At 63.9% G+C, this 44383-nt stretch carries 27 protein-coding genes; 10 read left to right on the forward strand and 17 right to left on the reverse strand.

Annotated elements, in window-relative coordinates:
* Positions 1–449 precede the first annotated feature (449 nt).
* A complete protein-coding gene (locus V3330_RS13660; RefSeq protein ID WP_354695992.1) occupies positions 450–941 on the forward strand; it encodes a DUF456 domain-containing protein in 492 nt (163 codons plus the stop codon).
* A gap of 92 nt (positions 942–1033) precedes the next feature.
* Here the strand turns inward: V3330_RS13660 and thrC are convergent, their stop codons facing one another.
* From thrC to V3330_RS13685, 5 genes are all read right to left on the reverse strand, one after another.
* Positions 1034–2320, reverse strand: a complete 1287-nt coding sequence (thrC, locus tag V3330_RS13665) for a threonine synthase (protein ID WP_354695993.1) — start codon at positions 2318–2320, stop codon at positions 1034–1036.
* Positions 2321–2333: 13 nt separating this feature from the next.
* Positions 2334–3317, reverse strand: a complete 984-nt coding sequence (thrB, locus tag V3330_RS13670) for a homoserine kinase (protein ID WP_354695994.1) — start codon at positions 3315–3317, stop codon at positions 2334–2336.
* The gene (thrA, locus tag V3330_RS13675) at positions 3314–5782 is read right to left on the reverse strand and encodes a bifunctional aspartate kinase/homoserine dehydrogenase I (RefSeq protein WP_354695995.1); all 2469 of its coding nucleotides are present in this window, start codon (positions 5780–5782) and stop codon (positions 3314–3316) included. Before thrA ends, thrB begins: the two co-directional genes overlap by 4 nt.
* Positions 5779–7461: an asparagine synthase B gene (asnB, locus tag V3330_RS13680; protein WP_354695996.1), complete on the reverse strand. Its 1683-nt coding sequence runs from the start codon at positions 7459–7461 to the stop codon at positions 5779–5781. Before asnB ends, thrA begins: the two co-directional genes overlap by 4 nt.
* Positions 7462–7656: 195 nt before the next feature.
* A complete protein-coding gene (locus V3330_RS13685) occupies positions 7657–8010 on the reverse strand; it encodes a hypothetical protein (protein WP_354695997.1) in 354 nt (117 codons plus the stop codon).
* A gap of 117 nt (positions 8011–8127) precedes the next feature.
* On the opposite strand from V3330_RS13685, the gene V3330_RS13690 reads away from it, so the two are divergent.
* Positions 8128–8607, forward strand: a complete 480-nt coding sequence (locus V3330_RS13690; protein WP_354695998.1) for an Lrp/AsnC family transcriptional regulator — start codon at positions 8128–8130, stop codon at positions 8605–8607.
* A 51-nt stretch (positions 8608–8658) separates the two neighbouring features.
* On the opposite strand, the gene V3330_RS13695 is transcribed toward V3330_RS13690, so the two are convergent.
* A complete protein-coding gene (locus tag V3330_RS13695) occupies positions 8659–10191 on the reverse strand; it encodes an amidohydrolase family protein (protein ID WP_354695999.1) in 1533 nt (510 codons plus the stop codon).
* A gap of 2 nt (positions 10192–10193) precedes the next feature.
* Positions 10194–12404 (reverse strand): TonB-dependent receptor, encoded by a 2211-nt coding sequence (locus tag V3330_RS13700; protein ID WP_354696000.1) that lies wholly within the window; start codon positions 12402–12404, stop codon positions 10194–10196.
* Positions 12405–12726: 322 nt separating this feature from the next.
* On the opposite strand from V3330_RS13700, the gene V3330_RS13705 reads away from it, so the two are divergent.
* The 5 genes from V3330_RS13705 (at position 12727) to V3330_RS13725 (ending at position 20662) form a co-directional block, all read left to right on the forward strand.
* Positions 12727–13266 carry an ECF-type sigma factor gene (locus tag V3330_RS13705; RefSeq protein ID WP_354696001.1) on the forward strand — a complete coding sequence of 180 codons (540 nt, stop codon included), beginning with the start codon at positions 12727–12729 and terminating at the stop codon, positions 13264–13266.
* Complete coding sequence (locus V3330_RS13710) at positions 13263–15698, forward strand: protein kinase domain-containing protein (RefSeq protein WP_354696002.1); 2436 nt, start codon at positions 13263–13265, stop codon at positions 15696–15698. The genes V3330_RS13705 and V3330_RS13710 overlap by 4 nt, the downstream gene beginning before the upstream one ends.
* 160 nt (positions 15699–15858) lie before the next feature.
* The gene (locus V3330_RS13715) at positions 15859–16848 is read left to right on the forward strand and encodes a hypothetical protein (protein WP_354696003.1); all 990 of its coding nucleotides are present in this window, start codon (positions 15859–15861) and stop codon (positions 16846–16848) included.
* Between the two features lie 45 nt (positions 16849–16893).
* Positions 16894–19707, forward strand: coding sequence for an InlB B-repeat-containing protein (locus V3330_RS13720; RefSeq protein ID WP_354696004.1), 2814 nt, complete (start codon positions 16894–16896; stop codon positions 19705–19707).
* A gap of 199 nt (positions 19708–19906) precedes the next feature.
* The gene (locus tag V3330_RS13725; protein ID WP_354696005.1) at positions 19907–20662 is read left to right on the forward strand and encodes an HpcH/HpaI aldolase family protein; all 756 of its coding nucleotides are present in this window, start codon (positions 19907–19909) and stop codon (positions 20660–20662) included.
* A 75-nt stretch (positions 20663–20737) separates the two neighbouring features.
* On the opposite strand, the gene V3330_RS13730 is transcribed toward V3330_RS13725, so the two are convergent.
* The 6 genes from V3330_RS13730 to V3330_RS13755 form a co-directional block, all read right to left on the reverse strand.
* Positions 20738–22888 carry an outer membrane protein assembly factor BamB family protein gene (locus V3330_RS13730; protein WP_354696006.1) on the reverse strand — a complete coding sequence of 717 codons (2151 nt, stop codon included), beginning with the start codon at positions 22886–22888 and terminating at the stop codon, positions 20738–20740.
* Between the two features lie 50 nt (positions 22889–22938).
* Positions 22939–23403: a c-type cytochrome gene (locus tag V3330_RS13735; protein WP_354696007.1), complete on the reverse strand. Its 465-nt coding sequence runs from the start codon at positions 23401–23403 to the stop codon at positions 22939–22941.
* Positions 23400–25202, reverse strand: coding sequence for a pyrroloquinoline quinone-dependent dehydrogenase (locus V3330_RS13740; protein ID WP_354696008.1), 1803 nt, complete (start codon positions 25200–25202; stop codon positions 23400–23402). Before V3330_RS13740 ends, V3330_RS13735 begins: the two co-directional genes overlap by 4 nt.
* A gap of 52 nt (positions 25203–25254) precedes the next feature.
* The gene (locus V3330_RS13745) at positions 25255–27591 is read right to left on the reverse strand and encodes a TonB-dependent receptor (protein WP_354696009.1); all 2337 of its coding nucleotides are present in this window, start codon (positions 27589–27591) and stop codon (positions 25255–25257) included.
* Between the two features lie 175 nt (positions 27592–27766).
* Entirely contained in the window at positions 27767–28678 is a 912-nt protein-coding gene (locus tag V3330_RS13750; RefSeq protein WP_354696010.1) for an MBL fold metallo-hydrolase, read from the reverse strand.
* 22 nt (positions 28679–28700) lie between these two features.
* The gene (locus V3330_RS13755) at positions 28701–30920 is read right to left on the reverse strand and encodes a TonB-dependent receptor (RefSeq protein WP_354696011.1); all 2220 of its coding nucleotides are present in this window, start codon (positions 30918–30920) and stop codon (positions 28701–28703) included.
* Positions 30921–31532: 612 nt separating this feature from the next.
* Here V3330_RS13755 and V3330_RS13760 point away from each other — a divergent pair.
* Genes V3330_RS13760 through V3330_RS13770 form a run of 3 tightly spaced genes read left to right on the forward strand, consistent with a single transcriptional unit; the run spans position 31533 to position 36656 of the window.
* Positions 31533–32795: a metal-dependent hydrolase family protein gene (locus tag V3330_RS13760; RefSeq protein ID WP_354696012.1), complete on the forward strand. Its 1263-nt coding sequence runs from the start codon at positions 31533–31535 to the stop codon at positions 32793–32795.
* A 5-nt stretch (positions 32796–32800) separates the two neighbouring features.
* Positions 32801–35017 (forward strand): alpha/beta hydrolase family protein, encoded by a 2217-nt coding sequence (locus V3330_RS13765; RefSeq protein WP_354696013.1) that lies wholly within the window; start codon positions 32801–32803, stop codon positions 35015–35017.
* Positions 34989–36656, forward strand: coding sequence for a tetratricopeptide repeat-containing sulfotransferase family protein (locus V3330_RS13770; protein ID WP_354696014.1), 1668 nt, complete (start codon positions 34989–34991; stop codon positions 36654–36656). Before V3330_RS13765 ends, V3330_RS13770 begins: the two co-directional genes overlap by 29 nt.
* 466 nt (positions 36657–37122) lie before the next feature.
* Here the strand turns inward: V3330_RS13770 and V3330_RS13775 are convergent, their stop codons facing one another.
* The 4 genes from V3330_RS13775 to V3330_RS13790 all read right to left on the reverse strand — a co-directional run.
* Entirely contained in the window at positions 37123–39414 is a 2292-nt protein-coding gene (locus V3330_RS13775) for a TonB-dependent receptor (protein ID WP_354696015.1), read from the reverse strand.
* Between the two features lie 273 nt (positions 39415–39687).
* Positions 39688–40743: a 2-oxoacid:ferredoxin oxidoreductase subunit beta gene (locus V3330_RS13780; protein ID WP_354696016.1), complete on the reverse strand. Its 1056-nt coding sequence runs from the start codon at positions 40741–40743 to the stop codon at positions 39688–39690.
* A complete protein-coding gene (locus tag V3330_RS13785; protein ID WP_354696017.1) occupies positions 40740–42563 on the reverse strand; it encodes a 2-oxoacid:acceptor oxidoreductase subunit alpha in 1824 nt (607 codons plus the stop codon). The genes V3330_RS13780 and V3330_RS13785 overlap by 4 nt, the downstream gene beginning before the upstream one ends.
* Positions 42539–44383: FAD-dependent oxidoreductase (locus V3330_RS13790; protein ID WP_354696018.1), on the reverse strand; the 1845-nt coding region annotated here is incomplete at its 5' end. The genes V3330_RS13785 and V3330_RS13790, both read right to left, overlap by 25 nt.

The following is a 44383-nucleotide window of genomic DNA, read 5'->3' on the forward strand; positions in this document are numbered from 1 at the left end:
GTCGTCATCCCGGGCTTGACCCGGGATCCACCCGGCCTCTCCATCCCCTCCAGTCACCGGATGAGACATTGCGAACGGACCCCGGCTCGCAGGCGGGGGTGACAGTGCCACCCATAACCACCCTCCCTGCCTCCGACCGTGCCGTCAGCCCGACGTCCCCCCGAGTCTTCATCCCGTCCCCGCGTGTCGTCATCCCGGGCTTGACCCGGGATCCACCCGGCCTCTCCATCCCCTCCAGTCACCGGATGAGACATTGCGAACGGTCCCCGGCTCGCAGGCGGGGGTGACAGTGCCATCCATAACCACCCGCCCGACCTCGCCAGTGCATCTGTGGACTCACTCGGGCCCGCGCGACGTTGACCACGGCGATTAACTGGCATTTACCGGGCCACCGCGGTCAATTGGTTATCATGGCCGGACTATCAATCCGGAATACGCAGGGGAGACCATTGGACTGGACAATTCTCTGGTGGCTGCTGGTGGTGCTGCTGGTGGTGGCGGGCCTGGCGGGCACGGTGGTGCCGGCGCTGCCGGGGGTGCCCATGGTGTTCGGGGGTCTGCTGCTGGGTGCCTGGATCGGCGGGTACGAAGCCGTCGGATGGTGGACGCTGGGCTTGTTCGCCGGCCTGACGGCGCTCGCCCTGCTGGTCGACTTCCTGGCCGGCGCCTTTGGTGCGCGCTACGCCGGAGCGGGCGTTCGGGCGTTCTGGGGCGCCACCATCGGTGCGATCGTCGGCATGTTTTTCGGACTGCCCGGCATCATTCTGGGTCCGTTCGCCGGCGCTGTGATCGGCGAAGTCAGCGGCGGTCGCGGCTGGCGGGATTCGGGACGCGCGGGGGTCGGCGCGTGGCTGGGCATGGTGTTCGCGACCGCGTTCAAACTGGCCATCGCATTCCTGATGATCGGCTGGTTCGTGATCCAGGTCGGGTTCGGGCCTTGAGTATGGATCCCGGGTCAAGCCCGGGATGACGGACTGAGGGTCAAGCCCGGGATGACGGGCCGAGGGTCAAGCCCGGGATGACGGACTGAGGGTCAAGCTTGGGATGACGGGTTGCGTAGCACTTCGTGCAGGGCCTGGAAGTCGCCGGGTATGGTTACGGACAGCACCTCCTTGTGCCGCACGGCTTCCAGCGCCGGGGGCAGGGGCACGTCGATTTCCAGCGTTTCCTCGATCACTTCCAGGAACTTGGCCGGGTGCGCCGTACACAGGAATACGCCTTCCTCACCGTGTTCCAACGACTCCTGCAGCGCGAGCCAGCCCAGTGCGCTGTGGGGATCGGCCAGGTAGCCGCTCTGCCACAGCACGTGCATGGCATCACGCGTTTTGCGATCGCTGATCGATACCGAGTACAGCAAGTCCTCGAGCGGCAGACCGTGGCGTTCACCGAGTTCGATAACCCGGGCGAAGTTGTTCGGCACGGAAATGTCCATCGCGTTGGTGATGGTCGCCCGGGTAGGCTCGGGTTGCCAGCGCCCGGTGCTGAGGAAACGCGGCACGGTGTCATTGGCGTTCGTCGCGGCCACGAAGCGGCGGCAGGGCAGACCGATGGCCCGGGCGATCAGGCCCGCCGTGATGTTGCCGAAATTACCGCTGGGCACGCTGTAGACCAGGTCTTCCGGTGTCTCCACCGCGGCCGCCGCTTCGAAGTAGTAGCAGACCTGGGCCACCAACCGCGCGATGTTGATGGAGTTGGCGGAATTCAGGCCGAGATCACGGCGCAGGGATTCGTCGTCAAAAGACTGTTTGACCAGCGACTGACAGGTATCGAAGTCCGCGTCCACGGCCACCGTGCGAACATTGCCGCCCAGGGTGCAGAACAGTTTTTCCTGCAGCGGCGAGATGCGCCCCCGGGGGTACAGCACCACCACGTCGATACCGGGCTGACCGTGGTAGGCATGCGCCACCGCCGCCCCGGTGTCACCCGACGTGGCGGTGAGTATGGTCATCGGGCCGCCATCGTTGAACTCCGCCAGGCAGCGCGCCATGAAACGGGCACCGAAATCCTTGAACGCCAGAGACGGGCCGTGGAACAGTTCCAGCGCGCTGACCCGAGGGTCCAGCCGGCGCACTTCGATGGGAAAGTCGAACGCCGAGGCCACCATCCGCTCCAGCACCGCGGACTCGATTTCATCCCCGATCAGGTGCTGCAGAACGGCCGTGCTGCGCGCGACGAAATCGAGCTCCAGCAAACCGTCCACGTCCGGCAACACATCGAATGAACGCGGAAAGAACAGTCCCTGGTCACGGCCCAGTCCCGTCATCACCGCCTGGCGGAAGCTGACAGCGTCCGACGGGTGCTTGATGTTGATCAATTCCATGGTGACTTCCCGATCAGTCGATACTGCGAGCGCCGCCGAGATCGACCCGGCAGACATGCGCGAAGCCCCGGTCGGTCGCGCAGTACTCGCGGCGCAGCCAGGCGGCGAGTTCCGCGGCGACGTCGGAATCATCGGCAATGGCGAACAGGGTGGGCCCGGACCCGGAAATGCCCACGGTCAGCGCGCCGCGGCCCAGCAGCGCCTCCCGCGCATCATCGAAACCGGCCAGCAGGCGGCGCCGACTCGGCTCGGCGATCAGATCCACCATGGACGCCGCCGCCAGGCCGGTCTTGCCGGTGTACAGGGCATGGACGAACTGGGCGAACTGAGCGGCGTGCTGCACGGCGGTCGCACGCGGCAGGGATTCGGGCAATACGGAACGTGCCTCGCGGGTCACCAGTTCGGTACCGGGCCAGCAGACCACGGTCTGCCACCGGGCCGGCCACGGCAAGGCGTACTCGGCCTGCCCCCCGGGCGGACACAAACGCAGCCCGCCATAGAGACAGGGCGCGATGTTGTCCAGGTGGACGGCTCCGCTGATGCGGCCCTCGGCTTCGGCCATCAGCCGAAACAGATCACGCGAACCCAGGGGATTTCCGTACCAGCGATTGAGTCCTTCCAGAGCCGCTACCACCGAACTGGCGCTGGATCCCAGGCCACTGCCGATGGGCAGGCGCTTGTCCAGAGTCAGGTCCAGCGGGGCAACCGGGATTCCGCGCTCGGCCGCGGTCTCCGCGAACAGGCGGCAACAGGCGGTGACGATATTGGCTTCCGGGTCCGGCGGCAGCTTGTCGCTGAACGGGCCGGTGACGTCCAGGTTCCAATCCGAGCCCGTTCCCGGGCGCAGTTCGACCACGTCGCCGAGCAGGGTGCCGTCCAACGGGGCCAGCGCCAGCCCCAGCGCGTCGAATCCGACGGAAACGTTGCCGATCGACGCCGGCGCGAAAACCTTCAGCGGCGTGGTCCGCATTTCGGGGCTCTCAGCCGACGCGTTCATGAGTGTTGATCCAGCGGCCGCCAGACCGTTCGCAACAGGTCGCCGAACACGCCGGCGGCCGTGACCGCGGCTCCGGCGCCGTAACCCCGCAGTACCATCGGAATGGGCTGGTAGTACTCGGTATGCAGTACCAGGGCGTTCTCACCATCACGGATGGCGCCCAGTGGGGCATCTTTCGGCACCGCCTCGATGGCGACGCGGCATTGACCGTCGCGGATCGTGCCCACGTAACGCAACACCTTGCCCTCGGCGGTCGCGGCTTCGGCCTGCGCCGTGGAGGCCGAATCCAGTTCGCGCAGCGCGCCGATCAGTTCGTCGGCGCCAACGCCGGCGATCTTGTCCAACGGTACCGCCGGTTCCACTTCGACGTCCTCGAGTTCCAGTTCCAGGCCGACTTCGCGGGCAATGATCAGCAGTTTGCGGGCAACGTCCATGCCGGACAGGTCATCCCGCGGATCGGGCTCGGTGTAGCCCAGCTCCATGGCTTTTTCCACCGCCTCGGACATGGCCAGGCCGTCCTCGACCAGGCCGAAAATCATCGACAGCGAACCCGACAGGATGCCCTCGAATGAAATCATCTCGTCGCCGGAGCGGATCAGGGCCTGCATGGTGTCGATGACCGGCAGTCCGGCACCCACGTTGGTCTCGTACAGGAAGCGCCGGAAATTACGCGTGGCGGCCTGGCGCATCTCGCGGTAATAGGCCAGCGAGGCGGTGTTGGCTTTTTTGTTGGCGGTAACGACGTTGAAACCCGACTCGAGGAAACGCGCGTACAAGTCCGACAAGCCTTCGTCGGTGGTGCAGTCGACGATGGTCGGATTCAATAATCCCAACCGCTCGCGGATGCCGATCACGTCGTCAATGACCCAGGCAACGCCGTGCTCATCCAGCTGCCGCTCCCAGCCTTCCAGGTCGATAACGTCGTCGGCAACCAGCAGCTTGCGGCTGTTGGCGATGGCCCTGACCCGCAACTCCACATCCTGTTCCATCAGGCTGGGCGCCTGGCGCTGTACCTGGCGCAGCAGTTCGCCACCGACATTGCCACAACCCAGCAGAATCAGGTCGATGTGGGTGGTGTGGCTGAAGAAGGCCGTGTGACAGGCGCGGGTGGCGGACTGGGCATCCTCTCCGTCCACCACCACCGCGATGGCGCACTCGGTCGAACCCTGGGCGATGACTTCCACGTTGACGCCGGCCGAGGATATCGCGGTGAGGAAGCGAGCCGCGATGCCGCGGTAATGTTTCATGCCTTCGCCCACCAGCGAAATGACGGCCCGCTTGCCCTGCACGAGGATTTCACCGATCAACTGGTGCAGGCGCTCGAAATGGAATTCCTCTTCCAGCGCCTTGCGCGCCTTGTCGGCATCTTTCTGGCGCACGCACAGCGTAATTGAATACTCCGACGACGACTGCACGATCAGCAGGATTGAAATCGAACGGCTGGCCAGCGCATCCATGACCCGGCGCGCGATCCCGACCCGTCCGCGCAGACCGCCGCCCTGCAGCGTGATGGACGCGATGTTCTCCAGGTGCGAGATGCCCCGAACCACGTGGGCGCGTTGTGCCGCGCGATGAATCCGCGTGCCGGGCTGTCCGGGGTCGTAGGTGTTGCGGATCTCGCAGACGATGTCGTTGGCCGCCAGCGGCGTCAGGGCCTTGGCCGAAATCACCTTGGCGCCGAAATAACTCAGTTCCATGGCCTCTTCGTAGCTGACCTCGTCGAGGCAGCGGGCGCTGGACACGATGCGCGGATCGGCGGTGAAGAATCCGTCCACGTCCTTCCAGATCTGGCAGCGCCCGGCGCCGGCCGCAGCGGCGATCGCCGCCGCCGAATAATCGGTGCCGTTGCGCCCCAGCAACTGGATGTCGCCGTCGGCGTTGCGGCCGTAGAATCCCGGCAGCACCAGCACCTTGACTTCCGCGCCCAGGCGCTCAGCCAGGCGCGGGCGGGCGGCCTCGATGTCGACCAGCGAATCGAGCCAGTCTTCGTTGGCCAGCGGCAGCACGTCGGCGTCGGACCATTCGGCGGCCACGCCTTCGTGCCGGAGCAGGTCCACCATCAGGCGGCTGCTGAAGCCCTCGCCGGTGGCCAGCAGGGTCGCACGCACCTTGTCCGGGCACTGGCCGAGCAGCCGTACGCCCTCGATGCGCTGACCGAGTTGACCGGCCTGATCGGACAGAAAGGCGCTGGCCAGCGGCGTTTCGATGCCGTCCGCTGCCATGGCTTCGATGATGGCCTTCTCACGGGCCAGGGCCTCGTCGAGATCGGTGCGCCCGTCCTCGCCGGCGACCGCCTGGTCGATGGCGGATTCCAGCAGGTCGGTCACGCCCTTGACGGCAGACAGCACCACCGCCACCTGGCCATCGCCGGAATGCCCGGTGATCACGGCAGCACTGGCCTTGAAGCCGGCATAGTCGGCCAGCGAGGTGCCACCGAACTTCTGCACCATCAGTGCGTTCTTCATGCCGATTCTCCCCCGTCGTAGCCGTGTTCGTGCACCGAGCGCATGGCCCGCCCGGACGGGTCGTTCATTTCCTGCAGCGAAGCATCCCACAGCACGGCTTCGGGCGTGCTGCAGGCCACCGTCGGGCCACCGGGTACGGTCTGGGCCGCGGAGGCGAGCGGAAAATGCTTCTCGAAAATCGAGCGGAAGTAATACGCTTCCTTGGACTGCGGGGTGTTGAACGGAAAACGTCCCCCGGCGCGCACCATGTCGGCGTCGCTGACCTGTTCGGCGGCGTGGTCCTTGACCGCGTCGATCCAGCCATAGCCGACACCGTCGGAAAACTGTTCCTTCTGCCGCCAGGCGATTTCCTCGGGCAGCATGTCGCTGAACGCCTCGCGCAGAATGTGCTTTTCGATGCGGCCGTTGCCGGCCATCTTGTCCCGCGGATTCAGGCGCATGGCCACGTCGATGAAGCGGGTATCGAGGAACGGCACGCGCGCTTCCACGCCCCAGGCCGCCATGGCCTTGTTGGCGCGCAGGCAGTCGTAACTGTGCAGGCGGGACATCTTGCGCACGGTTTCCTCGTGAAACGCCTGCGGGTCCGGGGCCTTGTGGAAATACAGGTAGCCGCCGAAAATTTCGTCCGCACCCTCGCCCGACAACACCATTTTGATGCCCATGGCGTGGATCTTGCGCGCCATCAGATACATCGGGGTGGCTGCCCGGATGGTCGTCACATCGTAGGTTTCCAGGTGATAGATCACTTCGTCCAGTGCATCCAGACCTTCCTGCAGGGTGAAGGTGAAGCCGTGGTGCACGGTGCCGATGTGGTCGGCCGCTTTCTGCGCGGCCACGAGATCGGGTGAACCTTCGAGTCCGATGGCGAAGGAATGCAGGCGCGGCCACCAGGCCGGGCTGCGTTCCTGGTCCTCGACCCGCATCGTGGCGTGTTTGGCCGCCAGGGCCGCGGTAATCGAGGAATCCAGGCCGCCGGACAGCAGCACCCCGTAGGGCACGTCGGTCATCAAGTGGCTCTTGACCGAATCCTCGAGTGCTGCGCGCAGGGCGGCGCGGTCGGTTTCCACCTCGGCCACGGCGCTGAAGTCTTCCCAGTCACGCCGGTACCAGCGCTCGGGCGCGGCCTGACCGCTGACCCAGGAATGCCCCGGCGGAAACTCGTGGACCTGGGTGCACACGCCGATCAGCGCTTTCATCTCGGAGGCCACCATCAACTGGCCGTGCTCGTCGTGACCGTAATACAGCGGCATGATGCCGATGGGGTCGCGCGCCATCATCCAGCGGTCGGCATTTTCGTCGTACAGGCAGAAAGCGAACATGCCGCGCAGCCGGTCGAGAAAATCCGGACCGTGCTTCAGGTACAGCGGCAGAATGACCTCGCAATCGGACTCGGTGCGAAACGCATAGTCAGCATCGAATTCGGCGCGGATTTCCTGGTGGTTGTAAATCTCGCCGTTGACCGCCAAAGCCTGCCGGCCCGATTCGCTGAGAATTGGCTGCGCGCCGGTATTGACGTCGACGATGGCCAGACGCTCATGAGCCAGCACCGCGTTGGGCGCCGTGTATATTCCGCTCCAGTCGGGGCCACGGTGGCGCAGCAGGCGCGACTGCTGCAAAGCCATTTTGCGGACGGTAACACCGTCCTGGCGCACGTCCAGCACGCCAAAAATCGAGCACATGGGGAGCGTCCTCGCTAACGAATTCCAGGTTATCCAAAAGGGGCTGTGGTTATTGTTGACGCCCCGCTCTCACTCCAGGGCTCGCACGCGCCCTGCGCGCCGTTCGCCCGAACCCTCAATAGTAAGCGCTGGAGACGGGAGAGCCAAGAGCCGAGCGCCTTCGATTGCAGTCCGGGGGACGCGCCGGAGCCTTTTTCAGGCGGGCAGCGCGACCGCCAGGTCTGGCGCGGCGACACGGGCCTCGAAACACTCGGTGAGCTGTCGCAGTTTGCGCACCAGTAAATCCAGACGGTGGCCGGGCAGATCACGAAAATGGAACACGACGCGGATGGCGTCGGGCCCGGCGCACTGTGAGAGTGAGCGCTCCGGCACCAGTTCGAAGGTGCAGAGCACGCCAAAGACGCGCAACAGGGCGCCCGGAAGCCGTTCGAGCAACACGGTCAGCTCGACCTCGCTATCCGCCGCGCAGGGGGACGCCACGCGATCCAGCGCCACACCCGCATCGTAAACATCCTGTTGCCCGGTCAGGTTGGGTAATCCCGAAGCCATGAGTTATCACCTATGAAGTGTTGCGCTCATGGTAGGGCAGTCAAAGCGGTTTTTGTGTTGCAATTACCTGGCAATATCGGGTATTTGTGAATAAGAATTTCACAAATGGTCAAAAATGTGACTAAAAACACCGATGATGTTGCGCTCGACCGGACGGACCGCCGCATCCTGCGCTTGCTGCAGTCGGACGCCGACATCAGCGCCGCCGCCATCGGCGAACGGATCGGCGCCTCGCAGGCCACCGTGTGGCGCCGCATCCAGCAGATGCGCGAATCCGGCCTGATCCCGCCCCAGGTCGTGACCCTCGACCGCCGCAAGGCCGGTTTCAATGCGATGATCTTCGCCCAGGTGAAGCTCAGCTCACACGGCCGCGCCAACCTGGCCGAATTCGCCGACACCATCCAGAACTTCCCGGAAGTGCTGGAAGCCTACGTGATGATGGGCAGCACCGACTTTCTGCTGCGCATCGTGACACCGGATATCGAGGCCTACGAGCGCTTTTTCTTCGAAAAACTGTCGCAATTGCCGGGCGTGCAGGAAGTCACGTCGTCCATGGCCCTGTCGGAAATCAAGCAGACGAGCGTGTTGCCGCTCTGAACCGGACGGCCGGGAGACGGTCTGCGCAACGAAGTGCCGGCTCAGGGCACCTTACTGCGGCCAATCGGCCTCGGGGTCGTACTTCAGCACTTCGACTTCGGGCAGCGCCTCGCGGTCGATCAGCACGCCGTCCTTGATGACTTCGGCAATCCTTCGCATGTTCGAGATATCGGCCAGCGGGTCACGGTCGAGCACCAGGATATCGGCGCGCAGACCGGCGCGTAATGACCCCACTTCATCACCCAGTCCGTACGCTTCCGCGCCGTTGCGGGTCGCGGCCTGGATAATGCGCAGGGGTGGTTCACCCGCGTCCTGAAGTCCGACCATGCGGTCGAAATGCATGCGGCCCAGCCGGCCCCAGACAACCGGGCCGACATCAGCGGAATCGGGTCCCTGGTCCGTGGCCAGGGTGTATCGAACACCGGCGTCGAGCCAGACCTTGAGCCCGGCTGCCTCGGTGTCGTAATCCTTGCCTGCCATCCAGGGTTTACGCTCCATCATGACCGCATTGAGGTAGGGCCGGTCAGGATGCCGGGTCACATCCCACTCATCGTAGATTCGCAACTTGTTGCGTTCCGGAACACTCATCAAAGCCGCCGGAATGTCGCGCTCGACGATCGTCCGGACCAATTCGCGTATCGCCTGCTGCTGCCTTTCGGATGCATGGTTCCACGAAGGACTCATGACATTGGGATGGACCAGCAAATCGGGATCCATGTCCAATGCCAGGCGCAGGCTCTCGACGGTAAACGTATGCGTGGTCAGCGGAATGCCAGCCTCGTGCACGACCTCGGCCATGGCCTGAAGCACTGCCGGCGAGAACACCAGAGGCTCAACGGAACCCAGGCCATGTCCGCTGACACCGATTTTCACGAAATCGACGCCTTTGGCGATGTAACGGCGCAGGGTGTCTGCCGCCTCCCCGGGGGTCATCGCCAGCATTGCCGGCCCGACGTCCGCCTCCCACAGGGCATCGATCCGGTTGCGGATCGCCGGATGGACCCAACCGCCGTAGCGAAGAGAGTAGCCCCGGGCGTCCCAACCCCCCATGAAGGAAGCGCTGAATGGTCCGCCCGAACCAATGATGTTCCCGGCCACCAGAACCCGGCTGCCGATGACCTCACCCGAGTTGATCCGGTCGCGTGCCTCGAGCAGGGCGTCGACCGGCCCCCAGGTATCCGGCATCGTGGTCAGGCCGTACTTCAAGCCCACCTGCGCGCTCTGAATGGCGATGTCCACCAGCCGGTCTTCGTACTTGATGAAGAATTCCGGCACCGTCAGCAGAATCAGGTGAACATTGGAGTCGATCAATCCCGGCGTCAGCCACTTGCCCCGAACATCGACCTGCTCGTAGTGCTCGTCGAACGACACTTCGGAGCGCTGGCCAACGGCCTCGATGCGCCCGTTGTCGATCAATACGACGGAATCCTCGATCACGGCGGGCTCGGCGGCGGTAATCGCCGTCGCGCCAACCAGGGCCCATTTCTGGGCCGCCGCCAGGTTCCCCGGGCCGAGCAGCAGGCCGATCAAAACCAGCCAGCCCAGGGCTTGCCGCATGCCGCTGCCCGCGCCCGTCGACTTCATCGTCACAAACCTCCGAACCACGCCGTCATCTGGACCCCGTAGGTGCGGGACCGAATGGAATTGGCACGCACCGCCTCGTCGGCTCCGGGCAACCCCGCGGCATTGCCCGAGAATACGTTGAGCAACGGGATTTCATCCGTCAGATTGTCCACATAGAGTTTGACTTCGAATTCATCCCAGCGCACACCGGTGGAAAAATTGACCACGTCCTGCGCGGGCACATCGACGTTACCGTCATTTCCATCGAATCCAAACGTCGACGTCGAATCCTTGTGCCAGTAGTTGGCACGGACGAATGCATCCAGCCCGTTGGACAACTGGAACTCATAACCCAGGTCCAGCGACCAGGTGTATTTCGGCGTACGCCGCAGCGAATCGCCTTCCCGTATCGTTACCCGGGTGCCCGGAAACAATTGCGCATCATCCTGGAATTCGTTGTCGGTCCAGGCAAAACTGGCAGCGGCGTAAAGACCCGGCGCGAAGAAATCCTGGGTCACCAACTCCAGTTCCAGCCCATAGGCTTCGAGATCGGGCGCATTCGTCGTGAAGAACCCCTGCCCGAAGGCGCCGGCCATGTTCGACTGAACCACCGCCTGCATCTCCTGCCAATCGAGGTAGTAAACCGCGCCGTTGAGCGTAACGCGATTGTCAGCGAGCCGGGACTTGGCGCCCAACTCGTAGTTCACCAGGGTATCGGGCCCGAACTCGAAGAACTGCTCGGAGATGCCGAACAACTCTTCACCGACAAACGTATTGAAGCCGCCGAACCGGAACCCTTCGGAGCGGGTCGCATAGACCAGTACGTCATCGTTGACTGCATAGTCCACCTGCAGCTTGTAGAAAAAGTCGTCGTCACCGGCCACGCCATTGGTCACGAACCCGAAATCCGAGCCGCCGATGAGAAAAACCTCCTGGTTGTCGAGTTCCCAATCGAACCAGCGGCCACCCAGCAGAACACTCCAGCGATCGGACAGGGCGATCGTCATTTCGCCGAAAACGGCCGTTTCCTCGAAGGTGCGCAGCCCGCCCTGGCGCAGCGATTCCACGGCGTTGGGGTCGCCCACCTCGGCCGCCACGAAACTGGTGCTCTGATTGAAGTCATCGTAGTCGTCCGAGTACACCCCGACGAGCCACTGGAGCCTGCCGCTGCCGGACGAGGCCAGTCTCAATTCATGGGTCGTGGCTTTTTCATCCACCACCGTATCGATTCGTTCCAGGAAACCCGCGGAATCATTGTAGTCACGCCATGACCCGTCGTTGCTGTAGCGTGATCCGGTGTAGTTCAGCGTGGCCCAGTCGAGGTCCACATCCACAATAAAATTGAACAGATCGTATTTCTGAAACGCCCGCCCGAAATCCGAGGGCTGATCGACTTGCCGGCCGTCCAGCGCGAGATCGATGTAGGTGGGTGCATCGGCCTCGAGGTCATTGCCGTGATAAATCGCGGTAATGGAAACCCGATCATTGACATGCAGCAGTCCGGAAATACGCCAGGCCGATTCCTCGACATTGTTGATGCCGGACGTACCGGTTCTGATGTTCTCGATATACCCGGTCTCGTCGATATGATGGCCCGCGAACCGCAGCGCGAAGGTGTCGGTCACCAACGGAAGATTGAGCATTCCGGACGCCCGGTAGCTCAGCCCGTCATCATTCTTGCTGGAGTAAAGGTCCGCTTGCGCCATCGCTTCGAACGCGGAAGGGTCCGGCCGGTTGGATCGATAGGAAATCAAGCCGCCGATGGCTTGTGATCCCCAAAGCGTTCCCTGAGGTCCGCGCAGCACCGAGACCTCTGAAATATCGAACAGGCGGTAGCTGTTACCGAAGTGGGGAGCACCATCGAGATACTGCGCCACCACACCCACGGTATTGTCCGCCACGGTGGACAAGCCTCGAATCGAAGCGACCTCGTTGCCGCGGCCAGGCCCTCCATCGTTGATGAAGTTGGTGCCCGGCACCTGGACAATGAATTCGTCGAAATCCACCGCGTTGAGACGTTCCAGTTTGTTGGCATCGAAGGCCGTGATGCTGAGCGAAAGATCCTGGGCCGATGTCGCACCGCGTTTGGATGCCGTGACGACGATCTCTTCGAGCACCGTGGATTCATCGTTATTTCCAGGTTCCTGTGCTTGTACGGCGATCGTGCTGGCCGCGAGAAACAGGGTTGCACTCGAGATGAGAATGGCGTGTAGATCAATCGGTTTCTTGTACATTTTGAATCTTCCTTCATGGCGCGGAGTCGGACGCATTGCGATTACGATCGATCAATACCGTCCGGAATTCCCTATTGTACGTGTGATCCACCTTGCGGTAATCGTTTCAGACCCGACGTTGATGACTCCATGCCTACGGACAAACCGCGCCGGTGTTGACCGGACGCGTGAGTCCGAAGTTCGCCAACTCCGGCCCTTACGGGTTACGCCCGCCAAAATCAAAATCCGATCGTGATAACGTAAAGGCCGGGGGGATGTGGCGTTTCCAACCGTCCCTGACTGAGGTGAACCCGGCGGGAGGGACCGTCTCGTTTCCATGGGCATGAATCCGGAACATATCACCCGGCTGCTGAATCGGTCGCCGGACGACCTGACGCGCGACGAGGCCGCCGACATGGAGGCGATCTATCAGCGTCTGAAGAAAATCGCGCGCATTCAGCGGGTGAAGATCCGCAACGGACAACTCAATACCACGGCCCTGGTCAACGAGGCCTGGATCAAGTCGCGCGGCAAGAACGGCGCCTTCGCCGACCGCAATCATTTCTTCGCATACTGCGCGCTGGCCATGCGCCACATCCTGTTTACCCAGGCGCGGCGCAACAAGCTGATCACCTACGTCGACGATGACCAGGCGCTGGACCGCCACCCGGTGTACCAGCAATCGGACTATCTGCTGGAACTCGAGCGGCACCTCGCCAGCCTACGGGAGTTTTCACCCCGACTGGAGCAGGTGTTCACTTACCGCTTTTTCGGCGAGATGCCGTTCGACGCCATCGCGGCCGTCCTGAAGATGTCCGAACGCACCGCGCTGCGGGACTGGAAAAAAGCCCGGACGATGCTCGCGGTGGCCCTCGAAAAGTGAGTGATCGACGGCCGGACTGGAAGCGCATCAGCGCGGAGTTCGACCGCGCGGAACCGGACAACATCGAACGCTACCTGCTCGATCAGGGGGTCGACCCCGCGGTCGTGCCGGATTCGGTGGGCCACTCCGCGGCGGAGCTCCTGCAGGTGGCTCTCGGGGGTGAGGACGAAGCGCCCGAGTTGTCGCGCTACCGCATCCGGGAGCGCCTGGAAACGGGCGGGCAGAGTGAAATCTACCTGGCGGAGCGATCGGACGGCGTCTACCACCGGACCGTGGTCATCAAGTTCATCGCCGACCGCTACGGCCAGGAACTGTTGCGCCGGCAGTTCCTGGAAGAGATGCAGTTGCTGGCCGACCTCAATCACCCCGGCATCGTGCAGATCCTGGATGGCGGCCTGACCGAGAACGACCAACCGTGGCTGGTGCTGGATCACATCGACGGGCGGCACCTGGACGCCTGGTGCTCTGAAGGACACCTGGGCCCGCGAGACGTCGTACCGCTGTTCCTGGACCTGTGCGACGCCCTTGATCACGTGCACCGGCGCGGCGTGGTCCACATGGATCTCAAGCCCACGAACGTCCTGATCAAACAGATCAACGGCACGGCCTTTCCGGTGGTTATCGACTTCGGTATCGCGCTGCGGTCCGCCAGCCTGAAACCCGGGACCAAACGTCCGCCGTTCGGCACGCCCGGCTTCGCGGCCCCGGAGCAACTCGCCGGCAGGCCCGTCGACCAGCGGGCCGATATCTGGTCGATGGGCATGATGCTGGCGCAGGTGCTGACCCGCGGCAGGTGCGACAACATCGGCCTGCTCGAAGCTAACAAGCGCCAGACGCTGTTGCGCAAGCAGGGCGTGCCAGCCGACCTGATCGACGTGATCACCACCTGCACCCGCGAGCGGCCCGGCGACCGCTACCCGTCCATGGACACCTTGCGGACCGACCTCAACAACTGGCGGCACGACTATCCGCTGATCGCCAACCGCAATCGGCCGCTGCACGTCGCGGCCAAGAGCGTTCGGCGTCACCCGCTGATCTTCGCCACGGCCCTGCTGGTGCTGGCATCGGCCGCGGCGTTTACCGGGAAATACACCCGCGACATTCACGAACTGCAGCAGCGTACGCTGGCGGAAAAGACGGCCGGCGATGCCCTGCTGAACTTCATTTCCAACGACCTGTTCGAACGGCTGGTGCAGATCGGGCGAGTAGACGTCCTGCAACTGGTGGCCGAACGCAGCCTCGCCCACTTGGGCGCACAGGACCAGCGCACCTACGACGCGGCGGCCTGGCTGCAGACGGCCATCGCGTATACGAACGCCGGCAAGGTCTTCGACGCACTGGAAGTCTCGGATCAGGCGCTAGCCGCCTTCGATCAGGCCCTGCTGCACCTGCGCCAGATCGAGCAGTCCGCGGGCCACCGTCGGCCGTATCTGCGGCAGGCCGCCACGGTGCATACCGCCATGGGCCGGACCCTGGCCACCGAAGGGCAGGGGGAGCGGACCGAGAGCAGCCTGCTGCGGGCCCTGGAGCTGGCCGACCGCCTGATCACCGAGTTCCCCGATGAAGACGAAGACCTGCTCTGGGAAGCGCATATCCAGCTCGGTTGGCATTACATGGAGTATGGCCGGCCGGACGAAGCGGACGCGCACATCGCCGCGGCGATGGCCACGGCCCAACGCCGCTCGGCACCCGACCAGGACGGCCTGCGGATTCCCGCCTGGACCTTGAATCTGTCACAAGCCTGGCAGGCCCGCGCCTGGCATGCTTTTGACTACGGCGCCGAAGCGGACGCACTGGCCGCCATAGGCGATGCGCTGAGTCTCGCCCGGCTCACGCTCGAGTTCGATCACGAAGACATCGAGTACCTGGACAACTACCGGATTCTACTCAATCAACAGGCCTTCTTAATGCTGCGCACGGGCCGGACCCGGTCCGCGGACGAAGCCATCACTGAGGCCATCGCCACCGGCGAGCGACTGCAGATTCTGACCCCGGAAAACCGCAAGTATCAGCGCGAGCTGGCCTATTCCTACACCACCGCCGGCGAGGCTGCTGAACAGCAGGGCGACCTGGAAGCCGCGCTCGGTTTCTATCAGCGAAGTCTCGAACTCTCGGGGGACATCGCGCAAGCCGATCCCGCCGGCTATTCCTCGGCCAACGACTACGCCATCGACCTCACGCGGACGGCCCACATCCTGATCCGCAAAGGGCAAGAACCTCAGGCCCGCGAACTGCTGAACGAAGCCGTCAACCTGATGCGACCCATTCAGCGCGGCGAGCCGGACAACAAGTACTACCTGCACTCCCTGGCCGTACCCCTCATTCTGCTGGGCCGCTACGACGAAGCCCGGCCCCTGGTCGATGCCGTGCGCGCCGCCGGGCTCAATGACGCGGAGTTCACGGCGCTTCTGAGCGAACACGGGCTCGACTGAGCCGACTCTCTCACCGCCCGCCGCCGGTGCGCCGGCCCCGGACGCATGACGGGCACGCCGTTTCCAGCCGGCGCGGCTTGCCGATCTGTCAGTTTTTCCTCCCCCTGCGAGTTAGAAGGAATGAACATACACCCACTGGACCTGCCGACAGGAGACTGACATGCGCCACGAACATTCCTGGCTGACCGCGGTATTTGCCACTCTGACACTGACCCTGAATGCGATTTCGGTCAAAGCCGATCCCTCCATCGAGAGCGCCCACGCCGTCACCATCGATCCGGCGAAGCCATTTCCATCCGTCATGTACAGCGACATCCTGAAGTCCATGTCGGACCAGGTGTTCTGGGAGAAAGGCCAGCTGCGCTTTTTCGAGCGGGTGCGCATGACCTTTCTGCCCGACTTCCAGGATCCGCAACACATCGCCGCCTACAACCCGAATACCGGCGCACACCTGGTCTCGCAACTGAGCGACGCCAGCGGTGCGGTGGTTCGCACCGTGTTCTGGGAGGCGCGCCAGGATCGGTTCCCGTACTGGACCGCTTCGGCCGTCGACAATTACGATCCGCCGCCGCTGAACCCGGGCGACTACACCCTGACCTGGCTGGTCGACGGCACGCCATTCTGGAAGCTGCCCTTCGAGGTTGCCACCGGCGCCGCGGCCAGCGCCTATGACCAGCCAAACACGTATCTGGAAGGCCCCTGGAACGACTGGGCATACATCTACGTGCCCAACGGCAACCTGGCACAGGCGCCGACGTTCAACCTCTTCGTCCGCGACCGGGACGCCAAGCCCGGCTCCTGGTCCGAGCTGCACGTCACCGTGGAAATCCACCGCGACGGTGAGCTGATCGCCCAGCACGGCATCTCCCCGGGCGCGGCGACCCACGCGACCCTGCAGGGCAAGCCCTGGTGGGTGGCCCAGGAACTGGCATTCCGTCAACCCGACGACGGCGGCTTCACCGCCGCCAGCGAGATCCTGGCGCCGGGCGACTACACCGTGACCGTGAAGCTCAACGGGGACGTCTACGGCACCTACGGCTACACCGCCGACGGCGGGATCCCGTTCACCGGCCGGCAGGATCGCGAATCCGCGGACCCGATGACGTACCTGGAAGGCGCGCAGGACCGCTTCTATCTCCAGCGACGCTGATCCCCCAATGAATTCTGCCCAACCCGTCCGATGACTGTGAGCATCATGGAAAAATCCGAATCCCGTCTTTTCCCGCCCACCTGGCTGCGTCTGCTTGCCGGACTGTTCGCGATCACCGTCTGCGGTTCCGTGCCAGCCGATACGTTCGTGGTCAACTACGGAGAATTCTTCTTCGACGCCGTTCCCGGTGACGGCCGGTGCGACTACGACCTGAGCACCCCCGGCGAGCAATGCACGCTTAACGCCGCCGTTCGGGAAATTGAGCAGCTCGTGAATCAGGGCGATACCGGACCCCACCGGGTGGAAATCCCCTACGATGTCCCGCCAAACCACGATGGCACCCACCTGGTTTTCCCGAGCCTGTATGTGCTGGGCGACGTCGAGATCGTCGGAACCGGGGCGGGGCGCCCGGTCATCATCCCGATGCATCCCAACAACGTCCCGCATACGGCCGCGACGTTCGTGACTTCCGACGCCGCCAGCGTGACCTTCCGCGACCTGACGTTTGATCTGCAGTTCGGCGGCCTGCCCGCCATCGAAGACGCGACGGCACCCTCCAGTGTGCTGATCGAAGATTCGATCTTCCGGGTGGGAAACGATACCGACGAGGTGGGGCTTCGGGTGGAAGCCGGCGGGGATGTGACGTGCCTGCGTTGCTATTTCGCCGGGGGTGAAACCCGTGCGATCGAGGTTCGCGGCAGCCTGGACCTCGTCGATTCGGAGGTGCGGGCCAATGCGGTGGACGGTTCCGGCGCCGGGCTGCTCATCGAGGGGGACGCGGCCTCGGTTTACCTGCTCCGCACCCTGATCAGCAACAACCATGCTTCGGTGAACGGCGGCGGCATCCACACCTCCGGGGGCAGTCTGCTGATCGCCAACAGCAGCATCCAGAAAAATCGATCCGACGAAGCCGGCGGCGGTCTGTCGCTGACGACGTCCGGAGCGACCACGATCAATAACAGCACGATCACCGACAATGTCTCGGCCGCCGACGGAAACGGGGGCTCGGGCGGCGGCATCCATCTCGCGGGTCTGGCCTACGTGCGCATGCGCAACAGCATCCTCAGCGGCAACGACCGGCTCGACTGGCCCTCCCAGGACGAATGCGATACGACCTCGTTACTGGAGACGATCGGACCCAACGTGATCGGGGACGACCCGGACTGCTCCCCGGTCATCGTCAACGGCCCGGCGGCCCTGCGTCAGGATGTCGCTCTGACCTCGCTCTTCGAGCCCAACGGCTGGGGCGGCTATCACTTTCTCAAAATACCTGGCCGCCGCCACCCGGCCGTGGAACTCGGCGATAACGGCACCTGCGAGACCGACGATCAACGCCAGCTCGGCCGCCCGCTCGATGGCGACGGGGACCTGACGGCGATGTGTGACGCTGGCGCCTTCGAGCTCGACTGCGGCCCCACCGGCGATGGCGGAGACGACGACGGGGATGGCCTGGCCGCATTCTGCGACAACTGCCCGACCGTCGCCAACGCCGACCAGACCGATACGGATGACGATGGCGAGGGCGACGCCTGCGAAGGCAGCCATGAACTGCAGGTGCACACCACCGGTGGCGGTCAGGTGACCAGTACGCCGACGGGTATTCAGTGCGGCGCGGACTGCAGCGAGTCGTGGACGGAGGGCACCGTGATCACCCTGACCGCCACCGCCGATGCGGGCCGTCAGTTCCGTGAGTGGGAGGGCGACTGCAGCGGAGCCAACCCGAGCTGTCAGGTGAACCTCGAGGGTCCGCATGATGTCACCGCAGTGTTCGAACCCGAGGCGTTCACCCTCACGGTGCAGCGCCAGGGCAGCGAGGCGGCGGCCGGGCTGGTCACATCCCAGCCCGAGGGCATTCACTGCCCCAATGACTGCGCCGAAACCTATATCGGCGGAACGCAGGTGCTACTCGCAGCCCGCAGCACGGATCCGTCCGCTGCGTTCGCCGGCTGGAGCGGCGGCAATTGCACCGGCATCGGTGACTGCCTGGTGACGCTGGACCAAGCGAAAACCGTGACGGCTCTGTTCGAGCCCGGCGTTCAGCTGACGGTCGATCGCCAGGGCGGAGCGAGCGTATTCGGGCAAATCGTCAGCACACCCGTCGGCATCGACTGCCCTTCGGACTGCTCGGAAACCTGGGCCGTGAATGGCGAAATCACGTTGACCGCTTTCGTAACGGACCCGGAACGCTATTACTTCGCCGGCTGGAGCGGGGGTGGCTGCACCGGCACGGGAACCTGCGTGGTTACGATGGATACTGCCAAATCCGTGACGGCGCTGTTCGAGCACAAGGTAAAGATCACTGTGCAGAATCAGATCAACGCCGGTCCGGCGGCCTTCGGCACGGTAACCAGCGATCCCGCGGGCCTGTCCTGCACCACCGGCCAGGTCTGCGAACTCTACGTCCTGCCCGGAACCGAGATCGTACTCGAGGCTGCCGGGGATGCCGGATCGGGGCTGTCCTACTGGCAAAACTGTCCCGATTCTTCAGGCACCACGTGCACGGTGGTGATGGATGCCAACAAGAGTGTCATCGCCTGGTTCTCCGAGCGCCACGCCCTGACCGTGAGCCTGGCGGGCACGGGTACCGGCCGGGCCTTCAACTCCAATACCGGTTTTGGGCCGGATGAAGGCGTAAGCCTGGACTGCCCCACGACCTGTTCGCTCGATTACGAGCACGGCAATGGCGCCCGCGTGGACGTTTCCGCCGATGCCGCATCCGGTTTTGTTCGATTCGAGGGCGATTGCACCGGCACGAACCCCGCCTCCTGCTCCTTGACCATGGATGGACCCCGCAATGTCACGGTGATCTTTGACGGCGAAGGAAACACCGGTGAGGTCTTCGCCAACGGATTCGAATGACCCGACCGGGCCAGACTGGCCCTCGACGGCTTCGTATGGCGAGCTTCGATTCAGGCCAAAGCAGGGGCAGCGACCGCCACTTTCGCGGCTACGGCATTGCGCACGCAAACGATGATGCTGCGTTATGATGCAGCCCAATACGTGGACCGCGATGCAGCGGTCCGCTGCCTGATTTTCCCAACAAGGCCAGAACCTCTCCATGTCGAATGCGAACCCCTTGAGCGAACACATCGCCACCGTGCGAGACCATCTGCGCGAAGGCAGCCTGACCCTGGCCTGGTTTTCGCTGGGGTCGATTCCCCTGGTGGAAATCGGCGCGCGCACGGGGCACGCGGCCGCGGTCATCGACCTGCAGCACGGGCTGTGGGACCGCATGTCTGCCTACCTGGCGGTCAGCGCCATCCGCGAGGTGCCGGTGCTGATGCGGGCCGCGGCCAATACCGATCTCGCCATCTGCGAAGCGCTGGACAGCGGCGCCGCTGGCGTGATCGTCCCCTATGTCGAAACCCGGGCCGAGGCCGAGGCGGCCGTGGCGGCTGCGCGCTTTCCCGCGGGTGGGCACCGGTCCGCCGGTAGTGTCCGGGCGCTGGCCGAAGGCCTGGTCGAGTGCGTGGCAGCGAAGCCGGTCGTCGGGCTGATGATCGAATCGGCCCTCGGGGTGGAGAACGCGGCGGCCATCGCGTCGGTCCCGGAGGTTGATTTCGTGTTCATCGGCCCGGGCGACCTGGCCCTGTCGCTGGACTCTTTTCCCCAGGTGGACGATCGCCACGCCAACGCCTGCCTTGCGGTGCAGGACGCGTGCCGCTTCGCCGGCGTGCCCTGCGGCATTTTCTGCATGTCGGCCGAAGACGCGCGGGCCCGAAGCGGGCAGGGCTTCGCGGCCGTGGTACCGGCCAACGACATTGGTGTCGTCGCGAACGGCTTCACGCTGCCGGATGCGGCCGTCGCCGATTAGTCCCGTGCGGGCAGGCCCCGGCGGAGCTTCGTCGATCGACGGCGATTGACCGGGCCACACGGCCGGGCCGGGGGGTCAGTGTTCTCCCGATTCCGGCAATGCGAAGATCCACAGGGTGGCCGCCGGCGCCATCGGCAAACGGATTTCCGGCACCAGGGAACCGCGAGCCGTGGCGATCACGCCGCGGCCGACGGTGACGGCCAGGTACTGCCGGCCGTTCATCTCGAAGCTGACGGGCGGCGCCACCGGCACGTCGTTGAGCCGGAAGCGCCAGAGTTCCTCGCCGCTGTCGGCATCGAAGGCGGTGAGGTAGCGCTGCAGATCACCACCGAAGACCAACCTGCCGGCCGTGGTCAGGATGCCGCTGGTGCGCGGCGCGCGCTGACGGTGCGCCCAGGTCAGTTCACCGGTATCGAGGTTGATGGCCTGCAGGCGTCCGTAGCGGCCGTCGGCATCGGGGCGCGGCCGGCCGGTCCAGCGCACGCCGGATGACAGATTGGCCTGCTCGCCTTCGACCACCGGCACCATGTCCATGCAGATTTCCATCAGCGGCACGTACAGCATCCGGGTCTGCGGGTTCCACGCGCTTGGCATCCAGTTCTTGGTGCCGTCGGCGTGCGGACACACCGACACGGTGCGATCGGCGCGCGGCAGGCGGGCGGGGTCGATGGTGCGCCGGCCCGATTCGGGATCGATGGACTGGATGAAGTCCTGCATGCCCGGATCAACGGAGGCGATGTAGCCGCCGGTCTCGGCGTTCAGCAGGTCATGGATGCCGGACTTGCCGGCGCTGACCATGACCGGAGTTTCAATGCCGTTGACGGTGCGCGAGAACAGAATGCGCTCGAACACCCAGTCGAGATCCCACTGGTCATTGGGCAGGTGCTGAAAATGCCAGGCCAACTCCCCCGTTGCCGGGTCGATGGCAAGGGTGGAATCCGTGTACAGGCCGGCGTTCGCCGCGCCGGCATCCAGTCCGGCGGCGAGCAACGGTCCGGTGTTGTAAGTCTGCGCCGTGCCGAAATAGGCCAGCCCGGTCGCGGCATCGTAACTGCCCGGCACCCACGACGAGGCGCCGGTACGCTCGGCGGCCGGCAGATCCACCCAGGTGTCGCCGCCCGGCGTGCCGGGTTGCGCGATGGTCCGGAAGCGCCACACCTCGGCACCCGTCGCCGCATCGAGGCCGACGATGAAATTACCGCCCGGCACCTGGCCGGACGTGCCGATCATGACCCGGTCCTCGGCCACCAGCGGACCACCGGTGACGCGATGGCCTTTCTGCAGACCACCGATGGCCTGATCCCAGACGACTTCACCGGTTTTCATCGACAGCGCCACCACATGGGCGTCCGAGGTCGCCAGGATCACGTGCTCGCCGTACAGCGCGATACTGCGCTTGCCGTAAGCGAAGGAATCGAGGCTGTCCGGCAACCAGCGGGTGTACTGCCACAACAGGTCTCCGGATCCGGCGTCCAGCGCCTGCACGATGTCGCCCCAGCCGTGGGCGAAAATCACTCCGTCGTGCACCAGCGGCGCGACATGGGCCGGACCTTCGGGCAGCGCCCAGCTCCAGACCACGCGGAGGTCGTCGACGTTTTCGCGCGTAATCTGGTCCAGCGGGCTGTAACCGGTGCCGGCGCTCGACCGGCGCCAGGTCAGCCAGTCGCCGTCAGGCGGGTTGGCGAGCATGTCGGCGGTTACCGGCGTGATCCGGTCCAGCGGATTGGCCGGCACATCGGGTGGCGGCGGCAGCGCCACGCCGCCGGCGATGCCGCCGGACGGTGTCGGACCCGTCGTGGGCAGAACGGCTTTCGCCAGGGGCACCGGGTCAGGACGAACTTCGTCCGGGCCCGGAGCGACGCCGTTATTCAACAGGATGTGAGCCAGCAGATCGGCATAGGCCTGGTCAGTAAGTGAGCGTGGAGCCGCCGTGGGCATGGTGCTGGCCATCAGAATGAACAGTTCGTCCAGCGGCTTGCCGCCCCAGCGCTGCAGAAAACCCGGGCCCTTCAGGGGCGGACCGTAGGCACCGTCGCTCAGGTTCTCGCCATGACAGCTGGCACACTGCTCGCCGTACACCGACGCCCCGCGAACGGCCTGCTCGGTGGTGAAACTGGGTGCTGTCTGCTGAGCGAACAGGTCCGCTCCCGATACCGTCAGTAGCGCGGCGAGTACCACGCGGGTCAATGGCGCGCGTGCCACAGATCCGATTTCCGTTTGGTCCATGATGTCCTCCTCGGCACCCGCGTCACGCACGGGCCGGTGGCGACGGTCCCTCAGGATTCGGTCCGGGGATCCTGGCGCCGGATGATGGTTTGTTCGAGCCGGCCCGGATCGCCAGGCAGTTCGCTGCCTTCACCGGCCGGAAAGCCATTTGCCCGCAACAGGGCAGCGATGATGTCGGCGTAGCCGTCCGGCGTAATGGTGCCGGTCTGGCCGGGCGGCATCGACTCGCGCAAATAATCGAGCAGTTCAGCCAGGCTACGCCCGTCCCAGACGTAGAGCATTTCCACACCGGCGATCGCCGGCGCCGCCTGGGTTCCGCCCAGGTTGGCGGCGTGACACTGCACGCAGTGCTGTTCCATCAGGGTCTGACCCCGGTCGGCCTGGGCGGGCGAATACAGGCCGTCCCAGGTGGTCGGCCCGAACACGGCCGTTCCCGGTTCGGACGCCGCGCTGGTCACCGCGGCGAACCCCAACGCCAGCGCCGCGACCCAGCGGCCGGCAACGTCTCGCTTCATTCCCCGCCGCTCCCGGCCGGCGCGGGCAGCGCGAAGACATACAGGCTGCGGGTCTTGCTCGGTTGAATTTCCGGGGTCAGGGTCATGTAACTGCCCGTAACCACGGCTTCGCCGGTGCTGACGGCGATGTACTGCCGGCCGTCGACCGCGTAGGTGATCGGGTAACCGGTGATCATCGCGCCCAGCGGCACCTCCCACAGCGTCGCGCCCGTGGTGTCGTCAAAGGCGTGAAAACGGCCGCGGGTATCACCGCCGAACACCAGTCCGCCCCCGGTGGCGACCAGTGACATCATCGCCGCACGCTGGTCGTGCCGCCACACACGCTCGCCGGTGGCGGCCGAAAATGCCTGTACCGTTCCGAGGTCGGTGACATCCGGTGCCATAATGGTGCGCAGCCGCATCGAGTACAACGAGCCGAGATCGGGTTTCTCACCGATGGACGTCGCCTGCATGCAGGTGTTCTGCAACGGAAAGTACATCGTATTGGTTTGCGGGCTGTAGGCACCCGCCTGCCAGTTCTTGCCACCGCCCGTGGACGGGCACACCATCAGGGTCTGGCCGGGACCGGTGAACAGTTTCTCCGGATTCACCGTGGCCCTGCCGCTGCGGGTATCGATATCGGCCACGACGTTCTGATGGACGCTTTCGGTCGCCCACAGGAATTCGCCGGTGACCCGGTCGAGCGTGTAAACGATGCCGGTCTTGCCGGGAATGCCGGTGACGACCCGGCGCTTCTCTCCCGGCTCGAGATCCGGGTTGATCCAGCGCACCGCGTCAGGATCGGGTGCAACAACCGTGTCCAGCAACAGCCGTTCGAACGTGTGGTCCAAATCCCAGTGGTCGACCAGGTGCTGGAAATGCCAGGCGATTTCGCCGGTCTCCGCATCCAGCGCCAGGGTCGAGTTGTGATACAGGTACTCGTTCTCGTTGCCCGTCATCATGAATTTGGGGGCCGGCGAGGTCACCGAGGTGCCGACGAAAATCCGATTCAGTTCGGGATCGAAGCTCGGCACCAGCCAGGCGCCGACGTGCCAGCGATCCTCCCAGGGCATGCCGCCCCAGGTATCGTCCTCGCCCTGGAATGGCTCGATGGTGCTGGTGCGCCACAGTTCCTTGCCCGTTCGCGCATCGTGCGCGGTAATGACGCAGGCGTCGGGTCCGCCCTTGGGCTCGCAACCGCGGGTGGAAATGACTTTGCCGTTGGCGATGATGGGGCCGGAGGTCTGCAGGGCCGGGTGGGTGTGGTAGTCGTTGATCCGGGTTTCCCACACCATCTCGCCGCTGCGCGCGTCCAGCGCGAACAGGTACTCATCCGCGCTGGTGCTGATGATGAGATCCTGCCAGATGGCGATGTTGCGATTGGTCGCCGAAGCGAACAGGTATTCCTCGATGTCGTCAGGCAGACTGCGCCGGTAGTTCCAGATCAGGTCGCCGGTGGTGGCGTCGAGCGCCTGGATGACATCGCCCCGGCTGGGCACGTAGAGCACCCCGCCGTAGGCCAATGGCGTGCCTTCGTCGACCCCGGCGCCCTGCGGTTCGGCCAGACCCCGCGACCAGGCCAGGGTGAGTTGACGCACGTTGTCCCGATCCACCTGCTCCAGCGGGCTGTACCCCCAGCTATTGAGCGTACGCCGCCACATCAGCCAGTCGTCTGCGGCGGGGTTCTGCAAGGTGGCATCATCGACGGGCACAAAATCCGTCACCGTGGTCCCGGCAGCAAATACCGATCCGCTGACGAACAAACAAGCCGTCAGGCCCAACTTCGTTACACGCTGCCGCATGGCCGATCCTCGTTTCATTTTGGACCCCTGGCCCGGGCCGCCAGGGCCCGGGAATTCCAGCGGAATCAAGCTACCACAGGTATTTGAACCGCAGAATCACCTGGCGCGGCGGCGCGGGTGTGGAGTGCAGCCGCGCATCGGACTCGAGGTTGCTGTACACGCCGTAGAGGTAGTACTCGTCGAACAGGTTGCGGGCCTGCAGCGCCAGCTCCCATTTCTCCGACGTGGGGCGATAGACCAGGCTGCCGTTGAACACATCGAAGCTGGGCGTGAGCGCATTGTTTTGCGCGTTGATGTAGAACTCATCCGAATAGGAATAATCGAGGCGGGCCGTCAGGGTGCCTTCCGCCAACGCGAAATCGTACATCGCGGACGCGTTGTACTGCCACTCCTGCACACTCGGCAGCTCGTTGTCCGGAGAGAAGCTGACGAAGGGATCGACGTTTTTGTATTCCGCGTCGAGATAGCCGAGCCCGGCCGATAACTGAAAATTCTCGGACACCGCAATTACCGCCTCCAGTTCCAGACCATCGATCTCGGCGTCACTGGCGTTTTCCAACGTGCCACCCAGTTCGCGGCTCACGTTGACCTGCAGGTCAGTGTAATCGGTTCTGAAGATCGCGCCGGACAGGCGCACGCGGCCGCCGAGGCCGGTCCATTTTCCGCCCAACTCATAAACCTTGGCCTGCTCGGGCCCGAAGTCCTCGACCGTGCGGCCCGGCGGAATGCGTTGCGTGAACCCGCCGCCCTTGAATCCTTCGGAGTAGGACAGGTAGGTCATGAGGTCGTCGTTCCACTGGTAGGAGAAATTGAAATAGGGTTCGAAATCGCTGTGATCCGACTCGAAGACATTGACCGGCTGAATACGAAACGAGCCTTCTTCCGGCGGCAGCGGCAGTGTCACCCAGCCATCGGGCGTGCCGCGGCGGCGCGACCAGGGGTAGGGGCTGGCGGCCGCGGATGGCGGCAGTGCCGTGCACTCACCGGTGCAATTCGGATCGAACAGCTGGGTGATGTACTGGTGTTCATCGTTAACGATGGAATCCAGCTTTTCATCGGTATACCGCCCGCCCACGGTGACCGAGAATTTGTCGGTTACATCGTAGGTAAACTGACCGAACAGGGCCGAACTGCTGTTGTCGACGATGGAACCGGACATCAGGCTGAAGGCCGAAAAGATCACACCGTTGAGGTTAACGGTATCCTCGGAAAAGTAATATGCGCCCACCAGCCAGTTGAGCCGGTCGTCCATCGCCGTACCGAACAGCTGCAATTCCTGGGAAAAGTTCTCCGAGTCGATGAAGTCGCTGTGTTCCATGACCCGCGGGGCGCTCAGATCCCAGTCCTGGGCGCCGAAGTCCTCTACTTCACGATAGCTGGTGATGGACTTGAAGGTGAGGTTGCTGGAGATGTCCCACTGCGCGGTCAGCCCGAAGGATTTGACTTCGCCTTCGAGTGGCCGAAAAAGCTCCGAGTAATTCGTGTACGAGCCGGGTGGCGGAACATAGAGCTCGTTGGTCCACAGTCCCAGACCCAGGGCCGGCGCGACCACCTGGTTCCAGGTAGCGGCCTGACCCATGTCCTCGGCGATCAGGGTGAGAATCGCGGGAAAGCCGTCCGACTCGCGTTTGACGTAATCCGCGGACAGGTCCAGGGTTACCGAATCGCTCTGCCAGCGCAGGGAGCCGCGAATGGCCTTGGTCTCGTCACTGCCAAAATCATCGTCGCCGTCAATATTGGGTGTGTCGATCCAGCCATCGGCCGTTCTGGCCAGTACCGATACTTTTCCGAACAGGTTGTCGGTCAGCGGTATATTGACCGTGCCGGAGGCCTGCATGTGCGAGCGTTCGCCCACCTGGACCTCGAAATTTCCCGACAGCACATCATTGGGCTTTTTGGTATTGATCAGAATGGCTCCGCCAATCGTGTTGCGCCCGAACAGGGTGCCCTGCGGCCCGCGCAGCACTTCGATGGACTCGATGTCGTAGATTTCGCTGACCGAACCGACGCTGCCAGCCACATACGCCCCATCCACATACAGGCCCACGCCCGGCTGCACGCTGGGCGCGAAATCGCCCTGACCGATACCGCGGATGTAGATGATGGAGCTGTTCATGCTGGTATTGCCGGTAACACCGCGATACACCAGGTTGGGCGTGGACTCGGCGAGTTGGTCGGAGCGAGTGATCTGCCGGGCGTCGAGATCCTCGGCCGAGTAGGCTGTAATCGATACCGGCGTTTCCATCAGAGATTCTTCACGCCGGCGGGCGACGACGATGACTTCTTCTAGGGCCGCATTGGCTTGCGCATTGTCCTGTGCGGCGACTGGCTGGGATACGGACAGGCACATTCCGACCGCAAGAACCGTGAACGGAGTAATGACTCCGCACGTCGTTTTATTCTTCATCAAAGCACTCCTTGGCTACCCGGTTTTAGTGGTCTCTCCCCATCCTGTTAAGGAGAGCAATATTTTCGGGGCCAGTGCTATCCAGGTACTGCAGAGCTTTGTCCCGCCAGCGTCGCCGCCAGATCGGGGCCGCCCATACGGGCCCTCCCGGGCCCGCATGGGCTCGATCGGGTCGTCAGGGTAACCGTTGGGACAGGTCGGTATAGACCATCTGCAGCAGCATGGGTGCCTTGATCAGGTTGCCGCCCCACTCGGGGTCGAGGTCGGCCAGTGGTTGGGCCGCGATCAGGTCTTCCAGGGTGGTGCCCTGTTCCAGAGCGGCGGCGACCCGGTCGCGCACCGTCTGCAACATGGCCTGGTATTCCAGCAGATCACCGCGGCGGCCGTTGGGTCCGTGACCGAAAACGATGACCGTCTCGTCATTGGCCAGATCATGAATTTCCCGGTGCAGGGCGATCATGCCGTCGATGGAGCCGCCGTTGGCGACGTCGATGAAGGGATAGAAGCCGTTGAACGAGGTGTCGCCCATGTGAATCACGTTGGCGGGCTGAAACTCGACAATGGCATCGCCGTCGGTATGGGCCGGGCGAGTCTTGAAGACACGCACCACCTGGCCGTTCACATGAAAAGTCAGCTGATCGCGGAATGTTGTCGAGGCCGCATGGATCGGGTGCGTGCCGGCGTCTTCACTGTCAATGCCGGCATTGTGTCGCTCGATCGCGGCGCGAGCTTCGTCGGTGCTGAAGATGTGCGCGCCAATTTCGTGCATCGCCTTGTTGCCGCCGGCATGGTCGCCGTGCCAATGGGTGTTGACGACGAAGCGGACCGGCTGATCGGTGATGCTGGCGATGGCGGCCAGATTTTTTTCCGACAGCTCATCGTACTGGTCGTCGACGATCAGCACGCCATCCGGCCCGTCCAGCACACCGATGTTGCCGCCGAACCCTTCCAGTACGTACAGCCCGTCACCGAGCTCGACGGTTTTGATCTCGACGGTATCCCAGTCGGGCAGTTCAACCTGGGCCAGCGCAGTCGAGCCGCACACCAGACAAAACAGGTATAACGGCAGTGCAAGCAGAAATTTCACGGGACTTCCCTCTTGATGGTCTTCAGTAATGATACGTCAGGCTCACACCCACCCGTCGCGGCCGCGCTGCGACGATGGCCCGGGGGGTCAGATTACTGGCCTGCTCGATGATATTGACCTCGGCCAGTTCGTCGAAGAGGTTATTGACGAACAATGTCGCGTCCCAGGATTCAGCACGAATTCCCAGGCGCAGGTTGGTCAGAACATAATCGTCCTTGTGGTTGCTGATCGGATTTTCCGGATTGAACTGGGTTTCCGAATCTCCGACATAAGCCGCATCAGCCCGGAAAAAACCATCCCAACCATTCGTCATCGGCCACTGGTACTGGGCGGAGAAGCTGCCGGACCATTCCGGTGTGTTGGGAAACTTGTCGCCATCGCGCGCGGCAGTTTCGGGGTTGAGGGAGGGCTGGTCTTCGGTCAACTCGGCATTCACATATGACAGAGTCGTGGTCAGATCCCAGCGCTCGGTGAGCTGGGCCGCGATTTCCAGCTCGAGGCCGTAAGCACGCGCTTCACCCGCATTCGACGTGAACGTGAACGAGTTCGCGTCGTCGGTAAAGTCCGCTACCTGGATGTCTTCCCAGAGGATGTAGTAAATCCCGGAGTTTACGCGCAGCCGATTGTCGAACCATTCGGTCTTGGCGCCCAACTCGAAATTCCACAGTTGATCCGGATCGTAGTTCTGGTTTTCTTCCGGAAGCGGGAAAATCGGGTTCTGGTTGCCGCCGCCGACCCGGAATCCCTGGCTGACCGTCGCGAAATAAAGCCGGTCGTCATTGGGTGCATAGGACACATAGAACTTGGGTGTGAATTTATCGGAGCTGGTATTGACCGTCGGCTCCACCGAGGGCGGGTTGAATCCCCCGAACGGAAAGGTGTTGACCCGGTCGTCTTTCTGATCCGCTGTGAAATAACGGGCTCCGACGAGTGCGGTCCATTGCTCGTTGATGTCGTAACTGATCTCTCCGAACACCGCGAACTGATCGGTCGAATGCGCGAGAAATTCGCCAAAAATCGGCAGCACCGGCTGTATGACGAAGCCCGCATCATCCGAGGAAGCCACCAGGGTGTCGAAGGTCGTGTCGATTTCCTGGTAGAACAGGCCGACGACCGCGTTGACCGGCCCTTCGAGGTCGGTGGCAAAGCGGATTTCATTGGTAAAAAGTTCCGAGGTATCGGTCTGGTTGGTCAGGCCGTTGATGGTCGGCAAACCGAGAACCTCCAGAAACAGGAACTCCCCGAATTGCTGATTGAAAGGGGTCGAATCGAAGTTGTCCGATACGCGGCGGTCGAAGTACGAGGTCGAGGCGGTCAGGGTGCCGAGTGAAAACCTCTGCTCCCAGGTCAGGTTGTAGATTTCAAAATCGTCGTCGAACGGATCGTGAACGTACTGATCGGTATTGAACTCTCCCAGAGTGCCGTCCGCGGTCGTGAAGATGTTACGGCCGCCGAGCCGGGTATCCTGAAAGTAGGCGCTGGCCGTCAGCGTCATGTCATCATTCGGTGTCCAGCGCAGCACCGCGCGGCCACCTGAGGTTTCCTCGTCATTCACCCGGTCCTCGCCCAGGCGGACGTTATCGATGAAGCCTGAATAATCGCGGTGATAGCCGACCACCCGCAAGGCCAGGGTATCTTCCACCAGCGGCAGGTTCACCATCGCACTGGCTTCATAGTCTTCACCGCCGTTGCGGGTATGCGAGCCCTCCAGACGGACGGTCGTGGCGAATCGGGTCGGATCCGGCTTGTTGGTGACAACGCGGATCGTGCCCGACAGTGAGCCCGAACCGTACAGCGTGCCCTGGGGGCCACGAAGGACTTCGATGCGCTCGACATCGAACAGGCGCAGATCGGGTTGGCGGAGGTCTCCGGTGACCAGAATTTCATCGATGTACTGACCCACCGTGGCCACGCCGGTGCCGGTCGAATTGATGCCACGTACGATGAACGTCTTATCCCCTGGCCCGGCATCCTCGTATGACAGTCCGGGAACGAGATTGGCGAAGTCCTCGAAACTGTCGACACCCTTGTTTTCCAGCAGTGTCTGGGAGAATGCGGTAATGCTTATGGGCACATCCTGCACACTTTCAGCGCCACGCTTGGTGGCGGTTACGATGACTTCTTCGATCTCCGCTCTTTCCGAAGCAGTCGGCTGTTGCGCCCAGGCTGCAACGGAGCATGCGGTCAGTGCCAAAACGCCGGCATTCAACAACAGCCGGCCGGGTGTGTATTTATTCGTCACCTGTCTGTAATCCCCAGGCGATTCCGCATTCCTCTTTTTTAGAAGTGTCACAGTTGCCGCGGTGGAACAAGTTGCATTTTAGCGCTCGATGACTAAAAAGCCCGGCCCGGGCGGGTCCGGCCACACCTATCATGGAGGCCTGTGCATTCGACCCGGGCTTCAGCGTGCAGTGACATTGCAGGACAGCATGTCAGGACGCGAGATTGATCGTAGACTCAAGACCATCTTGTGCTTTTTTCGCGACGGGAACGGTCATTATTCGACAGAAGAAGCCTGGCATCGTGACATGGATACCGATTTTGGTGGCTATCGACCCTGAATCAGCCGCGAACCTGGCCCTGGCCGGGTACCCGTCGGCCAATACCTGCGGAGCGGAAAATCGATCGTGGACCACAGCCGCCGACACACGCCGATGACTGGAGTAAATAAGTGGTAGCTACAACCCACAGCCGCAAGCAAGCCGGCCCGCTTCCCGTCCGGGCCTGCCGCCGACACACCGGCGCCCGGACACACCCCGACCACGGGAACATGCGCCGCCTGAAGTCCTCCAGAAACCGGGGGCGCAGATGGGTGGAAGCGCTGCCGGCCATGGTCCTTGCGGTGTTGTGCAGCATGGCCGTACAGGCCGGCGAAGTGCCGGAACACGACACGGTGATCTTCGCACGGCACGCCCTGCTGGTGGCGGGTGAGCCGGTTCGGGACAACGTTTCGCTGTACGTGCGCAATGGCCGTCTCGTGACCGTCGAGGAGGGGCGAGTGGAGGCGGAGGATCCTGGTGACGATTCCGGCGTGCGGCACATCGATCTGAGCTGCTGTTTCGTGGTGCCGGGACTGATCGATACGCAGACCCACCTGCAATCCCAGCTCGGCTTGCCGCCGACGATGCTGCGGCTGGTGACCTGGACCGACGCCGACAACGCGTTGCAGGCCTACGTGCACGGCCGGCGCACCCTGGCGGCCGGTTTCACGACCATCCGCGACATGGGCAGCCATGGGGATGCGATGTATGCGCTGCGTGACGCCATCAATGCCGGCAAGGTGCCGGGGCCGAGAATCCAGGTGGCCGGTGAGATCATCATGGCCACCGGCGGTGATCTGCGCGACTGGTACCGCCCGGAGGTCGAGGCGGTATTCCATACCGGTGCGGTCTGCGACGGGGCGGACGATTGCCGCCGCGCCATTCGTGAGCAGGTGGCGCTGGGTTCGGACACCATCAAGGTCGCGACCAAGTACGATCTGGCGGATGGCTCGAAATCGCAGTTCACGCTCGAAGAATTGCGCGCCATGGCGGAGGCGGCGAACGCACTGGGCGTGAAGATCACGGCCTCGGCGTTTTCGGCGGATTCCATCAACCGGCCGCTGGAGGCCGGTTTCGATGCGGTCGTACACGGCACCTTCGTCGATGACGAAAGCCTGAAGCTGTTGCAGAGGTCCGGCGCGTGGTTCATCCCCACCCTGGTGGCGGCACGCACCGTCAAGGAAATGGCCGAGAACCCGGACCTGCCGCTCAGCGACGCCTGGCGCCAGGAAAACCTCGCCATCTACCACGGCATGGTCGCCAGCTTCCAGCGAGTGCGCGAAGCCGGCCTGCCGATCGCCTTTGGAACCGATGCGGGCTGGCGGCCGCACGGCGGCAATGCCGAACAACTGGTGCAGATGGTGGAACTGGGCATGAAACCCGCCGACGTGATCGCCACCGCGACGCTCAATGCGGCCCGGGCCATGGGCTGGGCGGACGACGTGGGTTCGCTGGAAGTGGGCAAGTACGCCGATCTCGTCGCCGTGCGCGGCAGTCCGCTGAACGACATTTCCGAACTGACTCGCCCACACGCCGTGATCAAGGGCGGCGAGCCGGTCGAGCGGGCGGCGCCGTGAGCCGGGTGCGCCAAATCCGATGCGCGGGCCTGCTGCTGGCGGGGGCGATGGCCTGGCTGAACGGCATGGATCCCGCCGTGGCCAGTGATACTGCCGCATTCGGTCCGGAGGATGTTCTGGCGATCAGCCGCCCGGTGGGCGAGCCCGCGTGGGCGGCCGACGGGCGTGCGGTCGCGGTCCTGCATACCGACTGGCGGCGCGATGCCGCGGTGCGTGCCCACAAGTCCACCGGAAGGCTCATCCTCCATGAACCGGCCACCGGCCAGGACACGGTGTTGTCGGAGCAGGCCTCCGACCCCGTCTGGTCCGAATCCGGCGCGCAACTGGCCTGGTTCGAAGGCCTGGGGCCGGAACGGACCCTGGTCTGGTCGCGGGATCCGCTGGCCGGCCCGGAGCCGCAGCGATTGGCGCTGCCGGGCGAGGTGTCCCGCTACCGCGCGCAGCATCCGGCCCCCGTGTGGGTGCTGAACGACACGCATCTCGTCGTGGCCGAAGCGTTGCCGAATCCTCCGGTGCCGGAAGCGAACCGGCCGCTGCGCCTGCGCTCGGACGATCCCCATTCGCCGTTCGACGCGCACTTCCGCGACCAGCGCCGCTGGCGTCTGTTGCTGGTCGACGTGGATACCGGCCAGCACCGGACGCTGAGCGAAGGCATCGCGCTGCGGCAACTTCTGCCGCGACCGGACCGCAGCGCCGTGCTGATCACCCATGCGCAGATCGATGCACCCGGGTTCTTCGCCGGCGACGACTACGTACAGCCGCTGACGGTCGAAGTGCTGGCGTTGCCGGACGGGAAGCCGCGTACCGTGGACCTTACCGACCTGCAGCACGTGTGGGGCTGGCAGGACGGCGCCCGCCTCGTGGTGCAGACGCCCCGGGGTCTCGAGATTCTGGACCTCGACAGTGGGCAATCCGGCACCGCGCTGCCCGGAGGCCTCCTGGGCGCGGCGGTCAGCGCCGACGCCACCGCGGCCTGGATGCCTGCCGGCGGCGGCGATCGTTCCGGCTACGTCATCCCGCCGCCGGGCCCGCACCGCCTGGTCCTGCTGGGGGCGGGTGAAACCGGGGCGCAAACCTTGCTCGACGGTGACCGAAACGTCGAAGTGCTGTCGGCCCGATGGGTGCGGCAGGGTGCGGCCTTGCTGGTCCATACCCGGGAACTCGGTTCCCGGGATGAAGCCTTCTCGCTGTGGGCCGAGGGCCGCGAGCACCCGGTACTGCGCATTCCCGGCCATGCGGGCCGCCTCGGCACGGCCGCCCGGTCCGGCGATCTGGCGTTTTCGCTGGAACGATCCGACCGTCCCGCCGACTGGTACGTGCTGAACCTGGCCAAGCCGGAACCCGGGCGTATCAGCCATCTGAACCCACAACTGGATGGCACGGCATTCAGCGCGGCGGTTGCGGTTCGCGGCGCGCTGCGGTCAGCGCCCGGACCCGCTGATGCGGGGGCGCCTTCGGGGGCCGCTACCGGCGGCGATGCGGCCGGCGAGTGGCACGGCCTGCTGTACCGGCCGCCCGAACCGGGTCCGCAGGACGAGGTTCCGCTGGTTGTCACCACCTACGGCCGCCAGTCGCACCGGCTGAACGAATTCAATTACGAAGCCCAGCTGCACGCGCTGAACGGCTATGCCTACCTGCTGCCCGATGTGTTTCCGCGCCGTGGCGAACTCCGCCTGGCTTACCAGCAGGTCATTCCCCAGGCGGCCGAACACGTCATCGCATCCCACGGGGTGGGTCCCTCGATCGGTTACTACGGTGGCAGCCTGGGGGGATACGCCGGGATGGCCCTGGTCACGAATTCCGATCGGGCCGACGCCGCGGTGCTGCGTGCCGCGCCGGTGGAATTCGCCCTGAGCTGGGCCACCGGCAAGGACCGCGACGCCGACCTGTTGGAATACCTGATGGGCGGCGCGACCCCGTACGCGGACCGGCCCGCCTATCTGCTGGACTCGCCGTTCTGGCTGGCTGACCGCATCCACACGCCCATTCTGTTTCTGCATGGCACCGAGGACGCACAGGTGCCGCTGGCGCACGGCGAATGGATGTTCCAGGCGCTGCGGAGGCTGGGGCAGGCACCCACCGAACTGATTGTCTACCCGGGTGCGGACCACAGCGTGGTGCGCGGCAACCGGGACTACTTTGTGGATTTCTACCGGCGTATGTTCGACTGGTGGCAGATTCACCTGCAGGCGCATGAGCGAGTCCCGTCCGACCCTGAGTGAGCGCCGGGCCGACGCACTGGCGCTGCACCGCGAGGGCGATCTGCTGCGTGCGGAACAAGCCTACCGGGCCATACTCGAGACCTGGCCGGCGGACGGTGAGACCTGGCATTACCTGGGGGTGCTGTGCGGCCAGCTCGAACGCCACCGGCACGCCCTGGAGTGCTGTGTGCGGGCCGTGGGCCACGGCTACGTCACGGCGGCGGTCAAAAGCAACATGGGGCAGGCGCTGCTGGCCCTGGGCGAAACCGGGCAGGCCATCACCGCGCTGCGCGAATCGCTCGCCCTCGAACCCGATAACGCGGACCTGAGCCTGCAACTCGCCGACCTGCTGGCCGGGGACGGGCAGGAGGCGGGCGCGATTGCGGTTTTGTCCGAAGCCGCTGAACGGTTCGCCAATGACGACCGCGTGCAGGCGAGTCTCGGCGAACTCGCTGCCCGGGTCCTGCGTCCCGATCTTGCCGAGCCGGCATTCCGGCGCGCCTGCGAGGGCGGCGGCGCGGTGCCTGAAAACTGGCTCAACCTGGGCAGTTTCCTGTTGATGAAGGGCGAGCGCGAGGGAGCCCGCGAGGCTTACCGGCGCGCCCTGATCCTCGATGGGTCGCTGGACCAGGCCTACTGGTATCTGAGCCAGGTAATGGACGAGCGCGACGAGGCGCTGGCCGGGCGGATACTCGATAGGGCGGATTCACCGGAATCCAGGGACTCGGCCGCCCTCCATTTCGCCGCCGCGCACCTCCTGCACCGCCGCGCCGAACACGGACCCGCGTTTGAACACCTGCGCCGCGGCAATCGCATCCGGCATGCGGAGCTCGGGAATCGGGCCGCGGCCGATGTTGACGCGGTGCTGAGGCTCAGCGGGGCCAGTGCGGGCCACGCCGCGGCATCCGCCGTCGCGGCGCCTCTCGCCGAGGAGCCGGTACCGCTGTTCATCGTCGGGCTGCCACGCACGGGCTCGACCCTGATCGAGCAGATGCTGGCCCGGCACCCGGCGATCGACGCCGGTGGCGAGAACGTCTGGCTGCAGCGTCACCTCAGAAACCTGCTGCGGGAACGCCGGCTGGGCTTTCCCGAAGACCAGGCACGGTTGAGCGCAGCGGATCTCACAACACTGCGGGAACGGTACCTGGATTCGCTGCGGATTCGCCAGCGGGGCGGGCGCTTTGTGACCGACAAACTGCCGGCCAATTTCCTGTGCCTGCCCACCATTCACTGCCTGTTTCCGGACGCCGTCGTCATCCACGCCCGGCGCGACCTGCTGGAAGCCTGCTGGTCCTGCTACCGCCACTTGTTTACCGGCGGCCAGGCTTTCACCTGTGACCTTGAGCAACTGGGACGTTACGCACTCGCCGTCGACTCTTTCATGCAGTCGGCGGCCCGTCGCCGGCCGGACCGGATCGTCACCGTCGAATACGACGGCTTGATCGCCGATCCGCGGGCGGTGCTGGTCCCGGTGTTCGATCGCCTGGGGCTGGAATGGGATGAGGCCTGCCGCTCACCGGAAGCGGCCGCCGGCATGATCCAGACGGCCAGCGCCCTGCAGGTCCGCGAGGGGCTGGACGCCACGCCCCGGCGCTCAGCCGAGGCCTACCTCCGGTTTCTCGAACCCCTGGTCCAACAACTGGACCGGCCCGACGCCTGATCCCGAACGGCAAGGGTTTCGCCTCGACCGAGGCAAGCGGCTGTTCCAGGCCACGCCAAGTCCATGGACCCCGGCTCAAGGCCGGGGTGACGGTACCTCTGGTGGACTCCGGCTCGAGGCCGGGGTGACGGTACCGTTAGTGGACCCCGGCTCGAGGCCGGGGTGACCGATTTCAATAGGCTCGGCCCGTTTGGGTCATCCCGGGCCTGAGTCCTTATCGTCATCCCGGGCCTGAGTCCTTATCGTCATCCCGGGCCTGAGTCCTTATCGTCATCCCGGGCTTGAGCTCTTATCGTCATCCCGGGCCTGAGCCCTTATCGTCATCCCGGGCCTGAGTCCTTATCGTCATCCCGGGCCTGAGCCCTTATCGTCATCCCGGGCCTGAGCCCTTATCGTCATCCCGGGCTTGAGCTCTTATCGTCATCCCGGGCTTGACCCGGGATCCACCTGGCCTCTGACTCCTGGCTCAGAACTGATAGTTGACGCGTACGCCGGTGGTGCGCGGACGATTGGTGAAGAAAGCCAGAATATTGGTCACTTCGTTGATCGCGTCGTTGATCGCGCGCTCGTCGGTCAGGTTCTCGATGAAGAACTCGACCCGCCAATTGTCATTACCCAGTCCCGCACGCAGATCGACGATGGTCGAGCTCGGCAGGTGCACGTTGAACGGGTCGCGATTGGCCGCAATACGCGTATCGGAGTCGCCGGTGTAGCGCAGGGCCCCGCCGACGGTGGCATCCCAGCCGCCAAAAGCCGTCCAGGTGTAGTCGGCGGCGAAACTGGCGGTCAGATCCGGCACGTTGTTGATGCTGTCGCCGTCCTGGCCCTCGCTGGGCAGGGGTGGAATATTGATCGGCGGCGCATCTTCAGTGAGTTCGGCATCGGTGTAACCAATGGCCGCGGACAGATTCAGTCCAGCCACCGGGCGGGCGAACAGTTCCAGTTCGATGCCGTTGACCCGGGCCTTGCCGGCATTGGTGAAGAACTCGACGCCGCCCAGTTCGCTGACGGTTTCGAGCTGGATGTCGGACCAGTCCAGCGTATACAGGGTCGCATTGACGATCAGCTTGTCTTCGAACCAGGAAGACTTCACGCCCACTTCGTAATTCCACAGCTCGTCGGAACCAAAGGTCTCGGGAATGTCGAACAGGTCGCCAAACGCATTCAGGTTCAGACCACCGCGGCGGAAGCCTTCGGATGCGGTGGCGTAAACCATCACGTCGTCGTTGACCTGGTAGGACGTATTGAATTTCAAGATGGAGCTGGAGTCGTCACCGCTCTTGGTCGGCTCGGGGCCCATCGGCGGGCCGAAGAACGGCACGACCGCGTTCTCGTCGGTGACGAAATCGAATTCCGCGTAGCGCGCACCGACGGTGAAATCCCACTGGTCGGTGATGTTCACGGTCAGCTCACCGAAGATGGCGGTCTCGTCGAAGCTGCGGTCACGCAGCACGGACAACACGCTGGGACTGCTCTCGTTGATGTTGCCGTTCGCGTCCACGGTCCACACGTTGGACTCGGATTCCAGATCCTCTTCCTGGTGATACAGACCACCCACGAACTGCACCCGGCCGTCGAAGTCGGACGAGAAGCGAATTTCGTTGGACCAGATTTCCCGATCCTCGGGGAACGAGGAGATGGCCCGGATCGGCACACCGAAGAACAGCAGAATCGGCGTCGAGTCGAAATTGAACAGCACTTCACGATCGTACAGGCTGGTGGTGGCCACAAATGAGCCAAACGAGGTCTGATAGTCGGCAACCAGGGACAGGATCGTCGGATCGTCCTGACGCGGGTTGCGCGTGAAATCGGTGACCTGCAGTTCATCGGTGACGGAGAACGGTGTTTCGCCGGGGAAGATCAGCGCATCGTCTCCCACCTGGTTGAAGCGGCTGCTGTCGCCGATGTCCTGTTCCTGGGTCATGGCTGTCGCGGTCAGGGTCAGGTTTTCGGTAGCCTGCCAGCGGGCGGTCAGGCGGGCACCAACGGTTTCTTCGTCGTTGATTTCGCTGTTGCCCAGCCGGATGTTGTCGATGTACCCGCTGTTGTCCACGGCCCAGGCCGCCAGGCGGATGCCGAACACGTCCGGCACGATGGGCAGGTTGATGTGCCCGCGGGCGGCGTAGTTGCCGCTGCCTTCCTTGGTCGAACTCAGTTCCATTTCGGCCGATGCCGACCACTCGGTGAGGTCCGGCTTGGCCGAGATGATCCGGATGGTGCCGCCCAGCGCGCTGGCGCCGTACAGGGTGCCCTGCGGGCCGCGCAGTACCTCGATGCGTTCGAGGTCGAAGAGCTTGAAGTCGACGTTACGGCCGCCACCCTCGCCGTCGTTGAAGGCGGTGATGTTGGTTTCATCGAAGTACACCGCGGTGGTCGCCGCACCGGTGGACACCAGACCGCGGGTGACGATGGTTTTCTCACCCGGGCCGAGATCCTTGAAGGTTACACCGGGCACGAAGCCCACCCAGTCCTCGAAATCCTGGATGTTGGCTTTTTCCAGGTCTTCCGACGTGATCGCGCGGATGCTGGTGGCCATGTTCTGCAGAAACTGGTCGCCGCGCTTGCTGGCGGTTACGACCACTTCTTCGAGGGCACCGGCACTCGAGTCGGCATTGTCCTGCGCCAGGGCGGCGGCAGGTGCGAGCAGGGCGGCTGACGACACCCCCATCAGAAAGGGCGCGACTGCGGACTGCTGGCGCGGAGATCGGGCATGAGAATACAGGGCCAGGCGGATGGCGCTTGAAATGCGATTGTTCATAATGGGTCTTCCCAGGTGTGTAGTGGAAATGGGCACCGCCAAACCGACCGGCCTCGGGCCAGTCCGCTGAGCGTGCTCCTCATACAGATCTCGTTTCAGTCAAAGGGCGGGGGGGTTCAGGTCCCGCTAATTATTCTCGTTATGGTGAGAATGCTACGCGGGCCCCCATTGGGGGTCAATGCAGGCTCTTGGGCGTTCGCCCTATGGCGATGCGGATGGAGGCCCCGGAAACAGCCGGGGCCAGGATTCCGGTGGCGGTGTGCCTGGGGCGAATCAGCGCATCGAGCGCTGAAGTTTCTGCAGTGCCTCGTTGCCCGGATTGAGTTCTTCGTAGTCCATGTCGACCAGCGGTTTTTCCGCGGTGCGGGCAATGGCGTGCATGTCCGGCAGGTCTTCGTCGAGGAACAGCAGCCCGGTGGGGATTTCCTCGCGGCTGCGGGTCTGTTCCAGGTAACGCAGCGCGGAACTGCGCGAAGCGGTGTCGTAATTGGGGTCGGTCTTGGTCAGCACGATGGTGGACCCGTCATGCAGGGTCACCCGCGTGGTTTCGCTGTCCCCGTAATCGGCGGTGATTTCGGTTTTCGGCGGCACGAAGCCGACTTCCATGGCCCGATGCATGTGCTCGCGGGTGTAGGCGTAACTCTTGGTCGATCCTTCGTGGTCGTTGAAGGTGACACAGGGCGAGATCACATCGAGCAGGGCGCAGCCCGGATGGCGGATACCGGCCTTGATCAGGGATACCAGTTGCGTGCGGTCGCCGGAAAAACTGCGGCCGACGAAACTGGCGCCCATGGCGATGGCGGTAGTGACCGGGTTGATGCTCTGCATCTGGTTCACTTCGCCCCGCTTGGCCTTGCTGCCGGGATCGGCAGACGCCGAGAACTGGCCCTTGGTGAGGCCATACACACCGTTGTTCTCGATCAGGTAGAGCATGTTGAGATTGCGCCGCAGGGCATGGCCAAACTGGCCGAAGCCAATCGACAGCGAGTCACCGTCGCCGGACACGCCCACGCAAACCAGGCCGCGGTTGCCAGCGTGGGCACCGGCAGCCACCGAGGGCATGCGGCCGTGTACCGAATTGAAACCGTGGGCTCCGCGGACGAAATAAGCCGGCGTCTTGGACGAGCAGCCGATGCCGGAAAGCTTGATCAGTTTCTCGGGTGGAATGGCCAGCTCCCACAAGGCCTGGACCAGTGCCGCGGTGATCGAATCGTGACCGCAGCCGGCGCACAGGGTCGACAGGCTGCCCTCGTAATCGCGTTGCAGCAAACCCAGGGCGTTCCGCTCCTGGCCGGGAAGGTCGATTTTCGGTTTGGTGATGTAAGTCATGCGGCGGCCTCCGACCCGGATTCGATGTGCCGACTGATGGCGTCGATGATGCAGTCGCTGGGAATGGGCATGCCGTTGTAGTGCAGAATCGAGACCAGGCGTTCGGCGATGCCGTCGATTTCCAGGGTAAGCAGGCTTTTCATCTGGGCGTCGCGATTCTGCTCCACGACGAACACCGTGTCGTGCGCGCGCACGAATTCTTCGACTTCTTCGCCGAACGGAAACGCGCGCAGCCGCAGGTAATCGGCGTGAATCCCGCGTTCGGCGAGCCGGTCGCGCGCTTCGATGACCGCGCCGTCGGAGCTGCCGAAAGCGATGATGCCGAAGCGGCTTTTCTGGCTCGCCCCGTTCAGTACCGCTGGCGGCACCATGGATTTGGCGGTTTGCCATTTGACCAGCAGGCGGTCCATGACTTCCTGGTATTCGGTCGAGTCCTCGGTATAACCGCCCTGGCGATTGTGCCCCGAACCGCGCACGAAGTAGGCGCCCTTGGCGTGCTCGCCGGGCAGGGTGCGGTAGGGAATGCCATCGCCGTCGAAGTCGGTGTAGCGCACGAAGCGCTCCATTTTCTCCAGGTCGTCCGCGTGCAGCACCTTGCCGCGTTTGGGCCGGTAATTATCATCCCAGGTCAGTTCGGGAATCATCCAGTCGTTCATGCCGATGTCCAGATCGGTCATCAGGAACACCGGCGTCTGCAGCCGGTCGGCCAGATCGAAAGCCTGCACCGCCATCTCGAAACATTCGCCCGGGTTGGCCGGCAGCAGCATGGGGTGGCGGGTATCGCCGTGCGAGGCGAACGCGCAGGTCAGGATGTCGCACTGCTGGGTGCGGGTGGGCATGCCCGTTGACGGGCCGACCCGCTGTACATCCACGAACACCGTCGGAATCTCGGCGTAGTACGCAAAGCCGATGAATTCACTCATCAGCGATATGCCGGGACCGGAGGTCGGGGTGAACGCGCGCGCGCCGACCCAGTTGGCGCCCAGCACCATGCCGGCGGCGGCCAGTTCGTCCTCGGCCTGGATGATGCAGAAACGCCGCTCACCGCTGTCCGGATCGGTGCGGAACATCTCGCAGAAGGTTTTGAAATTGTCCATCAGCGAGGTGGATGGCGTGATCGGGTACCAGGCGCCCACGGTGGCGCCGGCGTAAACGAATCCCAGGCCGGCGGCGGCGTTGCCGTCGATCAGGATCTTGCCCGCATTGTCGCCCATCTTCTCGGCATGCACCGGCAGGGGGCTGGTGAAGTTCTGCTGCGCGTAGTCGTAACCCAGCCGGATGGCCTCGAGGTTGCTGTCGACCAGTTTGGGCTTGGTCGCGAAGGTTTCCTCCAGCAGCTCGCGCAGCAGATCCAGCTCGATTTCGAGCAGCGCGGCGAGCACGCCCACGTAGGCGATGTTCTTCATCAGGATGCGCACCCGGGCGACCTTGAAGTGCTCGTTGCACATCTTGGACAGGGGCACGCCGAGGATGGTGATGTCGTCGCGCTGCAGCTGATGATCCCGCGGCCAGGTGGAGTCGTACACCAGGAAGCCGCCGGGACTGACGTCGCCCAGGTCCTGCTCGTAGGTCTGGGCGTTCATCGCCACCATGATGTCCACCCGTCCCGAGCGCGACATGTAACCGTCGCGGTTGGCGCGCACCTCGTACCAGGTCGGCAGACCCTGGATGTTGGACGGGAACAGGTTCTTTCCGGTGACCGGGATACCCATCCGGAACAGCGCTTTCATCAACAAACCGTTGGCGCTTGCCGATCCGGTTCCGTTGACGGTAGCGATCTTCAGTACGAAGTCGTTTATCCGGCCTTGCGTCGCTGACATGGCGAGTCACCCATGGAAGGGCCGTGTTCTCCGGCCTTTGGAAAATGCAACAGGGACTTCTGCATGTCCCAGGCGGCAGTCGGACAGCGCTCGGCGCACAGCCCGCAGTGGATGCAGAAATTCTCGTCTTTCACCATCACGCGCCCGGTCTGTTTGAGCGGATCGGACACGAACAAAGGCTGTTCGGGTTCCAACCGCGGGGCGCGCAGGCTTTCGACAATATCGACTTCCTCACCGTCGGGGGTGATGGTGAGGCACTGGGTGGGACAGATGTCCAGACAGGCATCGCATTCGATGCACAGCGAATCGGTGAATTCGGTCTGGATATCGCAGTTCAGGCAGCGCTCGACCTCGCGCGCCGTCTGCTCGGCGTCGAAACCCAGTTCGACCTCGCGACCGAGCTCGTCGAAACGCTTCTCCAGCGGCACGTGCATCATCTGACGCCGTGCGGCGGGATCGAAATTGTTGGAATAGCTCCATTCGTGGATGCCCATCTTGCGACTGCCCAGGTTGAGCTGGTCGGGCAGGCGTTCGGTCAGGGGCTTGCCCTGGCAATGCAGGTGAATGGAGATGGCCGCCTGATGGCCGTGTTCCACGGCCCAGATGATGTTTTTGGGCCCGAAGGCCGAATCACCGCCGAAGAACACGCCCGGACGGGTGGACTCGAACGTCTCCTTGTCGACCAGCGGCTCTTCCCACTCGTTGAACTCGATGCCGAGCTCCCGCTCGATCCACGGAAACGCATTTTCCTGACCGATGGCCAGCACCACATCGTCGCAGGGGATGAAAACTTCCTCGATGACTTCCTGGTCGAGGATGCGTCCATCCTCGATGGTGTAGTCGATGCGGTCGAACAGCATGCCCTTGAGCTGGCCGTCTTCAACGACAAACGACTTGGGTGAATGGTTGATGACGATTTCGACGTTTTCTTCCTCGGCGTCCTCCAGCTCCCAGTCCGAAGCCTTGAAGAACTGCCGCGGCTTGCGCGCCATGACCTTGACGTTTTTCGCACCGAGTCGCAGCGAAGTCCGGCAGCAGTCCATCGCCGTGTTGCCCACGCCGATGATCAGCACGTTTTCGCCGATGGAATCGATATGGCCGAAGGCCACCGACTCCAGCCAGTCGATACCGATGAAAATATTGTCGGAGTCGTAGCGGCCGGGAAGCTTCAGCTCTTTGCCTCGTGGCGCGCCGGTGCCGACAAATACGGCGTCGTAACCTTCGTCGAGCAGGGCCTGCATGCTTTCGACGCGGTGGTTGTACTTGACCTCAACCCCCATGTCGACGATGTAGCCGATTTCTTCCTCGAGGGTTTCGACCGGGAGCCGAAAGGCGGGAATGTTGTAGCGCATCAGACCGCCGGCCACGGACTGGGATTCGAAAATCGTGCATTCGTAGCCCAGCGGCATCAGGTCGTTGCAGACCGTGAGCGAGGCACAGCCGGCTCCGATCAGCGCGATCTTCTTGCCGTTTTTCTCGGCCGGAACCACCGGCAGGCGATCACTGATATCACTCTTGTGGTCGGCCGCAACCCGTTTCAGGCGGCAGATGGCCACCGGTTTTTCGTCCATGCGCCCGCGCCGGCAAGCCGGTTCGCAGGGCCGGTCACAGACGCGGCCGAGAATACCGGGGAAGATATTGCTCTCCCGGTTAACCATGTAAGCATCGGAAAACCGCCCTTGGGCAATGAGGCGGATGTACTCGGGGACATCGGTGTGCGCCGGACAACCCCACTGGCAATCCACCACCTTGTGGTAGTAATCCGGATGCGACGTATCCGTGCGTTTCATTTCCTGAGCTGGCCCTGCCGCGCGTCGCGC

It is taken from the genome of Elongatibacter sediminis, assembly GCF_037892215.1.
Lineage (GTDB): Bacteria > Pseudomonadota > Gammaproteobacteria > Xanthomonadales > SZUA-36 > Elongatibacter > Elongatibacter sediminis.

Coding starts and splice junctions, on each gene's coding strand:
- thrC (WP_354695993.1), bottom strand. CDS start 2,320: ATGGAATTGATCAACATCAAGCACCCGTCGGACGCTGTCAGCTTCCGC.
- V3330_RS13730 (WP_354696006.1), bottom strand. CDS start 22,888: ATGGACCAAACGGAAATCGGATCTGTGGCACGCGCGCCATTGACCCGC.
- V3330_RS13735 (WP_354696007.1), bottom strand. CDS start 23,403: ATGAAGCGAGACGTTGCCGGCCGCTGGGTCGCGGCGCTGGCGTTGGGG.
- thrA (WP_354695995.1), bottom strand. CDS start 5,782: ATGAAGAACGCACTGATGGTGCAGAAGTTCGGTGGCACCTCGCTGGCC.
- V3330_RS13715 (WP_354696003.1), top strand. CDS start 15,859: ATGCGCCACGAACATTCCTGGCTGACCGCGGTATTTGCCACTCTGACA.
- V3330_RS13770 (WP_354696014.1), top strand. CDS start 34,989: ATGAGCGAGTCCCGTCCGACCCTGAGTGAGCGCCGGGCCGACGCACTG.
- V3330_RS13780 (WP_354696016.1), bottom strand. CDS start 40,743: ATGACTTACATCACCAAACCGAAAATCGACCTTCCCGGCCAGGAGCGG.
- V3330_RS13745 (WP_354696009.1), bottom strand. CDS start 27,591: ATGAAGAATAAAACGACGTGCGGAGTCATTACTCCGTTCACGGTTCTT.
- V3330_RS13725 (WP_354696005.1), top strand. CDS start 19,907: ATGTCGAATGCGAACCCCTTGAGCGAACACATCGCCACCGTGCGAGAC.
- V3330_RS13720 (WP_354696004.1), top strand. CDS start 16,894: ATGGAAAAATCCGAATCCCGTCTTTTCCCGCCCACCTGGCTGCGTCTG.
- V3330_RS13740 (WP_354696008.1), bottom strand. CDS start 25,202: ATGAAACGAGGATCGGCCATGCGGCAGCGTGTAACGAAGTTGGGCCTG.
- V3330_RS13700 (WP_354696000.1), bottom strand. CDS start 12,404: ATGTACAAGAAACCGATTGATCTACACGCCATTCTCATCTCGAGTGCA.
- asnB (WP_354695996.1), bottom strand. CDS start 7,461: ATGTGCTCGATTTTTGGCGTGCTGGACGTGCGCCAGGACGGTGTTACC.
- V3330_RS13760 (WP_354696012.1), top strand. CDS start 31,533: ATGGCCGTACAGGCCGGCGAAGTGCCGGAACACGACACGGTGATCTTC.
- thrB (WP_354695994.1), bottom strand. CDS start 3,317: ATGAACGCGTCGGCTGAGAGCCCCGAAATGCGGACCACGCCGCTGAAG.
- V3330_RS13695 (WP_354695999.1), bottom strand. CDS start 10,191: ATGAAGTCGACGGGCGCGGGCAGCGGCATGCGGCAAGCCCTGGGCTGG.
- V3330_RS13705 (WP_354696001.1), top strand. CDS start 12,727: ATGAATCCGGAACATATCACCCGGCTGCTGAATCGGTCGCCGGACGAC.
- V3330_RS13685 (WP_354695997.1), bottom strand. CDS start 8,010: ATGGCTTCGGGATTACCCAACCTGACCGGGCAACAGGATGTTTACGAT.
- V3330_RS13775 (WP_354696015.1), bottom strand. CDS start 39,414: ATGAACAATCGCATTTCAAGCGCCATCCGCCTGGCCCTGTATTCTCAT.
- V3330_RS13785 (WP_354696017.1), bottom strand. CDS start 42,563: ATGTCAGCGACGCAAGGCCGGATAAACGACTTCGTACTGAAGATCGCT.